Genomic DNA, 55,317 nt, shown 5'->3' with positions numbered 1-55,317 from the left:
ATTTCGTGTCGGTCACGATCGCGCCGGGATCGGAATGGTCCGACGTGAAGCCCGATGTGCTGGCCACCTTGCTGGAGCATTTTTCCGCCAACATGCCACTGTTCGCGCCCGGCAGCGCGGCGGGTATCACCGTCCCGGCGGAAGACGCGGGCTTCGCAGATGATCCGGAAGATGCAGAAATCATCGAACAGATTCGCGACCTGATCGAAACCCGCGTCCGCCCAGCCGTGGCCAATGACGGCGGCGACATCATCTATCGCGGCTTCGACAAGGGCACCGTCTACCTCCAGATGCAGGGCGCCTGCTCGGGCTGCCCCTCCTCCAGCGCCACGCTGAAGAACGGGATCGAGCAGTTGCTGAAACATTATGTCCCCGAAGTGACCGAGGTTCGCGCAGTCTGATTGGAGTTGGCTGATCCAAAGCGCAGGATTTGCAATTCCGGGCCAATCGATTAACCGCAGCAGGGACTTCCGCATCGGGCGGAGACTTGATGGGAGTATCGCTTGCGCCTTCTGGTGATCGACACCGCGACCCAGGCCCTTTCCGTAGCGTTGCTGGACGATGGAAAGCCGGTCGGCCATTTCCATGAAATCGTCGGGCGCGGCCATGCCGAAGCGCTGCTGCCCGCCATTGCCGCTCTGCCCGAGGGCGGGCGCGCCGACGCGATAGCAGTGGATGTCGGGCCGGGGAGCTTTACCGGCGTTCGCATCGGTATCGCGGCGGCCCGCGCATTGGCGCTGGCCTGGAATATCCCCCTGCATGGTTACAGCACGGCATCGCTGATCGCTGCGCAGGCCGCGCGGCAACATGCGGATGGCCCGATCGCGGTCACCATCACCGGCGGCCATGGCGAACTTTTCTGGCAATGTTTCGAACCGGATGGCCGACAGGCTATCAACGCCATCGCCTCCACGCCGATCGCCTTGCTGGCCGATCAACTGGACGCCCCAACCCTGTATGGCACCGGCGCCGAAGCGCTGGTGACGGCGCGGGGCACCGGAACAGCAGTCGCAATCTATCCCGACGCAGCCGACTATCCGCTGATCGCCGACCTGCCTCCCCTACCCCCCAGCCCGATCTACGGCCGGGGCGCCGACGCGATGACCATGGCGGAGCGCGCCGCATCATGATGCCGGGCCTGATCCTCGAAACCTGCGATCAGGGCGAACGCAATGCGCTGTCCGATGCCATGGAGGTCATGGTCCGCGCTTTCGACCCTGTTTTTGGCGAGGCGTGGACGCTGTCTCAATTGTCGGGCGTCATGCTGATGCCCGGCACATGGCTGACCGTGGCGCGAATCGATGCGATGCCGCTGGGCTTTGCGCTGGTGCGATCCGTGCTGGACGAATGCGAATTGCTGTTGCTGGCGGTTGATCCGCTATGGCGCGGCAGGGGTGTTGGCGAAACCCTGTTGCGCGACAGCCTGCGCACTGCGCGACGTAGAGGCATCACGTCCATGAACCTGGAAGTGCGCTCCTCCAACAACGCGATCAGACTCTACGAGAAAACCGGGTTCGAATATGTACATCGTCGCCCCGGTTACTATCGTGGCAATGACGGTCAACTTCATGACGCCCTGAGTTTCCGCATAGACATGCTGGCCTGACCCAATAAAGTCTTGCGAAAGGCCTTGCGCGGGTCTAGCGAACACATACCGCTCCTGAAATAAATTTCCTTGGGCGGGTCGCACCAAATATAGCCTTCGTAGGAAACAGGAAAATGGAAACCGAATCGGCTCAGAGCGAGCTGCTGATTACTTTGACGTCGGACATCGTTGCCGCACACGTCTCCAACAACAGCGTCTCCGTATCGGACGTGTCTTCGCTGATCCAGAATGTGCATGCCGCACTTTCAGGCCTCAGCCAGCCCGTCGCGGTGCCCGAAGTAAAGCCGGAACCGGCCGTATCGGTGCGTTCCTCGATCAAGCCTGACTTCATCATCTGCCTGGAAGACGGCAAGAAGCTGAAGATGCTCAAGCGCCACCTGATGACCCATTATCAGATGACGCCCGACGATTATCGCGCCAAGTGGGGCCTGCCCGCCGATTATCCGATGGTCGCCCCCAACTATGCCGAACAGCGCCGCACCCTGGCCAAGAAGATCGGCCTGGGCACCAAGCGCCGCCGCACGCGCAGCAGCAAATAATCGACCGCGACGACGTAAAAGTCGTTTATGGAAAGGGCGCGTCGCCGACGCGCCCTTTCCTGTTTTGGTAAAAGTCGCTAGGCAAATGTCCTAGCCTTTCGCCCAAAGTCATCAAGCGAGCCCGCATGAACCGCAAAATCGACGTTGAAGCCCTCTGCCACGAAAAAGGGTTGCGCATTACCGAACAGCGCCGCGTCATCGCGCAGGTGCTGAGCGACGCCACCGATCACCCCGATGTCGAGGAGCTGCACAAGCGTTCCGCCGCCATCGATCCGGGCATTTCGATCGCCACCGTGTACCGCACGGTGCGCCTGTTCGAAGAAGCCGGCATCCTGGAGCGCCATGATTTCGGTGACGGCCGCGCCCGTTACGAAGCGGCGCCCGAATCGCACCACGATCATCTGATCGATGTCGAAACCGGCAACGTGATCGAATTCGTCGATCCCGAACTGGAACTGCTCCAGAAGCAGATTGCCGAGAAACTGGGCTTCCGCCTGGTCGATCACCGCATGGAACTGTACGGCGTCGCGCTCGACCGCAAGAACTGACCTGCCTTGGCCAGCCTCCGTCGCCTGTTGCGGATCGGGGCGCTGGCCGGCAGCCTGCTGCTCTGCCTGATCCCCCATCTGGTCTGGCGCCTTTTTCGCCGACGATCCCCCTGGCCGCAGCGCTTTCTGGCGCTCGCGGCCCGTTCTGTTGGCGCGAAGGTGCGGATCGACGGCAAGCCGCATCATGGCGACATGATTTTGCTGGCCAATCATATCAGTTGGATCGACATATTGGCGCTGGGCGGCGCGACCGGCGCAGCGTTCGTTTCGCATGACGGGGTGGCGCGATGGCCAGTGATCGGCTGGCTGGCCGCACAGAATAACACCCTGTTCGTCTCACGCGAGCGACGCGGCGCGCTGTCCGGACAATTGGATGCGTTGCGCGCGGCAATGCTTGGCCATCAGCCGGTGGCCCTGTTCCCCGAAGGCACGACGAGCGATGGCAGCGGCCTGCTTCCGTTCAAGCCCTCGCTGCTCGCCGTATTATTTCCCCCGCCGCGCACGGTAATGATCCAGCCGGTGCATATAGATTATGGCGCGGCCACCGCCCAAATCGCCTGGCACGGCGACGAAGGCGCCGGCGCCAATGCCATGGCCGTTCTGGGACGCAAGGGCAGCCTGCCGCTCACCCTGCATTTTCTGGAGCCGTTCGATCCCGCCACCTGCCCGGATCGCAAGGTCATGGCCGCCATGGCGCGCGATCGGATCGCACAAAGCATCACCGTGCATCAGCACCCTTCCGCTTCGCCGTTGCCGCCTGTATAGATGAACCGCATGAATCGTAACGACGCCCAAAAGACTCCAGCGACTTTCCACGTCAAATCCTTCGGCTGCCAGATGAACGTCTATGATGGCGAGCGTATGGCCGAGATGCTGGGCACGCAGGGCATGACCGCCGCGGCGGATGGGACGGACGCCGATCTCGTCATCCTGAACACCTGCCACATCCGCGAAAAGGCGGTGGACAAGGTCTATTCCGACATTGGCCGCCTGACCCGCGACGATGGCACGCGCCCGATGATCGCCGTCGCCGGTTGCGTCGCGCAGGCCGAGGGCAGCGAAATCCAGCGCCGCGCCCGCAATGTCGATATCGTCGTCGGCCCGCAGGCCTATCATCGCCTGCCCGACCTGATCGACAAGGTCGGACGCGGCGAGGAAGCCGTCGACACCGACATGCCGCTGGCATCCAAGTTCGGCGCCCTGCCCGCCCGTACCAAACAGGCGCGGCCGACCGCTTTCCTGACGATCATGGAAGGCTGCGACAAATTCTGCACCTATTGCGTGGTGCCCTATACGCGGGGCGCGGAAATCAGCCGTAGCTGGAGCGCGATCCTCGACGAGGCCAAGGCGCTGGTCGATGGCGGCGTGCGCGAAATCACGCTGCTGGGCCAGAATGTCAACGCCTGGACCGGCGAGGATGACAAGGGCCGGACGCAGGGCATGGATGGCCTGGCCCGCGAACTGGCGAAGATTTCGGACCTCAAGCGCATTCGCTACACCACCAGCCATCCCAACGACATGAGCGACGGCCTGATCGCTGCCCATGGCGATGAGCCCAAGCTGATGCCCTTCCTCCACCTGCCGGTGCAGTCGGGTAACGACCGCATATTGAAAGCCATGAACCGCAGCCATAGCGTCGACAGCTATTTGCGGATCATCGAGCGGGTGCGCGACGTGCGACCGGACATCGCGCTGTCGGGCGACTTCATCGTCGGCTTCCCCGGCGAGACGGACGCCGAGTTCGAGGATACGCTCAAGATCGTCGATCAGGTGCGTTACGCCCAATGCTACAGCTTCAAATATAGCCCGCGTCCCGGCACCCCGGCCGCCGACATGGATCACCAGATCCCGATGGCGGTCATGGATGAACGGCTCGCCCGGCTTCAGGCGGCCATCAACCGGCATCAGGTGGACTTCAACAGCGCCACCGTGGGCCGCACTACCGACATATTGCTTGAGCGCAAGGGCCGCTATCCCGGCCAGCTCATCGGCAAATCGCCCTGGCTCCAGTCGGTCGTCGTGACCGCGCCGGACCTTGCCATTGGCGACATGGTCGAAGTCGATATCACCAGCGCCGGTCCCAATAGTCTGGCCGGCGAACTTAGCAGGAGGAAGGCCGCTTGAACCAAAGCCTCGTCAATCCCGCATGTCCGGGAACCCAAATCCCCCGAACCCGGTTGCGAACCGGTCCAATGAGGGGAATGACGAGCGAGGGAGGCTGCTGAATGTCGAAAAAACCAAACCAGAATAGCCGCGTCGATGTGGCTGAACGCGCCCGGCTGGAAGTCACGTTCGACCGGCCGCATCTGCTGACCACCTTGTTCGGCCAATATGACCGCAATCTGGTCGCGATCGAAAATCGTCTGGGCGTCTATATCGCCGCGCGGGGCAACAAGTTGCAGATAGAGGGCGAGGCCGAAGCCGCCGCCCGCGCCCGCGACGTGATGACCGGCCTCTACAACCGTATCGTCGCGGGACAAGAAATCGACTCGGGCGCGGTCGAGGCGGTGATCGCCATGTCTTCGGAACCGACGCTGGACGGCATCATCCGCAGCGATGTCGCCGAACCTCCCAAGGTGATGATCCGCACGCGCAAGAAGACGATCGTGCCGCGCTCCGCGACGCAGGTCACCTATATGGAGGCGCTGAACCGCAACGACATCATCTTCGCCCTCGGCCCGGCAGGCACCGGCAAGACCTATCTGGCGGTCGCGCAGGCGGTCAGCCAGTTGATCACCGGCAGCGTCGATCGGCTGATCTTGTCGCGCCCGGCGGTGGAAGCGGGCGAGAAGCTGGGCTTCCTGCCCGGTGACATGAAGGAGAAGGTCGATCCCTATCTCCGCCCGATCTATGACGCGCTGCACGACACGCTGCCGGCCGAGCAGGTCGAACGGCGGATCGCCAGCGGCGAGATAGAGATCGCGCCGCTGGCCTTCATGCGCGGGCGCACGCTCGCCAACGCCTTCATCGTGCTGGACGAAGCGCAGAACACCACCATCGCCCAGATGAAGATGTTCCTGACCCGCTTCGGCGAAGGCAGCCGCATGGTGATTTGCGGCGACCCCAAACAGGTCGATCTGCCACAACCGGGCACATCGGGCCTGGCCGACGCGGTGGCGCGGCTCGACGGCGTGGAAGGCATCGCCATGGTGCCGTTCGGCGTTGCCGACGTCGTGCGCCATCCGGTGGTCGGGCGGATCGTTCAGGCCTATGAGGGGCCGGATGCCTGAATCCCACATCCGTTCGTGTCGAGCGAAGTCGAGGCACGCTTGCGCAAACCGGTTCTCGACAAGCTCGAACCGAACGGAAAGTATGTTGAATGATTGAAGTCGCTGTCCTCCATGAAGAAGGCTGGCCGGGAACGGACTGGGAATTTCTGGCCCAGCGCGCGGTGGCGACAGCCATCGCGCACAGCCCCTATGCCGCCTTCGCCACGGACCAGACCCTGTATGAAGTCGCGGTGAAGCTGACTGACGATGCGGAGGTTCACAGCCTGAACCGTGCCTATCGGGACAAGGACAAGCCGACCAACGTGCTGTCCTTCCCGATGGTGCAGGAAGACCTGCTGGAAGTGACCGCCAATACCGATGATGGCGAAGTGCTCCTGGGCGATATCGTGCTGGCGGAAGGCGTGTGCGCCGCCGAAGCCGCAGAAAAAGGCATATCGGTGGCCGATCATGCCACGCATCTGATTGTCCACGGGACTTTTCATTTGCTTGGATATGACCATATGGACGACAATGAGGCCGAAGCAATGGAAGCGCTGGAGATTGCAGCGCTGCTGAGCATGGGCCTTTCCGATCCCTATGGGGATCGCAATATAGGGGACTAAGTAGAAATATGGCCGACGGCAGTCCGAAGGACGGCACCTCTTCGAAAGAAGCGGACAGTAGCAACGAGGGCGGCTTATGGAGCGGCATCAAGTCGCTCCTGTTCGGCGAGGGCGAGGAAACCAGTCTCCGCAAGGAACTGGAAGAAGCGCTCGACGAATATGACGAGGACGAGCAGGATGAGAATCCGCCGGTAAAGGGCGATCTGTCCGCGATCGAGCGGCAGATGGTCCGCAACCTCCTCCATTTTTCCGAACATACGGTCGATGACGTGGCGGTCCCCCGCTCCGACATCATTGCGATCGAGGAGAAAGCGAGCTTTGCCGAACTGGCCGATCTGTTCGCAGAGGCGGGGCATAGCCGCATCCCGGTCTATCGCGACACGCTCGATACCATTGTCGGCATGATCCATATCCGCGACGCCTTCGCCATCCTGGCCGGCAAGGCGCCGGTGCCCGATACGCTGGAACCGCTGATCCGTCAGCCGCTCTATGTGCCCGAAAGCATGGGCGCGCTGGACCTGCTGGCCGAAATGCGCGCCAAACGCACGCACCTCGCCATCGTGCTGGACGAATATTCCGGCACGGAAGGCCTGCTGACCTTCGAGGATCTGGTCGAGGAAATCGTCGGCGAGGTCGAGGACGAGCATGATGACGCGCCCGAGGCGATGCTGGTGCCGCTGGACGGCGGCCTGTGGGAGGCTGACGCCCGCGCCGAACTGGACGATGTCGCTGAAGAGATCGATCCGAAACTGGCCGAGGTCGAGGAGGATGTCGACACGCTGGGCGGCCTCGCCTTCGTGCTGGCCGGGCGCGTGCCCGAACCGGGCGAGATATTGGAGCATGACGAAAGCGGGTGGAAACTGGAGATCGTCGCCAGCGACGGCCGCCGTGTGACCCGCCTGCGCCTGCACCCGCCGGTCGAACGGGAGGAGGTGGAGGAATAATCCTCCGCCCCGGCAATTTTCCGATACAGACGCGAAATGTTAAGGCAGCGCCGCTAATTGTTCCGTTCGGGCTGAGCCTGTCGAAGCCCTGTCCTTCTTCCAAGGAGGTACGGCCCTTCGACAAGCTCAGGGCGAACGGATTCATAAGGCCTACCCATTCCTGGGTCATCTTTACGGCGGACGATGCGGAACGAACGACAATCGATACAGGGTCATGGCGGCGCGGACATGCTGTTTGCCGCGCCATGGCGGGCGACCGAGAAGCTGCTGCTGACCGCCATCTGCATCGCCACGCTCTTCTTCGCGATCGTGACGCCGCCCTTTCAGGCGCCCGACGAAAACCAGCATTATATGAAGGCGCTGTCGCTGGCGCAGGGCAAGTTGCTGACGGAGCAGCGGGACGACGCGATCGGCGCTGATCTGCCCCGCGCGGCGCTCAATATTCATGCCGTCGATTTCCCGACGGACGTGCCGCCCGACCTGCGCCATTTCGAGACCGAACAACTGGCGCAGAGCGCCGCCGCCGACGCGCAACGCCCCGGCACTGCCTTTGCCGATTTCCCCAATGTCGCCAGCTATGCGCCCAGCCTCTATGCGCCGGGCGCGGTGGGGCTGATACTGGGCCGGGGGCTGGACCTGCCCTGGATCGAAACCCTCTATGTCGGGCGGCTGGTCAATGCGCTGACCGGGATCGCCCTGCTGATCGGCGCGCTGTGCCTGCTGCCCTTTGGCCGCAACGCCATGCTGGCGACTGCATTGCTGCCGACCTTCGCCTATCAGACCGGATCGCTCTCGCCCGATGCGGTGATCAATGGTTTCGGCTTTCTGGGGCTGGCGCTGGCGCTGCGCACCGGGTTCATGAACGCCACGCCGGTTCGATCGGCCGGACTGCTGATCACCGGGCCTTTGCTGGCTTTGTGCAAGGGCGTCTATCTGCCGCTGATGGCGGCGGGGCTGCGCTGGCAGCAGCATCGGCGCGATTTGCGGCCGGGGCTGATCCTGGGCGCGATGGCGCTGGGGGCGATCGCCTTTGTCGGCTGGATGCACTATTCGGGTGGCAGCCAGGCGCTCTATCATATCCAGTCGCGCAGGACCGGCGAGACGATGATGACCGCGCCGTTGCGCGACCAGCTAGCGATCATATTGGCCGATCCGATCAGCTATGCCCGCATATTGGCCAGCAGTGTTGTTGAGCGCGCGCCGGTCTATGCCTTGCAGATCGTCGGGCGGTTCGGCTGGAACGCGATCCTGCTGCCCCTGCTCGCCTATCCGCTGGCCCTGCTGATGCTGGGCGCTGGCGTGGCGAGTGGATCGGGCGCGCGGTTCGGGATGGGCCAAAGGATCTGGTGGCTGGCGGTGGCGGCTGGTGTCGCGCTGCTTATTGAAACCGCCATGTATCTGACCGGCACGCCGCTGGGTGCGGATTATGTGCAGGGGACGCAGGGCCGCTATTTCCTGCCTGTCCTGCCGCTGGTGCTGATGGCGCTGTCACCCGATCAGGGCTGGCGCGGTGCTGGGCGGCTGTTCGTCATCGCGGCGATCCCGCTGCTGCTGATCGCCGCCGCGACGGTGTATGACAGCTTCTGGGTGCATGGCTTCATCACCAGCGACGGCATGCCACCACATGGCAGCATCGGCCGCGCGCTACTGCTCCCCTCCCCGCGCTGGTAGCCAGATCGCGCAGAAGGCGAGCCAGCCCAGCCCTTCGATCCAGCCGGCGGTGACGTCGCTGGGCCAATGCACGCCCAACCAGACGCGGCTGATGCCGATCAGCGCGATGATGGCGGCTGCGGTCCAGTAGCCGAAACGTCGCGCAGCCAGCATCGCCAGAGCGCCGAAAAACATCATATTCCCAGCCGCGTGCCCGCTGGGGAAGCTATAGGTGTGGACGATGTCGAGATGCGGCAGCAGGTCGGGTCTAGGAGCGGCGAAAATCTGCTTGAGGATCAAGTTCAGTGCCGTGCCGCCGGCCATCATCGCGGCCAGCCAATAGGCGCGCCTTCGATGTCCGATCCAGAATAGCCCGCCAAGAGATAGAACCAGCAGAGCCAATCGACCCGCCGTTCCGCCGATGGCAGACGCGCCCCGCATCCATGGCGTGACATGCTGCCCCACGGCGCTATCCCGCGCTGCCCCTGCCCACTCCATCAGCCCGACATTAAGCCCATCGAGCCAACCCGATCGCTGCATGAGGGCGATCGCCAGAACGCAAAAAAGCGCGAGAGCCAGAGCCCCCGCGCCTTTCGCTGGCGACATGCGCCGATCAGATATGGATCGCACGCCCATAGGCCGCGAGCACGCTTTCATGCATCGACTCCGAGATGGTCGGATGCGGGAAGACAGTGTGCATCAGTTCGGCTTCGGTCGTCTCCAGCGTCTTGCCGATGGTGTAGCCCTGGATCATTTCCGTGACTTCCGCGCCGACCATATGGGCACCCAGCAATTCGCCGGTCTTGGCGTCGAACACCGTCTTGGTGAAGCCTTCCGCCTCGCCCAAGGCGATCGCCTTGCCATTGCCGATGAAGGGGAACATGCCGACCTTCACCTCATAGCCCGCTTCCTTCGCCTTGGCTTCGGTCAGGCCGACGCTGGCGATCTGCGGATGGCAATAGGTACAGCCCGGAATGTTGCGAACGTCCATAGCGTGCGGATGCTTGCCGGCAATCGCCTCGGCGGCGATCACGCCTTCATGGCTCGCCTTGTGCGCCAGCCATGGCGGCGCGGTCACGTCGCCGATCGCCCAGATGCCATCCACGCTGGTCTTGCACATCGGGTCGGTGACGATATGGCCCCGCTCCGTCTTGATGCCCAGTTCTTCCAGACCGATATTCTCGGTATTCGGCACGATGCCGATCGCAACAATGACATGGCTATACTCGCCATTGACGATCTTGCCGTCATTGTCCTTGATCGCGGCCTTCACGCCGTTCGCGCCGACCTCCAGCTTGTCGACGCCAGCGCCGGTCAGGATGGTCATGCCCTGCTTCTTGAGCGCCTTTTCGAGGAAGGCGGAAACGTCTTTGTCCTCAACGGGAACGACGCGGTCCATCATCTCGACCACGGTGACGTCGGCGCCCATGTCATTATAGAAGCTGGCAAATTCGATGCCGATCGCACCCGAACCGATGACCAGCAGCTTGCTGGGCATTTCCGGCGGGGTCATGGCGTGGCGGTAGGTCCACACGCGCTTGCCGTCCGCCTTGGCGAAGGGCAGGTCGCGGGCGCGGGCGCCGGTCGCGACGATGATGTTCTTCGCCGTCAGTTCTTCGGTCTTGCCGTCCTTGGTGACGGTCAGCTTGCCTTTCGCGACCAGCTTGCCGTCGCCCATATGGACGGTGATCTTGTTCTTCTTCATCAGGTGCGTGACGCCCTGATTAAGCTGCTTGGCGACGCCGCGCGAGCGCTTCACGACGGCGGCGATGTCGGCGCTGATCTTTTCAGCCGCCAGACCATAATCGCCGGCGTGCTGCATATAATGGAAGATTTCCGCCGAACGCAGCAGCGCCTTGGTCGGGATGCAGCCCCAGTTGAGGCAGATGCCGCCCAGATTTTCGCGCTCCACGATCGCGGTCTTCAGACCCAGTTGAGCCGAACGGATGGCGGCCACATAGCCGCCGGGGCCGGAGCCCAGAACGATGACGTCGTAATTCTCAGCCATGGTCAGTCTCTCTAGTCTTACTTCGCCGCGCCGGTTTCGGTCGGCAGGGGCGGAACGGAACGGGGCTGGCGATCTTCACCGATCGCCACGAAGCTGAAGGTCGCGTGGGTGACGCGATAGGATCGGTCGTCATGACGCGCGCGGCGCCATGCCTCGACATAGATTTTCATCGACGTGCGGCCCACGGACTTGAGCGTCGCGAACACCGACACTTCATCGCCGACCACGACCGGACGGAGGAAGGTCATGCCCTCCACCGCGATGGTCACGGCGCGGCCATGGCTGTGCCGGGCGGCGACGGAACCCGCCGCCGAATCCATCACGCTCATCAGCCAGCCGCCGAAAATATCCCCATAGGGATTGGTGTCGGTCGGCATGGCGATGACCCGCACCGCCGGACTGATATCCGGCGGGGTTTCGTCGACATAGGCCATCAGGCGAGCAGGCCGATCGGGTTTTCGATCAGCTGCTTGAACGCCTGCATCAGGCGGGCGCCATCGGCGCCGTCGATGGCACGGTGATCGAAGCTGCCGGTCGCCGACATGACGGTCGCGATCTGGACCGCATCATCGACAATGTACGGGCGCTTCTCGCCCGCGCCGATCGCCATGATCATGGCCTGGGGCGGGTTGATGACGGCTTCGAACTGCTTGATGCCGAACATGCCCATGTTGGAAAGCGATGCAGTGCCGCCCTGATATTCCTCGGGCTTGAGCTTGCCGTCCTTGGCGCGGGTGGCCAGGTCCTTCATCGCGGTCGAGATGGAGGCAATGCCCTTGCCCGCGGCGTCGGTGACGATCGGCGTGATCAGGCCACCGGGGATCGACACGGCGACGCTGATGTCGGCGCGCTTGAATTGCAGCATCTGGTCGCCAGCGAACTGCACGTTACACTCGGGCACCTGCTCCAGCGCGACGCCCAGCGCCTTGATCAGCAGGTCGTTGACCGACAGCTTGACCTTGCGGCTTTCGAGGCCGGCATTGAGTTCGCCACGCAGCTTGAGCAGCTTGTCGAGCTGAATGTCGACCGTCAGGTAGATGTGCGGCACCTGCTGCTTGGATTCGGTCAGGCGGCGCGCGATCGTCTTGCGCATGCCGCTCAGCTTGACGACCTCGTGCGGGATACCGAAGTCCTGCGCAGCGGCAGCGACCGGTGCGGGCGTTGCAGCGGCCGGAACAGCGGGAGCGGCGGCCGTCGGAGCGGCGACAGGCGCAGCAGCGCCCGGCTGGGCGCCGTCAATATCCGCCTTCACGATGCGGCCATTGGTGCCGGAGCCGGCGATGGTCGCCAGATCGATGCCCTTGACCTCTGCCAGGCGGCGAGCCAGCGGGCTGGCCTTCACGCGATCGCCCGAGGAGACGGCGGGAGCGGCAGAAGCCTTGGCGGGGACGGCGTCGGCCTTGGCTGCGGGAGCAGCGGCTTCCGCCTTTTCGGGGACCGGATCGGCCTTCGGCGCAGGTGCTGCACCACCACCAGCGGCAGCCGTAGCAACATCTTCACCTTCTTCGGCGATGATCGCGATCACGGTGCCGACTTTCACGCCCTCGGACCCTTCAGAAACCAGAATCTTGGCGATCACGCCTTCATCGACGGCTTCGAATTCCATCGTTGCCTTGTCGGTTTCGATTTCCGCCAGCAGGTCGCCCGACGACACCGTGTCGCCCTCCTTGACCAGCCACTTGGCCAGCGTGCCTTCCTCCATGGTGGGGGACAAAGCGGGCATCTGGATTTTCTTACTCATGCTTTCGGGCCTCTTCTTGGCTTTACGGCTTTGGTCATTATGTCCCCGTTTTCACCCATTCGCCGCTTTGGTCAAGTGACGCTGGAACAGACCCTCTTTTATGGCTTTCATTTTACCGCTATGGTTCGTTGAGATGTTAAAGAGAAACATCGCACCATAAATATTATGCTGGGACGATAAGAAGTGCGGACATATCTGGTCGTTGTCGACGAATCGCCCGAAGCTGAAACCGCGCTGCGCTTCGCTGCGCGCCGCGCCGCCAAGACGGGCGGCGCCGTGCGCATCCTGGCGCTGATCCCGCCGGCCGAGTTCGTGCAATGGGGCGGCGTACAGGCGACGATGGAGGATGAAGCGCTGCAACGGGCCGAAGCGCTGGTGACGAGCGCGGCGGGCACGCTGACCGACGAATCCGGTATCCGCCCCAGCATCACCGTGCGTCAGGGCGAAGCGGTGACGGTGGTGCGCAAGACGCTGGAGGAAATGGACGATGTCGCAGCCTTGGTGCTGGGCGCGGCGGCCAGCGGCAATCCGGGCAAGCTGGTGACGCATTTCGCCGGTGCCGACGCAGGCAAGCTGCAATGCCCGGTGATGATCATTCCGGGCGGGCTGGATAGTGACGCGATCGATAGGTTGAGTTGATTTCCCTCATTGCGAGCGGAGCGAAGCAATCCATCGGCACAACATGGATTGCTTCGCTCCGCTCGCAATGACGAGTTCAGCGCTTATGCTTCCCCCGCTTCGCCCCGATATGGCGGATATTCTTGGGGCGGCCGCGATGGACGACACCCGGACGGGTGCGGTCGCGCTTCATCGGGCCACCGCGCGGGGCGGGATTGTCGGGTAGTTCGAAGCGTAACGAGCCGTTGATCGGGTCCGCCTCCGCCAACCTTAACTCCAGTCGCTGGCCCACCGTGTAGCGATCGCCGCTGTCCACGCCCTGCAACGCCTTGCCCGCTTCGTCATAGAAGAAATGTTCGGCGCCCATGGTCGACACAGGCACCAGCCCGTCGCCGCCCAGCCCGTCGACCGTCGCGAAGAAGCCGAAATTCTGGACGCCGGTGATGCGCGCCTTCACCACTTCGCCGACATGGGCGGACAGGAAGGCAGCGACATAGCGGTCGATCGTCTCCCGCTCCGCCTCCATCGCGCGGCGTTCATGGCCGGAGATCATCTCGCCGACCAACCCCATATTCTCATAATCATCCTGGCTGAGCGACGAGCGGTCCGGGACAGCCTTGTCCTTTGGCGCGGGCAGTTCCAGCCCATAGGCACCGACCAGCGCGCGGTGGACCAGAAGGTCGGCATAGCGGCGAATGGGCGAGGTGAAATGGGCGTAGCTGCCCAGCGCGAGACCAAAATGGCCCATATTCTGCGGCGCATAATAGGCCTGGGTCTGGCTGCGCAGGATCTGGGTCATGATCTGCTCCTTCTCCTCCGACTCCCCGACCTTGCGGATCAGGGCGTTGAAGGTCGCGGGGCGGATCACCTGCCCCAGCGCGAAGTCGATGTCGAAGGTGGCGAGATATTCCTTGAGCGCGACCAGCTTGTCGCGGCCGGGGGTTTCATGGACGCGGTACATGACCGGCGCCTTCTTCGCCTCCAACGCCTTGGCCGCCGCGACATTGGCCGCGATCATATAATCCTCGATCAGCATATGCGCGTCGAGCCGTTCGCGCACGGCGACGCTGACGATCTTGCCATATTCGTCCAGCACCACGCGGCGTTCGGGCAGATCGAGCGCCAGCGGATCGCGCGCCTCCCGCGCCTTGCGCAGCAGCGCCCAGCAGGCCCAGAGGGGCTTGAGGGCGGCTTCGAGCAGGTCTTCCGCCTGCTTGCGAGAGGCCGTAGGCGCGCCTTCAGGCGCTGTGCCGTCCATCGCCGCCTGCGCATCCTCATAGGCCAGCACCGCCGTGACGCGGATTATCGCGCGGGTGAAGCGCCAGGCCGTGACCTTACCATTCGCATTGATGGTGAGGTGACAGGCCATCGCCGCCCGGTCCTGCCCGGCGCGCAGTGAGCACATGTCGGACGAGAGTTCGTGCGGCAGCATCGGCACGACCTGATCGGGGAAATAGACGCTGTTGCCGCGCTTGCGGGCTTCCTTGTCCAGCGCACTGCCGGGACGGACATAGTAGCTGACATCGGCGATGGCGACGATCGCCTTGTAACCGCCGACATTTCCCTCATCCTCGTCCGGCGTGGCCCAGACCGCGTCGTCATGGTCGCGCGCGTCGACGGGGTCGATGGCGACGATCGGGAGGTGGCGCAGATCCTCGCGCTTGTCCTCATGCAGCGGCAAAGCGGATGCGGCGACCGCTTCATCCTCGGCGCGATCGGGGAAGACATGGGGGATGCCATGTTTGTGGATCGCGATCAGGCTGAAGCTGCGCGGAGCGAAGGGATCGCCGAGGATATCGGTGACGCGCGCGGAAATGCGCGGCGGGCGGCCATGGGGTTCGGCCAGCACCAGATCACCGGGCTTGGCGGTGCCGACGTCGCTGATCAGCGTATCCTTGCGGATGCGCTTGTCGACCGGGCGCAGCCACAGCTTGCCATCGGCCATCTGCTCGACCACGCCCAGCAATTCCTCGCTGGCCTTGGCAAGTTTCTTCATCGGATGCGCTACCCAGCCGCGACCGGCCTCCTCCGTGCGGGCGAGGATGCGATCGCCTATGGTGAGCCCGCCGCGCTTGCCGCGCTCCACCACGCGCAGGCGCGGCGCAGGCTGGCCTTCGGCTTCCCACCGTTCGGGCGTGGCGATCAGGGTCGTGTCGTCGACATCGACGATGCGCAGCACCGTAACCTTGGGCACGCCGCCCATCTTGTGGAAGGCGCGGGCCGGGCCGAGATCGATCAGCCCTTCGTCCGCCATGTCCTTCAGCAGCGCCTTGAGCGCGATCTTTTCCTGCCCCTTGAGGCCGAACGCCTTGGCGATTTCTCGCTTGCCGGCGGGCGTATCGGACTCGGTGATGAATTCCATCACTTGATCGCGGGTGGGGAAGCCGGCGGGGCGGACTTTAGCGGGTTTGTTATGCTTCTGGGTCGATGCCATGGACCAGCTATAGGGACGCGCCGCCCCGGACGCCAGCGGCATGGCGGGGTGGACGCGCCGGATCGTCTCCATGGGCATGAACGCCCTGCTCCTGATCCTCGCCGCTGCTGCCCAGCCTGCCCCTGCCCCCGTCGTCGTCCAGCGCGAGGGGGCGGAACATTATGTCTGGGGTGGGGTGAATGACGGCTGGCATCTGGTGAAGCGGGACGATCTTTCGGTGATCCAGGAGCGTATCCAGCCAAGTGCCGCCGAGGCGCGGCATTATCATGAGAAGGCCCGGCAATTTTTCTATGTGCTTGCGGGCGAACTGACGATGGAGGCCGATGGCGTCACCCACAGGCTGAGTGCCGGACAGGGGATAGAGATTGCGCCCGGCGTGCCGCATCAGGCGCAGAACCAGAGCAATGCCCCGGTAGACATCCTCGTCACCTCCACCCCCAAAAGCCATGGCGACCGGGTCGAAGCCCCCCTCCCCTAAACGGCACTTGTTGGAATTCCTCCGCTTAACTTCGCATATTTCCCGCGGATTCTGACATAATCTGTCATGAATTGGATATTAAATTTCCAATCCTGCCAAGGGCATGTGGGTCATATTTTCCGTTCTTCCTAAACGACTGGTCGTAAATAGGACAGAATTGGCAGCTATTTGGCAACATGGTCGGCCGATCGGTTTGACATCGCCCGACCCTCCCCTAGCCAAGGGACATGGATCCAGTCCGGGGGGCTTATTTGTCAGGCACTTGCCTGATGCAAGCAGAGGAGTGGCTATGAAAAAATATCTGAGCGCCGCGGCCGTGATGGCTGTGCTGGTAACGGCATCGCCGGCATCGGCTCTGATCAAACGCAATAGCTATGGATCGCATATCTGCAACGATGTGCCGTTCCTGTTCCAGACCGGTATCCAGTCGCTGGTGTGCCTGTTTACCGAAGATCCGTGAGCGTGACGGGATCATGAAAAAGGGGGCGGCCTGATCCTGATCGGCTGCCTTTTTTTTGTAATACACTGTGCAACGAGCAGACGCGGGATGGCGGCCTATTGAGCCTCGTTTCTCCGCGCGAACAAGAAAGAAGACCCTCACCGACTACGACTAGGCAGCAAGCTGCCAAGTCTTCATAGCCTCTCCCGCGAAGGCGGGAGAGGGCAGGATCAGGCTGCGCCGCCATTCACCGCTCAGCTTTTCAGCCCCCTACCCCGCCAGTTTCCGCGCCCTGTCTCGCCAGGCTTCCGCCAGTACCGGCATGTCGGCCAGCGTGCGGACGGCGGCGGGGTCGGCCTTGTGGCCGCCACCGATCAGCAGGTGAAAGACGCGGGCGATGGGCCAGTCGGCGAGCGGCCGGTCGAGCAGGTCCATGCGGGTGCCGGCCTGCGCCTCCCCTTCGCGAATGACGCGGAAATAGAGGCCGCTGCGGGCGGTCTTGACGATGGTCGCCATCACGTCACGCGCGGCGAAACGGTGGTCGAGCTTCCAGCAGGGCTGGCGGCCATGGCTGACCTCCACGACCGCGCTGCCCAGCGAGAAGCGATCGCCCAGACAAATATCCGCCTCCGTCATGCCGCGCGACGCGATATTCTCGCCAAAAGCGCCGGGAGCTTCGAGCAGCGGCTGACCGGGCTTGCGATCGCGCCACCAGCCATAATGATCCTGCGGATAGAGATGGATCGCCTTGTCCCAGCCGCCATGATGGACGGTGTCGGCAACCTGATCGCCTTCGAACCCCGCCCAGCCGATCCGCACGGGATCGCGCGTCGGCTGCTTGGCGATGGCGCTATAATCTTCGCCGCGAAAGGGCACGGGCTTGCCGATCAGGAGGGCGTCGATGATCATATGGGGCGTGGTCATCGCGCGCTTATGCCATGGGTGCAGGCATGGGGCGATGGCCGATCGCGCGGGAGTGGATTGCCGGGCGGAGTGGGCATGTTCGAGCGTGGTTGGATGGCGGATTTGGGTGGGTAGCTGACGGTCAGGTTTCGGGCGGACAATTGCGTAGAGCTGCCATTGACGTAGCACGATCAAGCGATAACTTTTGCCCATGCGTTTCATGGCAACACTTGCAATTCTGATGGTCTGCGTAAGCTGTGGGGTAGCCCCCCAACCAGATAGCATCAGAACCGTCGCAGCTTACGAAATTCCACTTCCTGCGAAAGGCGAGCGTGATGAGTTGATCAGGTTATTGGATCGATTGGCCAAATCCGATGGACTTCATGTCGATGCAGCGACCGACGAAGAACTTCGTCAAACGGCCGAAGCTATCCCGGAGGCGAAGATGACGGTCCACGCTGCCGTCTGGCGCGGGGCTGGCGATGAACACTCCGAAGCAGTCATCATGGATCAGGCCGACCACCTTGGACAGGTGTGGATCATGTTCTCAAAGGGCGAAGACCCTCTGTTGGCCAAGAGATTTCGAGACAAAGCAGTAAAAGAGATATTCGCTCGCTGGCCTGCAACACTTGCTCTGCCAATCATGCCCACCGGCGCAATCCCTCTACATCGCGACTTAGTCAGGACCGAGAATGGATATGAGGTCGCCCATTCAGCAGCAGCAAGATACACGGTGGAAGGCGACCATTAAAACCCTATTGGAATGTCGGCTTTTAGGCGCAGCCATCTCGTCTATCATCGTCAATTTTTGGTCGCTTTGCGCCATCCGGAACTTCCCACACCTAGGCAACGCTCAGTTCGGAACGCAGCTTGAGGACTTCGCCGCCGCTGTCGACATGGATCAGATAGGCGGGGTCGGCGGGCGTTCCGTTGCGGCGGACCAGCGCGCCCGCGATCGTGCGTTCGACATGGCGGTCAAAACGCTCGCTTATCCGTCCACGGCCGACGCCCTGCCCCCAATTCCACCTGACCCGCATTCCCTTAGGGAAAGTCTTGGTCATCGGGGCATCCTCTCCTTTTTGCGGGGCAACTGCATCGGCCGGCATCCGTGCCTGCAAATGCCAAATTCCCAAGCACTTATATGGTTCCCTTGGGTTTTCGCGCGTCTTGGGCTAAGGGGCGCCGATGGATGCATCCGGCCTTCGCGTCGCCCTGTTCAGTGGCAACTATAATTATGTGCGTGACGGCGCCAATCAGGCGCTCAACCGCTTCGTCACCTATCTGCTCAAGCAGGGGGCGACCGTGCGCGTCTATTCCCCGACCACCGACACCCCGGCTTTCGAGCCTGCGGGCGATCTGGTGAGCGCGCCGTCCTTCGCCGTGCCGGGGCGCAAGGAATATCGCGTGCCGCATCGGCTGTCGGCCAAACTGCGCCGCGATCTCAAGGCGTTCCAGCCCAATCTGGTCCATGTGTCCAGCCCCGATCCGCTGGGCCATCGCGCGGTCAGCTGGGCGCGGGAGCATGGCCTGCCCGCCGTGGCATCCGTGCATACGCGGTTCGAAACCTATCCGCGCTATTATGGGCTGGCCTTTCTGGAGCCGCTGATCCTGTCCATCCTGCGCCGCTTCTATCGCCGCTGCGACGCGATCGTCGCGCCATCCGAATCGATGGCGCAACTGCTGCGCGACCAGCGGATGAACTATGATGTCGGCATCTGGACGCGCGGGATCGACCGGGAGATTTTCAACCCGGGCCGTCGCGACATGGAATGGCGGCGGTCGCTAGGCATCGGCGATGATGTACCGGCGATCGGCTTCATCGGCCGGCTGGTGATGGAAAAGGGGCTGGACGTGTTTTCCGACACGATCGACCAGCTCGGCGCGCGGCAGGTGCAGCATAAGGTGCTGATCGTGGGCGAAGGCCCGGCGCGCGAATGGTTCCAGAACCGCTTGCCCAATGCGGTGTTCACCGGTTTCCAGAAAGGTCCCGATCTGGGCCGCGCGGTCGCCAGCATGGACATGTTGTTCAACCCGTCGGTGACGGAGACGTTCGGCAATGTGACGCTGGAGGCGATGGCGTGTGGCCTGCCGACCGTGGCAGCGCGGGCGACCGGCAGCGAAAGCCTGGTGACGGAAGGCGTGACCGGTCGGCTGATCCGCCCCGGCGCGATCGGCGATTTTGCCGATGCGCTTCAGGCCTATTGCCTGGACGGCGATGCCCGGCATGCGGCCGGACAGGCGGCGCAGCGGCGCGCGGAACGCAATGGGTGGGATCAGGTCAATCAGGCGCTGGTCGACACCTATCTGCGCGTGATCCGCCAGCGCGCGCAGGGCCTGTCGCCGCGATCCAGCCCTGTTCCCTGAACGCCCGTCCATCCCTATATCGGTGACGATGGCCGACCTTTTCGCTTCCGACGATCTGCCCGCCGATGATGGCGCGCCCGATACCGCTCCCCTTGCCGACCGGCTGCGCCCGCGCACCCTGGCCGATGTGGTCGGGCAGGAGCATCTGACCGGGCCGGAGGGCGCGATCGGCCGGATGGTGGCAGCGGGGCGGCTGTCCTCCATCATCTTCTGGGGGCCGCCGGGCACGGGCAAGACGACGATATCCCGCCTGCTGGCCGATGCGGTGGGCATGCGCTTCGCGCCGATCTCGGCTGTCTTTTCCGGTGTCGCCGACCTCAAAAAAGTGTTCGCCGCCGCGAAGGACCATGCCCGGCTGGGCGAGAAAACCCTGCTGTTCGTGGACGAAATCCATCGCTTTAACCGGGCGCAGCAGGATGGTTTCCTGCCCTTTGTCGAGGATGGCACGGTCACGCTGGTCGGGGCGACCACCGAAAATCCCAGTTTCGAGCTGAACGCGGCGCTGTTGTCGCGCGCGCAGGTGCTGATCCTGCGGCGGCTGGATGCGAGCGCGCTGGAGCAATTGCTGGACCGGGCGGAGGCACTGACGGGCAGGCCCCTGCCGCTCGATCCGTCCGCGCGGGAAGCCTTGCTGGCCAGCGCGGATGGCGACGGGCGCTTCCTGCTCAATCAGGTCGAGACGCTCTATTCGATCGATATCCCCGCGCCGCTCGATCCGGCTGGCCTGTCCGCCCTCCTGCACCGCCGGGTCGCGGTGTATGACAAGGATCGGGAGGGGCATTACAACCTCATCTCCGCGCTGCATAAATCGCTGCGCGGGTCCGATCCGCAGGCCGCGCTCTATTATATGGCGCGGATGCTGACGGCGGGGGAAGAGCCGCTTTATGTGCTGCGGCGGCTGGTGCGCTTTGCGACCGAGGATATTGGCCTCGCTGATCCGCAAGCGGTGGTGCAATGCCTCGCCGCCAAGGATGCTTATGAATTTCTGGGGTCGCCAGAGGGGGAACTGGCGATCGTGCAGGCCTGCCTTTATTGCGCGACGGCGCCCAAATCGAACGCGGCCTATATGGCGATGAAGGCGTCGTTCAAATCGGCCCGCGACACCGGATCACTGATGCCGCCGATGAACATCGTCAACGCCCCCACCAAGCTGATGAAGCAGGTCGGCTATGGCGCGGGCTATCAATATGATCATGATGCCGAGGGTGGCTTTTCCGGCGCCAATTACTGGCCGGAGGAAATGAGCCCGCAGACCTTCTATGCGCCGTCCGATCGCGGTTTCGAGGCGCGGATCGCCGAGCGCATCGCCTATTGGAACAAGTTGCGGGCGGAGCGCGGCGGCGCGTGACGCCCGGCTTTGCGCGCTTTACCGCGATCGACTGGTCCGGCGCAAAGGGCGCTCGGCACAAGGGGATCGCGGTCGCGCTTTGCGAGGCGGGGGATGCCGTGCCCCGGCTGATCGCGCCGCTCGATCGCCTCTGGTCGCGGCAGGCGGTGGCCGACTGGCTGATCCATGCGGCGGGCAAGGCCCCTACCCTGTTCGGCTTCGACTTCAGCTTCGCGCCGCCCTTCGTCGCGCGGGGCAGCTATCTGCCCGGCGATGATGTGCCGCAGGATGGGCCGGGCTTCTGGGCCTATGTCGATGCGATTTGCGACGATATCGATCTGGGCGCGGCCAGCCTGCTGGAGGTCGCCCATCGCCGCCATTTCTATTTCGGCAAGGCGGACGGGGTGAAAGCGACCTTCATGCACAACCGGGCGTGCGAGGCGCTCTATAATGCGGGTGGCGGGGGGAAGCCCTCCACCGTTTATGATGCGATCGGCGCGGCGCAGGTGGCCAAGGCGAGCTTTGCGGGCATGCGGATGCTGCACCATGTGCGGCCGCATGTGCCGGTCTGGCCGTTCGATCCGGTGCCGGATGCTGGATCGCTGGTGGTGGAAATCTATACCAGCATCGCCGCGCGAGCCGCCGGTCGGCCCAAGGGACGTAGCAAGATGCGGGATCTGGCGGCGCTGAACGACGCGCTGACAGCTCTGGGCTCAGCGCCGCATGAAGGCGTAATGCCTGACGACCATGGCGCGGATGCGATCGTCACGGCCGCCTGGATGCGGCGCGCGGTGGCGCAGGCGGGGCATTGGTCGCCCGGCGGGATGACCGCGCAGATCGCGCGCAGCGAAGGCTGGACCTTCGGCGTCACCTGACCCTGAGCGAAGGATTTCGGCCCCTTATGCACCCGCCATATTTTGACGGGGCAATTCGTTGACTGGACCTGAAGGCCGCTCTATGTGCGGCCTTCAGGCCGGCTTAGCTCAGTTGGTAGAGCACCTGATTTGTAATCAGGGGGTCAGGGGTTCGAGCCCTCTAGCCGGCACCATGTTTTTTGGCTTTAGGCGCGCACGGGCCGGGAACAGGCGCCGCCAGCCGATGATCACGCCGCTGATCGAAATGATCAGGCCAGCGCCGGACAAGAGCCAGACCAGAATATGCCGCAGCGGCGGCCACCAGAGCAGCCAGGGAAAGTCCAGACTGTGCAGGGCGTTGAACAGCCAGCGATAGCTGCGCCCGCCCGATCCGACCTGTCCCAGCAGCGCTCCGGTCGCCGGATCGATATGCAGCCAGCTCTGCGCCGCATCGTCGAACTTAAGCCGCAGCACGGGCAGCGGACGATCATCGTCACGCGGGTCGCCGGTCGAATACCAATAGCGATCCGGTTGCTCCAGCAGAGCCACATCGGTCAGCGCCGCGCCCGGCATTGCATGGCGCGCCATGGTGATGATGCGATCGCGGCTGAGCGTCATGGGCCGGGCGGTTGCGCCATCCAGCAGGTGCGGCCGTTCCCCGCCCCACAGGGTGATGATCGGTTGCCCACCCAGCCAGCCAAAGCGGCCTTCGCGCATGCCAGCCCCCGCCTGCGCTAGAGCGGCGAGATCGGTCTTGGGATAGCCGGGCCGCGCACCGGCATAGAGGCTGGCGACGTCGCCCCGCCCCTTGTCCCGCAATCCGCCCCAGGGGCTCATCGACAGCCAGCCGCTCGCTATCCAGGTGACGATGAACAGGCCGCCGACAAGGCCGCCGACATGATGCCATTTCATCCAGCCGCGATAGGGGCTGACCGATCCCGATTTGTAGCGGCGTTTGAACCGTGCCCGCAGCAGGCCGATCCAGATCCCCGCCAGCGCGCCGAGCAGCCCGATGCCGGACGTCCATAGCACGGTCTGGCGCCATGGCTCCTGAAACACGCGAAGCGCTTCGAAATAGATCCAGTGCGGCACCGCGCCCAGCCAGTTCCAGAAGCGTTCATGCGCGGTCGTGTTCTGCACCACCTCCCCCGTCTGCTGGCTGACATAGATGTCGGATGCCGTCGCATCGGCCGTGCGCACCCGCCAGAAGGGCGCCATCGCCTTGTACGCGCGAGTAACGACCCATTGATCGTGATCGACCGGATCGACCGACAGAGCGGGCGCGCCCGTGAGTGTGGAGGCGATCGCGGCGGCGCGGGCGGCGTCGACCGCGCGGATTTCGGCGCCGGTGCGGGCCGACACGGCGCGCCGCCCATCCGGCGTGACGATGCGATAGACCGGCTCCCCGCCGGTCATGCCAAGGCGCATTTCGGTGGAGGCGCCCGCCTCGCCCAGCACCGCCAGCGCCCGGTCAGGCCCGACGCGCACCTGTCGCCAGTCGATCGGCGCTGCGGTCGCCACCCGCTCCGCCGCGCGGAAGGAGGGGAAGGACACATAGAGCATCACCAGTCCCGACAGGAACCAGATGGCGAAGAACAGGCACAGGACAATGCCGGTCCAGCGGTGGAAGATATAGAGCCAGCGCTTCGTCCCCTTCCACAGCGCGGCGGGAACCGATGGTCCCCGCCGCGCCGATGCGCCTGTTTCAGAGCGCGACATGGAGCGTCGCCTCCACCGTGCGAGGATCGCCCAGCACCCATTGGGTGCTGCCATAGGTGGCGCGCGCATAGGTCGTATCGAAGATATTGCGGACGCGCACAGCCACGCTCGCTCCATCCACAAACTGCCAGCGCAGCCCTGCGTCGGTCAACGTATAGGCCGGGACGACACGGCTGTTCGCCGCATCCTGATAGCGTTTGCCGACATAGCTGACGCCGCCGTCCAGCACCCAGCCCTTCATGAATTCCCAACTGACGAAGGCGTTGGCGGTTTTCGTCGCGACATTGCTGGGGCGATTGCCGGCCCGCTGGAACAGGACGCCGCCCACGGATTCGGCGAAATCATCATAGCGCGCCCTCAGCAGCGACCCGTTCACCGTGACGCTGAGATGATCGACCGGCTCCAGGAAGAGCGAGGCCTCCACCCCGCGCGAGCTTTGCTGGCCGACCTGCACCTGAATGGTCGGGATCAGCGGATCGGACGTCAGCAGCTTGCGCTTGACGATGTCATAGACGGCCAGCGTCCACTGGCCGCGCGATCCCCAGAAGATATGCTTGATCCCCGCCTCATATTGGCGACCGGTCGACAGGTCGAAATCGCTTTGCGCGACACTGGTGGACACCAGCGCGCCGACCGGGTCGGCCGCGGTCGCATATTGGCCGTAGAGCGCCAGCGACGGGACGGGATTATAGACCGCCCCCACGCGCCATGTGACGGCATCGGGGGTAGAGGTGAAGTTATTCGCCGCATTCACATAGTCGGTCTTGGTGATTTCCGGCCGGTCATAGCGCAGGCCGCCGACCAGCGAGAAGCGATCGCTGAACTTCAGCCGGTCTTCGGCAAAGATCGAATATTGGCGGATGCGGTTGGTATAGCGGGCCTTCGTCGTTGCCGTGGACTGGTGGATGAACAGGCCCGGATCGGGATCGGCGGCGTCGACCAGTCGCGTCGCATTATTGCCGCTGTTGCTGACATTCTTGTAGCTGATGCGGTTGATGTCGAAGCCCACGACAAGGCTGTTTTCCAGTCCCACCAGATCATGATTGAGATTGGCGGTCGTGCGGTGCCCGGTCTGTTTCTGGATATGGTAGAGTTCCAGAAAGCTGGATTGCCGCACCTGCGCCGCGCTGCTCTGCGTCGCGGGAATGTAGGTCAGGCTTTCGGCATTCTTCCAATATTTATTGGCCCAAAGATGGTAGAAAGTGCTGCGGATGGTCAGCGCATCCGACGGCGTCCATTCCACCTTCGCCTGGCTCCAATTGTCGCGGAAGCGCAGCCGGGCATCGGCGACATTATAATTGTTGCGGGCGATCGATCGATCCAGCTTGCCATTCACCAGCGGCACGCCGAACCAGGTGCGCGGATTTTGCACGCTATGGTCGTGCGACAGGGTGATGGACAGGTCGGTGGCTGGCCTGAACCGGATCGCCCCGGACAGGGCCAGCGCATCGGAATCGCCCCGGTCCATCCAGCCTTCCGACCGGCGATAGCTGGCGTCCGCGCGAAAGGCGATGCCTTCGCTGATCGGACCACCGGCACCGGCCGCGACGTTGAAACTGTCATAGGAAGCGATGCCGACCCGGCCGCTCACCTCCATCTGGTCGGACGGCTGTTTCCGCACGACATTGACGGCGCCGCCGATCGCGCCCTCGCCATAGAGAACCGAGGCAGGGCCGCGCAAAATCTCCACGCTCTGCGCCATCCACGGGTCGGCCGGGAAGGTCAGCGTATTGTTGTACATGCGCATGCCATCATAGAGCGTCATCACCGAATTCTGGCCGGTGAAGCCGCGTGCCGACAGGCCATAGCCAAACACGCCCGAGGTGTTGACGATGCCGGTCGCACGGGCAGCCGCATCCTGAATGGTCAGGTCACCGCGCAGGCGGATGGCGTCGCCATCCAGCGTTTCGACACTGGCTGGCATTTCCAGCGCGGTCAGGCCAAGGCGGCTGGCCCCTTCCGCCTTCATATTCAGGCGCAGCGGATCGACCACGCCGGTCACGATGATCGCCGTATCATTCCCATTATCTTCGGCAGGCTGGGCAAATGCACTGGGCGCAGCAAGAGAGAAGGCCGCAAGTGCAGCCGGTGTGAACTTCAACATATCTATCCCCCCGTCGGCGTCGCACGACAAAATGGGCGGGGGCGTGCCGTTCACGAACGGTCGGCAACCGGCATCGGCCGGACGCCAGGGGCGACCGACACACGGCGTCCGATGCGGCCCCTGCCGCTCGTTCGTCGCTCAGACGGAGTATACCGTGCCGCGGCCATCCCCTGGACCAAGGCAAGAGCGACCAGACGCCGGCAGGTCTCCTGGCTCATGGGTCATCGCTTGATATACGGCCTTCCCAGGCCTCGCAGGATTTAGCGTCCGGCCCAGTGGCTGGCGGATCGGTCATATTGCCGTCCGCTCCTGTATATCGCGCTCGCCACTTACAGTTGCAGGGACAGCCTCGGATTTGGATAGCTTGCGCCATCCTCACCGCGTTCCCATTTTAATCCCCGTCTCCGGGGAACCGACGCGATCTTTGCCCCTCTGCCGCCCAAGGGCAGCCGAAAGGCGATGGCTGTCTATGTCGCCCGTGCGGGTTGCGCAAGAGGGCTTCGAGCGGGATGACTTTAACCTGATCCGTTCGCTTCGAGCGCAGTCGAGAAGCGGTTAGCACAGCGCGCGCGTTTCTCGACTGCGCTCGAAACGAACGGGGATAGTTGGATCGACTCGATGTCATCATGCTTTAAATATGGCGGAGGATTGATTGGCCCACGCAAGCCATGCAGGCACGTCGCCCTTGCAAACGAGCCCATAACGCAAAATGGGGGCCGGCATTGCTGCCGGTCCCCACTTCCGTCGGGTCATGCGATCCGCGTCCCGCAAGGGGGTGCGATCATCGGCCCTTCGTGTCCTTCGCATCATTCTCAGGGCGAGAATGCTACTCCGGTGTGCGGCAAGTTCCGGCTGGAAGCCTTCATCCCGTCGCTGGTCATTCGTCCCCGTGCCCGACGTTCACTTTCGCGCGTACCCGGCAGCGGTTTCGATCGACCTGCGCCACCTATCCACATCATCCTTTCGGTCGATGCCTTTCGGCAGCTATCGTGTCGGTTTAAATAGCTGATTTCTCACCTATTTTTTGATCCGGATCGCTCCATCTCAACCGTTCCGATAAGGGGATGCTCTCACCATCAGCGAGTCGTTCAAAGCGAAATCGGACGGATTTTTGACACTCGGCGATCAAAGCTGTGGATAAGTGTGGATAAGTTTTCCGGGCCTATCATCCGGGCGGCGACCAGTCCGGCGGCGCCAGCGTAAAGCCGGCGAAATCGAAGCCGGGCGTGACAGTGCAACTGACCAGCGTCCAGCCGCCCTGCGGCGTCGATGCCTGCCAGTGATGGGCCGGCACCCGCCCCTGCGGCACCTGCCCCGCCATGATGTCAGGGCCGAGCAACAGATCCTGCGCCGGTTCTCCATCGGCCGCGACCGACAGGATCAACGGCGCGCCTGCATGCCAGAACCAATGCTCCTCGCCATCTACCCGGTGCCAGTGCGAGCGTTCATGCGCCTCCAGCAGGAAATAGATGGCCGTGCCGGTCGCCCGCCCGTCAGCGCCCAAAGGCCCACGCCATGTCTCCCGATACCAGCCCCCTTCGGGATGCGGCGCCAGATCGAGTGCCGCAATCAGGGCGCGTCCATCCCGGTCCCTATCCCAGCCATCGTCCGCACGCATCACTTCACCTCAAAATTTATGTCTTTGGAAACAGTCGGTTGTGCCGTTGCCTGACGTTCATGCAACTTAGATCAATGTGCAGGGGTTCAAGCGCCAAATCACTTAATACCCATACGCTAATGGAGGAGATACATATGCGTAAAGCCCTGCTCGCCCTGGTCGCCATTTCGCTGGCCGTCCCGGTTTCGATGGCCGTGCCCACCGATGGTGCACAGGCCCGTAAACATTATCGCTACAAGGAATGGCGTGGTCGCGATGGCCGCACCTATTGCCGCAAGTCGAACGGCACGACCGGCCTGATCGTCGGCGGCGTGGGCGGTGCGCTGGTCGGTCGCGCGATCGATACGCGCGGTGATCGTGCCACCGGCACCATCCTGGGCGCGGCTGGCGGCGCGCTGCTCGGCAAGTCGATCGACAGCAAGCGCACTTGCCGCTGACGGATCGGTCGGCGCCTTCTGGAGCGGGCGCCGGCTTCCGGCCACATAAGGCATGAAAAAAGGGACGGCATCCCGTCGGATGCCATCCCTAACTTTTTTAAGGCGCTTCGCGATTATTCCGAAGCGGCGCCGCGGGCGTCTTCAACCTTGAAAGCAACCTGCTGGCCGCCAGAGGTGCCCGAAACCTTGCCATTCTTGACGGCCAGGTTGAAGGCGACGGCGTCGGGGAAACGACGGCCCGAAATCACCTTGCCAGCCTTGGTGTCCTTCACCTGGTAGACATAGGTGTAGCCTTCGTGCGTGAAGCGCTGCTTGGGAGCGGCCTCTTCAGCATAGGCAGCGGTGGCGACGGTAGCGCTAACAACGCCAGCAACAATGAACTTCGACAGCATTCGCATGGGTAAACTCCTTGTGAATGCCGATCAAACACCTCTTATATTCTTGTTCTGTTGAGGCCCGTTTATGCTGCGGCGCGGCAAAGCGACAATCGCAAAATAGGGCAGGATGGTTGCACTAAATGCAACCATGGCTGCACCTGCTCTTTAAGCCTTTGACATAGCGACAATATGGTCGAACTGCGCCTTTGTCAGTGGCGACACGGAAAGGCGCGATTGGCGCAACATGACCATATCGGCCAGCGCCGAATCGGCCTTCATGGCCTTTAGCGTCACCGGCTTTTCCAGTTTTTCATGCGGGGCGACATGGACCGCGATCCACTTGCCGGTGTCATCCGTGCTGTCCGGCGCGGCTTCCTCGGCGATCGTCATGATGCCGACCGCCTCCACCCCGATATTGCTATGATAGAAGAGCGACAGGTCGCCCTTGCGCATCGCGCGCATATGCCCCTGCGCCGCATGATTGCGCACGCCATCCCATTCAGCCTTCCCCTTGGCGACCAGGTCGTCATAGGAAAAGACGTCGGGTTCCGATTTCATCAGCCAGTAATTCATTTTGCCTCCTTGCAACAGCGGCCCGCCGCGATCAAGGATGCGTCCATGCGCGGGCGACCCCATATAGGCGGTGCGCCCCTTTCGATTTTTTGGAGATAAGACGTGTCGCAATCGGTGCTGGAACAGGTGCCCGTCCTGTCCTTAGCAGACATGGCCAAGGCGGATTTCGCTGAGGCCTTTGGCCAGTCCTTTCAACGCTTCGGCTTTGCCATGGTGAAGGATCATGGCATGGACATGGCGCTGATCGATGAGGCCTGGACCATGGCCCATCGCTTCTTCGCCCTGCCCGTGGCGGTGAAGGAAGACTATAATGCGAAGTTCAATGGCGGGCAGCGCGGCTATACCGCGTTCGGCACGGAAATCGCCAAGGGCGCGACCGAGAATGACCTGAAGGAATTCTGGCATGTCGGCCGTGACCTGCCCGAAGGCGATCCGCTGGCGGAAACGATGCCGCCCAATGTATGGCCCGCCGAAATGCCGGAATTCAAGCCGCTCTTCGCGAAACTCTATGGCGAGTTCGACCGGGTCGGCGCGGAATTGCTGTCCGCCATCGCGCTCTATCTGGGCCTGCCTGAACGCTGGTTCGACGGCGGAATCGAGAATGGCAATTCGATCCTGCGCCTGCTCCATTATCCGCCGGTGTCGCCGCAGGCGCCGGGCGTGCGCGCCGGCGCGCATGAGGATATCAACCTGATCACCCTGCTATTGGGCGCCGAGGAAGGCGGGCTGGAACTCAAGGATCGGGATGGCAACTGGCTGCCGGTCGTGCCGCCGCCGGGGGCGCTGGCGATCAATGTCGGCGACATGCTGCAACGACTGACCAACCATGTGCTGCCCTCGACCAGCCACCGCGTCGTCAATCCGCCGCCCGAACGGCGCGGCCATTCGCGCTATTCCATGCCCTTCTTCCTGCATCTGCGCCCCGACTTCATGATCGACGCGCTGCCGCAATGCGTGAGCGAGGACAATCCGCGCCGGGAAGCGCCGATCAGCGCGCATGACTATCTGACCGAGCGGCTGATCGAGATCGGGCTGATCAAGAAGGGATAGGATGACGTACTCCTGCGAAAGCAGGAGCACAGAATGGAGGGCACATCTTTGACCCCCGGGCTCCTGCTTTCGCAGGAGCACCGTTCGCTTATTTCCGCCCGCGGCCCAGCGTGATGCCGATTTCTTCGCCCCGCTCGCTCAGTGCCAACTTCACGATCTTCACCTCGACATGGCTGACCTTGTCATCCTGAACGAAGATGGTGTCGATGATATGGTCGGCCACCGCTTCGATCAGGGTGAAATGCACGCCTTCGGGCAGCGCGGTCGATGCAGCATGCTTCAGGTCCATATAGTTTTTGGAATGGCCAAGCGGCGTCGACGGCTCATAATGATCGGCGATTCGCAGGCGCGCGCGAATGGAAATGCGCAGCGGCTGGGGGAGATGCGTCTCCTCCGAATAGATGCCGGTCAGCACGTCGACGTGCAGGTTGTTCACCTCCAGCGTCAGAAAATCGTCAAATCCTGTCTGCATAGCCTTGCCATATATGGTCCCTCTCCTGCCGGCAGGCGGGGCCTATTTAGTCTTTCATTTTGCGAGGCGGGCGCTAAAGCCCCGCTTCCGGCGCTGCCCCATGCGCCATAGTAGGCGGAACGGCAAGTCGTGTCTCACATTGTGCCTTTGGATAGTCAGTCTGACGCAGCGATCGAGCAACTGCTCGACGCAGCCTTCGGTCCTGATCGCCACGGCCGAACCGCCTACAAGATCCGCGACGGCATGGCCTGGCTCCCGGCCCTGTCCTTCGCCATGGCGGATGCCGACGGCGCGCTGATCGGATCGCTGCAAAGCTGGCCGGTGGCGCTGACGCTGGCCGATGGCGGCCAGTTGCCGCTGATCATGGTCGGCCCGGTCGCGGTCGAACCGGCGCATCAGAAGGGCGGCCATGGCCGCGCGTTGATGGACTCAGTGGTCGCCGCCGCCCGGGCGATGCGCTGCGAACCGCTGATGATGATCGGCGATCCGGAATATTATGGCCGCTTCTGGGGCTTCACCGACGAAGGCACCGGCGGCTGGGACGCGCCCGGTCCGTTCGAGAAGCGCCGGTTGCTGGCTCTGTCGGTCGATGGCTCCGCGATCGGCGGCACGGGCATGCTCGCGCCGCGAATTGCGGTCACCGCCTGAATTACCCCTTTGCCTTCGGGCAGGCGCGCTCCTATCTCCGCCCCATGCCGATGGAACCCCTGCCCGACCTGTCCACCCTGTCGCTGGCCGATATTGCGCGGCTGATGGCGGAAAAGCGCCTGCCGCCAGTGGACCAATGGAACCCCGCCCATTGTGGCGACAGCGAAATGCGGATCGCGCGCGACGGCACCTGGTATCATCAGGGGTCGCCGATCGGCCGCGAAACGATGGTGCGGCTCTTCTCCACCATATTGCGCCGCGAACCCGATGGCAGCCATGTGCTGGTGACGCCGGTCGAGAAGCTGGACATCGCGGTGGAGGACGCGCCCTTCGTCGCGGTGGAACTGAGGACCGAAGGCGAAGGCCGAACGCGGACGCTGGCTTTCCGCCTGAACAGCGGCGATCTGGTCACGGCCGGGCCGGAGCATATGCTGAGTTTGCGCGAGACGGCGGACGGCCCCCACCCCTATCTGCATGTGCGCGGCGGGCTGGAAGCGCTGGTCACGCGCAGCGTCTATTATGAGCTGATGAACCTGGCGCTGGAGGAAGAGGGCGAGCGCGTCGGCCTGTGGAGCGAAGGCGCCTTCTTCCCGCTGGACGGCGCTGCATGAACCTGACGGAAAGGCTGCGCGCCGCACTGGAGGAGGGGCATCGGCGCGAAATCCTGCCTTTGTCCGATGTGCGTGATCCGCGCATCGTGGAGGAGATCGCGCTGGCGCCCGCTGCCGTGCTGGTGGCGATCACCGACCGACCCGAACCGGGCCTGATCCTGACCGAGCGCGCCACGACGCTGCGCAAACATGCCGGGCAGATCGCCTTTCCCGGCGGCCGGGTCGATCCGGGCGATGCGGACGAGATTGCCGGCGCGCTGCGGGAAGCGCAGGAGGAAATCGCCCTGCCCCCGAGCGCGGTGCAGGTGATCGGCACATCGGACCGCTATTGCACCTTCACTGGCTTCGACATCGTGCCGGTGCTGGGTGTCATTCCACCCGACCTTCCGCTGCGCGCGCAGGCGGGGGAAGTGGCAAGCTGGTTCGAACTGCCGCTCGCCTATGCGCTGGACCCGGCCAACCGCATCCGGCGCGAGGTGGAATATGCCGGGGCGATGCGCGCCTATTATGAGATTTTCTGGCAGGACCGCCGCATCTGGGGGATCACCGCTGCCATTCTTGCCAATCTTTCCCGAAGGCTGGGTCATGACCGTCTTGTTGCCTGACGCCGACTGGCGTCATCGTCCTGGGCTCGATGGCCTGCTTGCCGCGCTGGACGCGGCGGCGGGCAAGGCCCGCTATGTCGGCGGCGCGGTGCGCGATGCGCTGCTGGGACTGCCGGTCAATGATCTGGACATTGCAACCAGCCTGGACCCGCATGATGTGGTGCACCGGCTGAAGGCGGCGGGGATCAAGGCGGTGCCGACCGGCATCGATCATGGCACGATCACCGCCGTCCTGTCCGATGGCCCGGTGGAGATCACCACGCTGCGCCGCGACGTCAGCACCGACGGGCGCCGCGCGACCATCGCCTATACCGAAGACTGGCGGGAGGATGCGGCGCGCCGCGACTTCACCATCAACGCCCTTTATGCCGATCCGCTGACCGGCGAGATCAGCGACTTTTTCGGCGGTCTTACCGATCTGGAGGCGCGGCAGTTGCGCTTCATCGGCGATGCGACCGCGCGGATCGCGGAGGATCATCTGCGCATCCTGCGCTATTTCCGTTTTCTGGCGCGCTATGGCGACAATGAAGTGGACAGCGTCGCCTATGACGCCTGCGTTGCCGCCGCCAATAGCCTGATGGCCCTTTCGCGCGAGCGGATCGCGGACGAATTGCTGAAATTGCTGGGCGTTTCGGCGCCGGTGCATGCGCTGCGGCTGATGGTCGATGGCGGCATATTGGTGCCGGTCCTGCCGGAAGTGGTGATGGCAGGCGTCGACCGGGTCGAGAGGCTGATGGCGCGGGAAGCGGAGAGCGGTGTCGGCGGATCGGCGCTGCGTCGTCTGGCTGTGCTGCTGCCGCATGATCCGGTGCTGGCGGACCAGATCGGCGCGCGCCTCAAATTGTCGAACAAGGCGCGCAAGCGGCTGATGACGGCACTGGAGCCGGGCGTGGACGGGGAGACGCCGCGCGCGCTGGCCTATCGGGTCGGCGTGGAAGGGGCGATCGACCGGTTGCTGATCGATGTCGGCCAGCCGCTGGATGCCCTGGCGGGCGTGATCGGCTGGACACCGCCCAGCCTGCCGATCGGCGGTGGTGCCCTGATCGCGCGGGGGCTTCAGCCCGGCCCGGACGTGGCGAAGGCCCTGCATGAAGTGCAGCGACTCTGGGTGGCGGAGGATTTCCCAGACGCAGCGCGCGTCGGCGAACTGGCGGATCAGACCGTTTCGAAATTCCAGCGCGCGCGCCAGTAATCGAAGGCATCGGCCTCGGACATCGCCTTGGCGAAATAATAGCCCTGCCCCTGCCAGCAGCCCATCTTCTGAAGAGCGTGGGCCAACCCCTGCGTCTCGATCCCTTCGGCCGTGACCTTCAGGTTCAGGGATTCGGCGAGCGAGAGGATCGTGCGGACGATGATCGCCTTGTCGCGATCCTCCAGCATGTTCGACACGAAGCTGCGGTCGATCTTGAGGATATCGATCGGCAGGCTGTGCAGGCTGGCCAGGTTGGAAAAACCGGTGCCGAAATCGTCCATCGCGATCGGCATCTGCAAATCCTTGAGCGCGACCAGCAATTTACGCGCCTTGTCGGGATCGGCGATGATGGCGCTTTCGGTCAGTTCAGCGGTCAGGCGGCTGCCCGCGATGCCGGAATAGCGCAGCGCTTCCTCGAACATCGACGCCACATCGTCCCGCGCCATCTGGATGGGGGAGAGGTTGACGTTGACGCCGACCGGCAGCGCCTGCCCGAATTTCGCATCCCAGCGCGACAGCGCCTGCGCCGCTTCATAGGCGGCCCAGCGGCCGAGCGGCGTGATGAGGCCACTTTCCTCCGCCACGGCGATAAACTCCACCGGCGACACCGGCCCCAGTTCTTCGTCATCCCAGCGGGCCAGCGCCTCGAAACCGGTAATCTCGCCGGTCTGGAGATGGATTAGCGGCTGATAGGCCAGCGTGAGGCCACCCTGCGCCAGCGCATCGCGCAGGCGGCTTTCGATCGAGAAGCGGCGCTGCGCTTCCTTGAGCACGCCATTGCGATAGATTTCGACCTTGCCGCTGCGCTTGGCGATCTTCACCGCCGCCTGCGCCTTGCGCACGATATCGTCGGGATCATCGTCCAGATTGATCGACAGCGCGCAACCGATGGCGCAATCGACGCGGATCTGAAGGTCGCTCAGGCGGATCGGCGAACTCAGCGCCTCCTTGATCCTCTGAACGATATGAAGAGCATCAGACAAGCCATTGTTCAGACGTGCAAAGATCGCGAAATCATTGCCGCCGATGCGGGCCAGCACATCGCCTTGGCGCAGGCTGGACTTCAGCCGCTTGGCGACCGTGATCAGCAATTCGTCCCCGGCCATCGGGCCAAGCGATTCATTGACTCGGCTGAAACGGCTAAGGTCGATCGCGATGATGCCGAACTGGGCATTGTCGGGCCAGACAGTATTGGCCAGCCGATCGTCAATCTCTTCGCCAAAACCGGTGCGGTTGGGCAGCGCGGTCAGTCCGTCCGACAGAAGCTCGCGGCGCAGATTCTTTTCGATCGCCCGTTCGCTGGTGCGGTCGATCGCGGTGAACAGAAAATGTTCGGGACGATCCTCCGCCGCAGGCAGACGGCCGACCGTGCACATGAAATATTCCGGCCCCAGCTTGCCATCGCGGCGAATCTCGAAGCTGTCCGAATCGCGGTCGGAGCGGATGAAAGCGATGACCCGCTCCCGCCATTCGCCCGCCGCACGGGCATGGCTGGCGCCGCCTTCCAAATTTGCCTGGAAGGCCGCGTTGAACCGCACATTACCTTCAATCAGCTTTATCTTATTGTCTTCAAACGAAAATATGGCAGCTACCTGCGGCAAGGCAGACAGCCACTGCGTCATCCCGACGCTGTACAACGGATGCGCGACACCCTCCCCTTCTGAAGGGGTGCCGCTGGTCTGGACGACCGGCAAATTGCGCACCGAACTGGATTCCATATGTCCGCTGTATCGCGCAGGGGTAAATTTTCAGGAAACGTTATTCGCCTTTGCGACGGGTGCCCGACAAAAAGGAGAAACGCCCGGTTTAGAAGCGGTTGTCGCGCGGGAAACCCGTCGGCGGCATGCGACCGGCCGCACCGCGCGCCACCTTCCAGGGCATCATGTCGCTTTCCGTCCGGGTCCGGCCCGACTCGCCGCCCATGGTCCAGCTAAGCCCGTCGGACAGCGTGAAGGCGATCGCATCGGACAGGCCACCGTCCCTGTAACGCTGCATCTGCACGCCCTGCCCGCGCGCCATTTTCGGCATTTCCGTAAGGGAAAATACCAGCAATTTGCGATTCTCACCGATCACGGCGATGCTGTCCGCCTCCGCCGGGATCAGGCGGATGATGCTCAATTTCGCGTCGGCGCGGACGTTCACCACCTGCTTGCCCTTGCGCGTTTCGGCCGTCAGGTCCGACACCGCTGCCACGAAACCGCGCCCATCGGACGACGCCAGCAACAGGTCGCTGCCGATCCGCGCCGGCATCAGGGCGATGATCGCCCCTTCATTATCCATGTCGACCAGCGACCGCACCGGATCGCCAAAGCCACGCCCGCCCGGCAGCTTGTCCGACGCCAGCGTATAAATGCGGCCGGTGGCCGTCGCCATCAGCAGCTTGTCGGTCGTATAGGCATGGAAGGCGAATTGCGGACCATCGCCTTCCTTGAATTTGAGTGTATCGGCGGCGGCCAGATCGCGATGGCCGCTCATCGCCCTGATCCAGCCCCGTTCGGACAGGATCACGGTGATAGGCTCACGCTCGATCATCGCCTCCAGCGGGATTTCCCGCGCGGGTGCGGCCTCCTCCACCAGCGATCGACGGCGACCAAGGTCCGTTTCCGGGCCATAGCGCTTGCGCAGCGCGGCCAGATCCTTCTTGAGGCGGGTGCGCTGGCGGGCGGGGCTTTCGACCAGCTTTTCCAGTTCGTCCTTTTCCTTGAGCAATTCGCTATGCTCGCGGCGCAGTTCCATTTCCTCCAGCCGGCGCAGCGAACGCAGCCGCATGTTAAGGATCGCCTCGGCCTGACGGTCATTGAGGCCGAATTCGGCCATCATCACTTCCTTGGGCTCATCTTCGGTCCGGATGATCTCGATCACCCGGTCGAGATTGAGATAGGCGATGATATAGCCGTCGAGCAGTTCGAGCCGATTGGCGATCTTGTCCAGCCGGTGCTGGGCACGGCGGACCAGCACGTCGATCTGATGCTTGAGCCATTCGACCAGCAGCGGCTTCAGCCCCAGCACGCGCGGCGTGCGGGTGGAATCGAGCACATTGAGGTTCAGCGGGAAGCGATTTTCAAGATCGGTCAGCCGGAACAGGCTGTCCATCAGCATCTGCGGCTCGACCGTGCGGGCGCGCGGTTCGATGACGATGCGAATTTCCGCGTCGGATTCGTCGCGCACATCGGCCAGGATCGGCAGCTTCCTGTCGTTGATCAGCGCCGCGATCTGCTCGATCAGCTTGGATTTCTGGACCTGATAGGGAATTTGCGTGACGACCGCGATCCAACTGCCGCGCCCTTCCTCCTCCTTGTGCCAGCGCGCGCGCGTGCGAAAGGCGCCGCGCCCGGCAGCATAGGCTTCGGCGATGATCGCCGGGCTGTCCACCAGCACGCCGCCGGTCGGGAAGTCCGGCCCCTTCACGATCTGCATCAGCGCAGCATGATCGGCATCGGGATTTTCGATCAGCAGGCCAGCCGCGTCGATCAGTTCAGTGACATTATGCGGCGGGATGCTGGTCGCCATGCCGACCGCGATACCGCTGGCGCCATTGGCCAGCAGATTGGGGAAGAGGCCGGGGAAAACCTCCGGCTCCTCATCCTCACCATTATAGGTGGGGCGGAAATCGACGGTGCCTTCGTCCAGGCCGGACATCAGGTCGGCGGCCGCCTGCGTCAGGCGCGCTTCGGTATAGCGCATCGCCGCTGCATTATCGCCGTCGATATTGCCGAAATTGCCCTGCCCGTCGACCAGCGGGGTGCGCAGCGAAAAATCCTGCGCCAGGCGGACCATCGCATCATAGACCGATACGTCGCCATGGGGGTGATATTTACCGATGACGTCGCCGACGACGCGAGCGCATTTCTTGTAACTGGTGGTGTTGCGCGCCGGATTGGCGACAAGGATGTCGGGGTTTGCGCCGCCCGGTTCCATCTTCAGCAAACGCATCGCCCAGAGCAGGCGCCGATGCACTGGCTTCAGCCCGTCGCGCAGATCCGGCAGCGACCGCGCCGTAATGGTCGACAGCGCATAGACGAGATAGCGCTGCGAGAGCGCATCGTCGAACGGGTGATCCTTGATAGCGTCGAACGGGTCGCGAAAATCGGTCATCGGGGACGGCTTAGCAAAGCGGGGACGAAACGGAAACGGATTTGGTCAATAGCCTGACATCAGCATGTCGAGCGCGTTGGAAATGTCATAATCCCGATCCCAAAGCGATAGAATGACTTTACCTAACGACCGCGCAGACACTGCACCGGAAAATTGCGTCATCATGACCAGTCGCTGTCCGTCCACATCGAATATCGGATTGAGTTTCGCCATCGGTATGCCGACATGCTCGATCGGAACCAGCGGCACCACGAAGCGCGTCGTCAGATGATCCAGAAGGTCGGATTGGCAATCCAGAACATAACCGTCGTCAGGTAAGCGATGCACGCAAAAGCGCGCCATCAGAACATCCGATATTTTTCGAGCGGCAATCCATATTTTTCGACATAGGCGTTAGAGGCAGCGATGCCGACAGCATTCTCCTCCTGCCAGCGTCGGCCCCGCTCCGCTGCAATCTCTTTACGCAACCCTTCTTCGCAGGCGCGCGACAGGTTGATCCCCAATTCCTTGGCGTCGGCCACAAGATCGACGTCCAGCGACAGGTTCGTCGCCTTGCGCGCGGCTATTCGTTCATGCTTGGTCATCGTCGACTCCCGCATCTATCATGCGCATGAACATACGCATGAGGCGTCACTGCGGCAAGTAGCGCCCGTCCGGATCGGCCGCGATCTCGGCGGCGAATTCGGCGCTGATCCAGTCGCGAAAGGCCTTGATTTTGGGCGCGTTGCGGGCGTGGGGCGGGTAGACGATCCAGTAGCTGGCGATTTCGCGGACATAAGAGGGCACGGCTTCGACCAGCAGGCCCGCTTCCGCCTCCACCTTCCACAGGAAATGGTTGAGGATCGCCACCCCTTGACCGGCAATCGCGGTGCGGCCTTCCATTACCTGACTGTCCAGCGCAATGCCCGGCGGGCCGTCGGCCGGATCGGCTTCCACCCCCATGGCAGCGAACCATTCATGCCACCACATGTCATCGGGCGACAGGCGCGGCAGGGCGTGGAGCGCATGCGCATCCGCGATCGGACCATGGCGGGCGAGCCAGTCGGGGCTGCACATCGGCACCAGCCGGTTATGGGTCAGCAGCTTCGCTTCAAGCCCCGGCCATTCCCCCTTGCCCCCGCGAACGGCGAGATCGACACCAACACGCGCCAGATCGACCACCGCATCCTCTGCCTGAATGCGCACCGCCAGATGCGGGTGACGCATCTGGAAAGCGCCGATCCTGGGCGCCAGCCAGAGATGGGCGAAGCTGTTGGTGCAACTGATGGTCAGCACCGCCGAATGATCCTGCGTCAGCGCGGCAAAGCCATCGCGCATCAGGTCGAAAGCGCGGGTCAGGACCGGTGCAATCTCCCGCCCCTTGTCGGTCAGCGCTACCTTGCGCCCGACCCGCTGGAACAGGCTGAGGCCCAGCCGCTCCTCCAACAACTTCACCTGATAGCTGACCGCTGCCTGGGTCATGCCCAGTTCCTGCGCGGCGGCGGTGAAATTCTCCAGCCGGGCGGCGGCTTCGAACACGCGGATGGCGGAGAGCGGCGGCAGGCTGGACATGCCCGAAAACATAAGCTGACCTTATTTATGACGTCCAGCCTTTTGTTGGCGGGAATCGCGCATATCCGGCAATTGCCGGCCTGCGGACAATCGCACCGCGCTAACCACCGACTCATAGAAAAGGACCGCATCATGCGCGACGAATATGACGACCGGCTGTGGAATGACGGCCGCGAGCATACCAATCAGGACATCGACCATCTGATCGCCGGGATCATGCAGGCGTTTCGCGCGCTGCATCGCGTCCAGTGGACATCGCCCTGGACCGACAATCGGACCTGCGACACCGCCTGCCGACCGTAGGAAATTGTTGCGATTGCGAGATGAGGGGTTGCGGTTTCGTCCTGAGACGCCACTCTTAAGGGCGTGACCGACACCCTTCTCTCCCCCATCGCCCTGCCCGCCCCGCCGATCGACCTGCTGACCGGCGCTGCGCTTTTCCTGGATTTTGACGGCACGCTGGCGCCGCTGGCCGACACGCCCGATGCGGTGGTGGTCGATGCCGATCTGCTGGCGACCCTGACAGACCTGCGCGACCGGCTGAACGGACGGCTCGCTATCGTCAGCGGGCGCTCCGTGGCAACCTTGTGCGATCTGGGCTTTGGCGACTTCCTGCTGTCGGGCACGCATGGACTGGAATTCGCTCGACCCGGCGAAGCGGTCGACGCGCCGCCGCGCCTGCCCGCCATCGATGCGGTCGAAACCGCCTTCAACGCCTTTGCCAGCGACAAGCCCGGCATACTGGTCGAACGCAAATCGATCAGCGTCGGCCTGCATTTTCGTGGTGCGCCGCAGTGGGAGGAGGATGCCGCTGACCTTGCCAAGCATCTGGCGCGCCAGCATGGCCTGACCGTGCAGCAGGGCAAGATGCTCTATGAGTTGCGCCCCGGCGGCGCGGACAAGGGCAGCGCGGTCAAGGCGCTGATGCAATCCGCGCCCATGGCTGGCGGCACTCCCATCTTCATCGGCGATGACGTCACTGATGAGGAAGGCTTTGCCGTAGCGGTCGAACTGGGCGGCGCCGGAATCCTGGTGGGATCGCCCCGCCCCACATTGGCGACATTCTCTTTGGAACAGGTTGGGGCCGTCAGGCATTATCTGAGGCAGGGGATCACCGGCTGAATTGTCGGTGCCCTTCATCCTGACCAGCGAAGGGGGCGGACCAATCCAAGCAGCAAATCCTTCCATCCATGCCGGGAACGAGCGCAATCTCGACCTCTGGCCTATCGGCAATTGCCAGGCTTCCGCGCTGATCGATCGCGCGGGCCGTATGGTGTGGGCCTGCGTGCCCCGCGTCGACGGCGACCCCGTCTTTTCCGCTTTGCTGGACCATAAGGACTGGGACGACAGCCAGTCGCGCGGCTTCTGGGCGATAGAACTGGAAAATTGCGTCGCGGTCGAACAACATTATATCCGCAACACGCCCATATTGGTCACGCGCCAGAGCGATGCGCAGGGCAATGCGATCGAAACCTATGATTTCTGCCCGCGCCACAAGCATCAGGGCCGCATGTATCGCCCGGTGGCCTTCATCCGTATCGTCCGCCCGGTGGCAGGCAGCCCGCGCATCCGGGTGAAATTGCGCCCGACCACCAACTGGAATGGCGACAAGGTGCCGGTCAATTACGGCTCCAACCATATCCGCATGGTCCTGTCCTACATGGCGATGCGCGTGTCGACCAACGCGCCCATCGGCCTGATCGCGCAGGAAAGCTGGTTCCGGCTGGAATCCGACATGCATTTCTTCATGGGGCCGGACGAAGGCTTTTCCGACGCGCTGCGCCCGGCGATCGAGCGGATGCTGGACGACACCATCCTGGAATGGCAGCTATGGGTCCGGGGCCTCGCCATCCCGGCCGAATGGCAGGAGGCGGTGATCCGGTCCGCCATTACGCTCAAACTCTGCCAGCATGAGGAAACCGGCGCGATCGTCGCGGCGCTCACCACCTCCATCCCCGAACATGCCGACAGCGGCCGTAACTGGGATTATCGCTACTGCTGGGTGCGCGACGCCTATTATACGGTCGAGGCCCTGAACCGGCTGGGCGCGCTCGACGTGCTGGAAACCTATCTCGTCTATCTGCGCAATATCGTGGACGGGGCGAAGGGCGGACATATCCAGCCGCTCTATGATGTGCGTGGCAATGCCACGCTGCATGAATGGGAGGCGGACAGCCTGCCGGGCTATCGCGGCATGGGGCCGGTGCGCGTGGGCAATGCCGCCTATGAACAGATACAGCATGACGCTTATGGCCAGATCGTGCTGTCCTCGGTTCAGGGCTTCATCGACCAGCGATTGCTGCGCATGGCCGGTCATGCCGATTTCGAAGCGCTGGAGGCGGTGGGCGAACGCGCCTGGGCCGTCTATGACCAGCCTGACGCAGGCCTGTGGGAACTGCGCACCCGCGCCCATGTCCACAGCTATAGCGCGGTGATGTGCTGGGCGGCGTGCGATCGCCTTGCCCATGCAGCCGCTGCGCTGGACCTGCCGCTGCGCGCCGCGCATTGGCAAAATCGCGCCGAAACCATGAAGGCGCGCATCGTCGAGGCCGCCTGGCGGGAAGACACCCAAGCCATCTCCGCCAATTTCGAGGATGATGCGCGCGACGCATCTTTGCTCCAGTTGCTGGACCTGCGCTTCCTGAGTGCCGACGATCCGATGTTCGTGGGCACGCTCGCCGCGCTGGAGGCGGATCTGCGCCGGGGCAATGACATGCTGCGCTACAGCGCGCCGGACGATTTCGGCGAACCCGTCACTGCCTTCAACGTCTGCACCTTCTGGCTGATCGAGGCGCTGCATCGGACCGGCCGCACGGAAGAGGCCCGCTCCCTGTTCGAGGAGATGCTGTCCCGCCGCACCGCCGCCGGGCTGCTCTCCGAAGATATCGACCCCGCGACCGGGGAATTGTGGGGGAACTATCCCCAGACCTACTCATTGGTCGGCATCATCAACTGCGCCGTCTTGCTGAGCAAACCATGGAGCGCAATGCGTTGAGCCGTCTTATCGTCATATCCAACCGGGTCAGTAGGCCCAGCAAGACCGGTAATCAGGGCGGTCTTGCTGTCGCACTGTCGCAGGCGTTGCGCGAAAGCCGGGGCATCTGGGTCGGCTGGTCGGGGGAAGTCACCGACAATTTCACCGGCCATATCGGCTTTGCCGAGGATGATGGCGTCAAGACGGCAACGATCGACCTGGAAGAACAGGATGTCGACGAATATTATAATGGCTATGCCAACAAGACGCTGTGGCCGCTCTTCCATTTCCGCATCGACCTGGCCGAATATGCCCGCGATTTCGAGGGTGGCTATAACCGCGTCAACCTGCGCTTCGCCGACACCGCCACACCGCTGATCGAACCCGAAGACATTATCTGGGTCCATGATTATCACATGATCCCGCTGGGCCAGATGCTGCGCGACAAGGGGCTGAAAAACCGCATGGGCTTCTTCCTGCACATCCCCTGGCCGCCCACCCGGCTGCTGGTGTCGCTGCCGCACCATACCAAGCTGGTCAGCACCCTGTTCGCCTATGACGTCATCGGCTTCCATACCGAGGAGTGGCTGGAATCCTTCCGCCATTATGTGGAGCGGGAAATGGGCGGCACGGTTGACGGCGATTTCGTGACCGTGGGCGATCGCACCATTCAGGCGGTCGCCTGCCCGATCGGCATCAATGCCCAGGAATTTGCCGAAGCCGCCACCAGCGACGCCGCCAACGAGATGAGCACGCTGGTCCGCGCCTCCTTGCAGGACCGCACGATGATCGTGGGCGTCGACCGGCTGGATTACAGCAAGGGGCTGGAGGAGCGGTTCGGCGGCTATGCCCGTTTCCTCAAGGATCATCCCGAACAACATCGCAAGGTCGTGCTGACGCAGATCGCGCCGCCATCGCGCGGGGAGGTGGAAAGCTATCAGCAGATCCGCGCGACGCTCGATTCCCTCGCCGGGCGGATCAACGGCGAATATAGCGATGTCGACTGGACTCCGATCCGCTACGTCAACCAGGGCTATCCCCGCGACAAGCTGGCGGGCATCTATCGCGGCGCCAAGATCGGGCTGGTGACGCCGCTGCGCGACGGGATGAACCTGGTCGCCAAGGAATATGTCGCGGCGCAGGACCCGGACGATCCCGGCGTCCTCATCCTGTCCCGCTTTGCCGGCGCGGCGATCCAGTTGAAGGACGCGCTGCTGATCAACCCCTACAGCCCGGAGGAAATGTCCGATGCGATCAACCGGGCGCTGGCCATGCCGCTGGACGAACGCAAGCGGCGCTGGCGGGCGATGATGGACAGCGTGGAGCAACAGGATATCAGCTGGTGGCGCCAATGCTTCACCGGTCGACTGATGGCCAGTCGGCGCGACCCAGCCCCGGCAGAGGCCGAGGGATAAGCGCGGACGCGATGCTAGCGGCGCGCTCGATCGATATCGCCATCCGCGTGCCGCTGGCGCAGGCCTATGGCTTTGCCAGCCAGCCGGAGAATTTCCCGCGCTGGGCGGCGGGCCTCTCCGCCTCGCTCCATCGGGAAGGCGATGACTGGATCGCCGATACCCCGGAAGGGCGGGCGATCGTCACCTTTTCCCCGCCCAATGATTTCGGCATCCTCGACCATCATGTCCGCCTGCCCGGCAAGCCGGACATCCATATCCCGTTGCGCATGATCGCGAATGGCGACGGGACGCAGGTCGTCTTCACCCTGTTCCGCCAACCGGACATGGACGATGCCGCTTTCGATCGGGACGCGGACCTGGTGACGAAAGACCTGCAAAGGCTCAAGGCGCTGCTGGAAAGCCTTTACCCGGCTTGAGCGCGACGGCATCCCCCGCTACGCCAGCGGGATGCAGACCCATGACGAAGACGAACCGACCGGCCTCTGGCCCGCTATCCGCGCCAAATCCGGCGTGATATTGGGCCTGATCGGCCTGGTCGCCTGGTGCGCGATGATCTGGTTCATGTTCAAGGATGTGCTGTAGGCGTAATCAGCGGATGAAGGGCGCACAATCCTCCCCGCTCGCGGGGAGGTGGCATCGCATAGCGATGACGGAGGAGGTTCGCCCGCTGCACACCCCCTCTACCACCGCTTCGCGGCGGTTCCCCTCCCCGCAAGCGGGGAGGAAGAATTGCACCTCCGCCCATATTGCTCTATGGGCCGCGTTGAACAGCCCCGGCACCCGCTGATCCTTTCCGATTCGCGTTTGCCGGGGCGCATTGTTTTTGTGATAAAAAGACAGGAACGCGCATGGCCCGTCGCCGCCAGATTTACGAAGGCAAGGCAAAGATCCTTTATGAAGGCCCCGAACCGGGCACGATCATCCAATATTTCAAGGATGACGCCACCGCCTTCAACGCGCAGAAAAAGGGCACGATTTCCGGCAAGGGCGTGCTCAACAACCGCATCTCCGAGCATATCTTCACCCTGCTCGGCCAGATCGGCGTGCCGACCCACTTCATCCGCCGCCTCAACATGCGCGAACAGCTGGTTCGTCAGGTCGAAATCGTGCCGATCGAAGTCGTGGTGCGCAATGTCGCCGCCGGATCGCTCAGCAAGAAGCTGGGCATCGAGGAAGGCACGCAGCTGCCTCGCACGCTGATCGAATATTGCTACAAGGATGATGCGCTGGGTGACCCGCTGATCTCCGAAGAGCATATCGCCTGCTTCGGCTGGGCCACACAGGAAGAGATGCATGACATCGCCGACATGGCGATCCGCATCAACGATTTCATGTGCGGCCTGTTCGCGGGCATCGGCATCCGCCTGATCGACTTCAAGCTGGAATTCGGCCGCCTGTATGACGGCGATTACAGCCGTGTGATCCTGGCCGACGAAATCAGCCCGGACGGTTGCCGCCTGTGGGACATGGCCACCAACGAAAAGCTGGACAAGGACCGTTTCCGCCGCGATCTGGGCGGCGAAGTGGAAGCCTATCAGGAAGTGGCGCGCCGCCTGGGCCTGCTGCCCGATGGCTTGGACACCACCGTCCTCGACCTCGACACGCATCGCAAGAAGCGCGAGAAGGACTGACAAGGAAGGCCGGCCACAGCGCCGGCCTTTTTTTATGCGCTGAAATCCGTTCGTTTCGAGCGTGTCGAGAAACGCTCGCGCTGCCCTATCCGCTTCTCGACTTCGCTCGAAGCGAACGAACGTGGGTGGCTTTGGCTCAAGCCATCAGCGCATCCACCAGCAGCTTGAGCCCCAGCAGCACCATCAGCACATAGATAAGCGTATAGAAACGCGCCGCATCGACCCGGCGGACCAGCGCGACCCCGGCAAAAGTCGCAACGATCGCCACCGGCGCCAGCATCGCCGTCGCCATCAGGTTGGCGCGGGTAAATTGCCCCAGCGCGGCATAGGCCGGCACCTTCATCCAGTTCATCGCGGCAAAGGCGACGGCAGTGGTCCCCACCAACATGTCGCGCGGCAGCTTGCGGGGCAGCACCCACATCTGGAAGGGCGGCGACCCGGCATGGGCGATCTGGCTGGTAAAGCCGCTGCCGATGCCGAACAGAAAGCCCACCCAGTCGGGCGAACTGGACGGCAGCACGATCGCCCCGCCCCGCTCGATCCACAGTCGTTGCAGCCCGAACAGCATGGAAATGACGCCCAGCGCGCCCAGCACCGTGGTTTCGGGCACCTGCGCCGCGAACAGATAGCCCAGCCCCACGCCCACCGCCATGCCGGGCAGCATGACCAGCAGCACATGCCCGTCCCAGCTTTTGCGGAACGCCCAGACGCTGACGACATCCTGAAGGATGAGGATAGGCAACAATATCGCCGCCCCGCGCACCGGATCGACACCCAATGCCATGATCGGCATCGCCAGCGCCCCCACCCCCGCAAAGCCGCCCTTGGCAAGACCGGAGATGACAACCGCGATGACCGCGCAGAGGATATAGAGAAGGTCCGGGTGCATGGTGACGGCTTAGGGGATGCGCGAGCGGGTGGGAATGGGGGAGTTGGGTGTGGAGCGGACTGCAGGGTTTAGATATTAAGAAGGGCGTTGTCGGACCAAACATCCTCATATCCCTCAGCGACCAGAAATCTCCAGCCCGGAGGCAGGGCTATGAACGGCAATGCCGCCGGACAATGCTCCTCCAAGTGGTAAACATGCAGCGGCCTAAAAAAATCCGGGTCATCGGACCATTCTCCTGACCAGATGAACCATCCCGTCGTCCCACTTTCCGGCGGATGACGAAGACCATTGAGCGGCAACTCACCTCGCAGGGCGCTCTCGGAAACACCGACCTTGTATGTTTCTTCGGGCGGCATGAATTTTGCGCCATACCGCTGACATATCTCAAGCTGCATTTCATCCATGCGCTAGATTTAGCGGGGCCTGCCCATGTCCGCTATGGGGAAGCCAGAAAACTCTCGTGATCGGCGAAAACTGGTCGGTGTGAGACAGGCAGCTTTCGTAGCCACGGATCGATCTAAGGGATAATCCATGCTTGGGGCAAAGTAGCAAAATAGCCCCATTCGCTCCATGGCGAATCGCTTTTTCCGGCTTTTCGTGAAGCCAATCGCCATTCTGGGGGATCAGGAAAGCCGTGCCATGCAAGCTGCATGAGCACTAACTGCTCACCGCCATATTCCGCGTAATATTCAACGTCGCGAGAAATGAACCACTGCTTGTCCAGTCCAAACAACTCTGCGGACGAGTCTCGAACCGAGGTCCAAAAAATCGGCCATCCAGACCTCTGCTTAAATCCTTTCAACTGACTGTCGGCAACCTCATCACTGGCGTCCCAAGGTGCTGCTTCCCAAGCGTTGTTCGCGCAGTCCATTCGTTCCTTTTGGCCCATACGACGCCTCCCAGTCTCAATTGGTGAAGCTGGACGAATGGCCGGTTGCGGGCAATCCAAATTTCCGAACGACCGGCAAAAACTGTTCGAAAACAGACTTTCAGCCGTCATGCCAGCGCAAGTCGTTGAGAGGCACGTGACTCTCAACGACATCTCAGGCGGAGGCGCGAAACGGTGGAGGGTGTCGCTTGTCCATACCTATCGCGCCATCGCCTGAGCCCCCAGCTTCCGCTGGGGTGACGGAAATGGGAGGATGCTTTCGGGCATCATTACAACCCGTTTTCCCGGTCGATCTCTGCTCGCCTTGCACCAAGCACGCATAATATGTTCGCGCAGAGGCGCAGAGAACGCAGAGTGAGGATGGCAATCTTCTCTGCGCTCTCTGCGCCTCTGCGCGAAATCCTTCTTCATTCTTGTTCACGGGGAGGCGCGGAGGGGTTACGCAATCCTCCGCGGCTCCGCGCCTCCGCGCCTCCGCGTGAAAAAATATGCACTGCCTGCGGCGCTGCTCCGACCACGGCTCCGCTCTCACCCTGTCCTACCCTCCCCTTTTACCGCCATACTCCCGCCCGGCTCTTTCCACCGTCCGATGTCCCCACTTTCCGATAGGATCACGTCCGCGCAACGAAATGTCGCATTCCACAGGACATATGCGAAGTTAAGCGGTGCAAATCCTATTTCCCTGCCCAGCCAGCAGCGCCGCAAACTCCACCTCGCCTCCCGCCCAATCATCGTCCGACGCAAGCCCCACCGTCATAATGGCTTGCCTCCGCGCGCCGCCGCGCCTAGGGGGTGCGGCAACTGCATCATCCCGCGCATCAGGCGCGGCATTTGTCGATTCCAAGGAGTCCACGCCCATGAAAGCCCGCATTTTCGTCACCCTCAAGGGCGGTGTTCTCGATCCGCAGGGTCGGGCGATCCAGCATGCGCTGGGCGGTCTGGGCTTTGACGGCGTCAATGATGTGCGCGCCGGCAAGCTCATCGAACTGGATCTGGCCGACGGCACCAGCGACGAGGATATCGACGCCATGTGCCGCAAGCTGCTGGCCAACACGGTGATCGAAAATTATCGCATCGAGAAGGTCGCCTGAGATGAAGAGCGCCGTCATCGTCTTTCCGGGCAGCAATTGCGACCGCGACCTGGCGGTGGCGTTCGAGGCTGCGACCGGAACCAAGCCCGCCATGATCTGGCACCGGGACACCGAATTGCCCGACGACATCGACCTGATCGGCGTGCCGGGCGGCTTTTCCTATGGCGACTATCTGCGTTCCGGCGCGATGGCCGCGCGCTCGCCGGTGATGCAGGCGGTGGCGAAGGCGGCCGACCGTGGCGCCTATGTGCTGGGCATCTGCAACGGCTTTCAGGTGCTGACCGAAAGCGGCCTGCTGCCCGGCGCGCTGCTGCGCAATGCCGGCGGCCATTTCGTCTGCCGCGACGTCGCCCTGACGGTCGAGAACGCCCAGAGCGCCTTCACCAGCCGCTATGAAGCGGGCGAGGCGATCAGCTATCCGGTCGCGCATCATGACGGCAATTATTTCGCCGACGATGCGACGCTGGACCGGCTGGAAGGCGAAGGCCGCGTTGCCCTGCGCTATGCGGAGAGCGTCAATGGATCGGCCCGCAACATCGCCGGCATCCTCAACGAAGCGGGAAATGTGCTGGGCATGATGCCCCACCCCGAGCGCGTGATCGAGGCCGCCCATGGCGCGACCGACGGCAAGCGCCTGTTCGAGGGTCTGGTCGAGGGTTTGCTGGCACGGGCCTGATCCTCTCCGCCGACAGGGCACAAAAAAGAGCGCCTCCGGATCGGATGGCGCTCTTTTTTTTTGTGCCGCGTCTCTTGCTCTTCGCCTGCCACCGTTCGTGCTGAGTAGGGGCTGAGCTTGTCGAAGACCCGTATCGAAGCATCCAGCGCAGCGCTGATCCTTCGATACGCCATTTCGACTTCGCTCAATGCCTGTCCTGAGCGCCTGCCTTGGCAGGCAGTCGAAGGGGCTACTCAGGACGAACGGGGGTAGGAACGGGGTGAGGCTACCGCGGCCCTCACCCGCCCCGATGATAGTCATAGTCGAAAGCGCGGCCCTGTTGCTTGGTGAGGATGGCGCCGATGATGACGCCGCCCGCCCGACGCAGCCGCTCGACCGAGGCGCGCAGGCCGCCATGATGATTGCGGCCCCATTCGACCACCAGCAAATTCGCTTGCGCCCGCGCGCCCAGCAGGCTGGCATCGCCCAGCCCCAGGATCGGCGGCGCGTCGATCAGGATCGTGTCATAATCGTCGCGCACGCTCGTCAGCAGCGTATCGAGGGCCGGGGTGGCCAGCAATTCCGTGGGGTTGGGCGGCACCGCGCCACAGGGGAGTAGCGATATGCCCTCCACCCCCGTCGGGATGATGGCGTCGGCGGGCTTAGCCTGTCCGGTCAACACTTCGCTAATGCCCTTGCCCGGCGCGACGCGGAACAGGGCGTGCTGCACCGGCCGGCGCATGTCGCCGTCGATCACCAGCACCTTCTTGCCCAAGCCCGCCAGCGCCAGCGCCAGCGCGTTGAGGGTCAGGGACTTGCCTTCCCCCTCCTGCGCGCTGGTGACGAGGATGGAGCGCGGCAGGCCGCCGGTCGACGCCAGCAGCAGCGAGCGCGCGATCGGGGTGAAGATTTCGGGCGGCTGAGGATTGTCGCCCGTCACCGGCACGGCGCCCAGCAGCGGCAGCCCGACCCGCTCCGCCAGCGTATCGGCAGACGTCACCGCATCGTCGAATATATGGCGCGCCGCAACCAGCAGCAGACCCAGCGCCAGTCCACCCAGCGCGGCGAGCAACAGCGTCTCCCCGACCTTGGGCGAGAAGGGCCGCGCCGGCACCGCCGCCCGATCGAGCGGCTGGATACGCCCGGCCTGGAACCCGGCCTGCGAAGCCATGTCGCGATAACGCTGCAACAAACTGTCATGCAGCATGCGATAGGTATCGACCGACCGTTCATAGATGCCCATCTGCACATCGCGACCACGCGCAGCCTGCGCATCGCGCTCCAGCGCGGCGATTTCCGATCCGATCTGCTTTTCGCCATGGACGGCGACGTCATATTGTTCCTTGAGCGAAGCGCGGATGCGGTTCGCCATCTCGTCGGCCTGATCGTCCAGCGCGGCAAGGCGCGCGCGGGCTTCGCGCATTTCGGGATGCGCATCCTTGCGGAACTGCCGTTCCTCGACCAGTGCAGCGCGGGCCTGCGCCCGTTCCGTCATCAATTGCTGCATCGCACCGTTATTCAGCACTTCGGGCAATGTTTCCGCGCTGGCGCGGCGGGCACTTTCCCAGCGCTTCTGGGCGGCGATCCGGTCGGATACCGCCTGCGCCCGGAAACCGTTAAGCTGCGCCAATCGGCTTTCGATCGATCCTTCGGACGGGGCGAATTTGGGTTCGGCGGGCTTGGCCCTTGCCGCATCGCCCTGCGCACTCTGATCCGGCTCCACCGGGGCGCCACCGCTGCGCGCGGCATAGACGGCCAGTTCGCGTTCGGCCCGCGACAGGTCGGTGCGGGCACCATCCAGTTCGCCCAGCAGGAAGCGGCGCGCCTGCACGCCCGATTCAAAGCCGCGCTTCAGGTCCGACCGGATCAGACTGTCGGCATAGGCATTGGCAATCCGCGCGGACAATGTCGGATCGGCACTGACGAAACTGATCCGCATAACGCGAGACTTGCCGGGCAGTTCGACTTCCAGATTCTGCCGCAACAGGGTAACGACCCGCTCCTGCTCCACCTGCCGCTGGCTGAGGCCGACCGTCCCCTCCCTGGGGCGGCTGACGCCCATGCCATCGAAGAAGGTGGGGGTGCCGACCAACGCCAGACTGCGCGCGACCTCTTCGGCCAAGGCCCGGCTGCGCAGCACTTCCAGTTCGGTCTGCATCACTGTTTCGGTGTCGTCACTGGTGGGCCGGGGCGTACCGGTCCCCGCCGCACCGGCGGGCAGATCCTCCACCTCGACCGAAGCCGTCGCGCGATAATCGGGTGTCGACAGCAGGATATAGAGCAGGGCCGCCAACAGGCAGAGCGCCATCGTGACGAACAGAATGACACGGTGACGACGCAGCACCGCCCAATAGGCGCGGATCGTCCGTGCCAGCCGGGCGCCAGCGCCCTCGCCTTCGGGCATGTCGGTCGGATCTATCAGGGTCGCGGCCATCAATGATCTCCGTCCAGCGCGATGAAGCCCGCCGCGACGGCCGGTATCGCGATCAGCGCGCCGCCCAGGATCGCCTTGGCGCGCGACAGGCCGACGATCACCTGATCGCCGGGCAGAATTTCAGGGTCGGGCGCCTTGCCCTTGCGGATGGCACCCAGGTCGAACATCGCCGCCTGACGCTGGCCGTCCATCTGGCGCACGACCACGATCTGGCTGAGGCCAGCGAGGCGGGTCGGCCCCTTGGCCAGCGCCACCGCCTGCAACAGGGTCAGGCGTCCGTCGACCGGGTAGAGGCCGGGTTCCCGCACTTCCCCGTCCAGCGTGATACGGCGACCCATCGCCTTCTTCACGAACAGCGTCACTTGCGGCGACACCAGATAACGCTCCAGCCGCCCGGCGACGACGTCGGCCGCCTCACTCGCAGTCAGGCCCGCGACCGATATGTCGCCGACCAGCGGCATGCGCATCATGCCCGCCGCGGTGACCTGCGCATCTTCCAGCGACAGATCGGGTTCATGATAGACCTGAACGCGCAGCACATCGTCGGGACTGATGCGATAGTCCATGCCGACGGCAGGCGCAGGCGGGATGGCGACATAGGCCGCTTCGCCGCGCGGGGCATCCTCGACCGTGGTGCAACCGGCGAGCGCAGTACAGGCCGCCGCGACGGCAATGGATCGGCTGATGCTGTTTCGATGCTTCATCCGCCCTGTAACCCCGTTCTGGCCCGTATGAGGCCGGGGGTTAGCGGCGTGACAGGAGGATGGCAACCGCGGGCGGGACGGACCGAGCCCGTCCCGGCAATGTTACACAGCGACGCGGCCGGCGGGCGTGGGTTGCGCAACGCGGCGCGGCTGATCGGGCCAGATTCCCCGCGTGTCATAGACGGCCTTGCCGGCGCGTTCGTCGACGGGGACAGATTTGAACATGTCATGATCCACAAGAATGACGAACAGGCCGCATTGTTCCAGAGCCGTATCGAGATCGATCAATTCCGCGCCCGTCCCGGCGAACTCCATCGGCAATTCCTGCGCATAGGGTTCGACCAGCTTGATCCGCCGACCATAGCGGCGGGCGAGGCGGGCGGCGACCTTCACCGCCGGGCTTTCGCGGAAATCGTCGATATTCGCCTTGAAGGCGAGGCCGAGGCAAGCGACGTCTTCGCCACCGAACTCGTCGATCATATCGGACGCCTTGGCGACGACATAGTCGGTCTTGCCGTCATTCACTTCGCGCGCGGTGCGGATGATGCGGGCATTTTCCGGGTCGCCATGGACGATGAACCAGGGATCGACCGCGATGCAATGGCCGCCCACGCCGGGACCGGGCGAGAGGATGTTGACGCGCGGATGGCGATTGGCGAGGCGGATCACCTCCCACACGTCGATATCCATATTCTCGGCAATGACCGAGAGTTCATTGGCGAAGGCGATATTGACGTCCCGGAAGCTGTTTTCGACCAGCTTCACCATCTCGGCTGCGCGAGCGGTGGTGGTGATGCAGGCGCCGCGCACGAACTGGCGATAGAAGCCCAGCGCCTTGCGCGCGCAACGCGGGGTGATGCCGCCGATGCAGCGATCATTGTCGATCAGTTCGACAAGGATGCGACCGGGCAGAACCCGCTCCGGGCAATAGGCGATGGCGATATCCCCCTGCACGCCCTTGCCCGGCATTTTGAGGTCGGGGCGCAATTCCGCCATGACGTCGCGCATCGCTTCGGTCGTGCCGACGGGCGAGGTGGATTCCAGGATCACCGTGTCGCCGGCCTTCAGCACGGGAGCGACGGTCTTCGCGGCCTTCAGCACATAGCTGATATCCGGCGCGCGATCTTCCGCCACCGGAGTCGGCACGGCGATGATGAAGACATCGCTTTCCTCGACGTCCAGCGAGGCGCGCAGATTGCCGCGCGACACCACGCCCTGCACCAGGCCGTCGAGATCGACTTCCTCGATATGGACGCGGCCGGAATTGACGGTGTCCACCACATGGGCGGACACGTCCACGCCCACCACCTTGGCGCCGCCACGCGCGATCAGGGCGGCGGTCGGCAGGCCGATATAGCCGAGGCCGATGACGGAAACCTTCTGCTTGGCGTCGACGGGCATGGGTCGGGACAGTCCTTCAGCGGTGAATTTGGCCGTTGTTCTGCCCCGAAATGCTGAAGATTTCGGTAATAGTGAAGAGGGAACGGGCAAAAATGCCCATTTGCCTACCGATAGCGGGGGCTTGGCTGGCGGGCGATATGGGCGGAAGAGCGCGTCACCGGCGTCGTGATGATCTTGGTTTTCAGCAGTTCGCGGATGCGGTCGGCACCGAGCGGGTTGAGCAGCACGACGCGCGTCCCCCCGGCGGGCAGCGCCTCGATCGTGGAGATGGCTATCGCGTGGCGGGCGCACAGCGTGGTGACGTCCTCGACCGAGGTCGTGACGTTGATCGCGCGGCTCATGCGCCGGTTTCAGTCATGTAAGACGGGCGCAGCGGGGAAAAATAAGACATGAAAGACGCTCCTTGCGTAGCAAGCGGGAGCGCGATTGTCTCTCTGTCGGGGCGCGTGCTTGCAGGCAGGATCGCGGCGATGCGGCCTGATAGCAGCCCCTCCGCCCTGCGTCGCGCCCTTTCTCGCCCGATTGGTCAGCCGGCCGCGATCACTGCCGCGATCCGCTCCGCCGCGCCCCCGTCGCCAAAGGGATTATGCGCGCGGGCCATGGCGTCATAGGCATCCTGATCGTCCAGCAGCGCCAGCACTTCGCGCACGATCAGCGCGCGATCGGTGCCGACCAGCTTCGCCGTGCCGGCCTCCACCCCCTCGGGACGCTCGGTCGTTTCCCGCATCACCAGCACCGGCTTGCCGAGCGAGGGCGCCTCTTCCTGAACGCCGCCGCTGTCGGTCAGGACAAGGTGGCACAGGTCGAGCAGGCGCACGAAATGCGGATAGTCGAGCGGTTCGATCATCGCGACATTGGGCAGACCGCCCAGCACCGCATCCATGACCGGGCGGACATTGGGATTGGGATGGACCGGGAAGATCACCGCCACATCGGGCCGGGCGGCGATATCGGCGATGGAGCGGGCGATCGCCTCCATGCCGCCGCCGAAATTCTCGCGCCGATGGCTGGTGACGGCGACGATCCGCTTGCCCGCAAAACGCGCGGCGAGATCATCCAGCCCGCTGGCGAGCGATGGGTCTGCGACCACCCGGTCGCGCGTGGCAAGCAGTGCGTCGATCACGGTGTTGCCGGTGATATGGATGCCGGCGGGATCGCGATTTTCCCGCAGCAGCGCATCGGCCGCCGCCTGCGTCGGGGCGAAATTCATGTCGGCGATACAGGCGACGACGCGGCGATTCACTTCCTCCGGCCAGGGATGATGAATGTCGCCGCTGCGCAGCCCGGCTTCGACATGGGCGACGGGAATCTTGCGATAATAGGCGGCGAGGCTTGCAACCATCGTCGTCAGCGTATCGCCATGGACGACGATGCGATCGGGCTTTTCCGCGTCGAACGCCTTGCCCAGTTCCACGATCAGTTTTGCCGTCAGTCCATCCAGCGTCTGGTTGGGCACCATGACGTCCAGATCGATGTCGGGCACAATCCCCGCAATCTCCAGCACCTGATCCAGCAGTCCGCGATGCTGCGCGGTCACGATGACGCGCGTTTCCACGCCGGGCCGCGCGCGCAGCGCATGGACCACGGGGAACATCTTGATCGCTTCGGGACGGGTCCCGAACACCAACGCTACTTTCACCGTGACCATCCCTTTCGTCGCTGGCACCCGACTTGGCAGAAAATGGTAACCAGTCGTTAAACGATCTTCAAATTTCGTCGCTGCATTGCAGCGAATTGTAATGGCCCGCGACTATGCTAGAGCCATGACATAGTCGTTTCTTCTTATGGGGCTGGGGCAGATTCATGAAAATCACGATGATCGGCACGGGTTATGTTGGACTTGTGTCCGGGGCCTGTTTTGCGGACTTTGGCCATGACGTGGTGTGCGTAGACAAGG

At 63.4% G+C, this 55,317-nt stretch carries 60 protein-coding genes, 1 tRNA gene, 1 pseudogene and 1 riboswitch (1 of these 63 only partly in view); of the genes and pseudogenes, 36 read left to right on the top strand and 26 right to left on the bottom strand.

Annotation, left to right across the window (positions count from 1 at the left end; translation table 11 throughout):
- From BMY84_RS16465 to BMY84_RS16415, 11 genes are all read left to right on the top strand, one after another.
- A protein-coding gene (locus tag BMY84_RS16465) for a NifU family protein (RefSeq protein ID WP_093085444.1) crosses the window boundary here: on the top strand, positions 1-401 show its 3' portion. It extends 175 nt beyond the left edge of the window; only the last 401 of its 576 coding nucleotides appear in the window; its start codon lies beyond the left edge, outside the window; it ends in the stop codon at positions 399-401.
- Between the two features lie 102 nt (positions 402-503).
- A complete protein-coding gene (tsaB, locus tag BMY84_RS16460) occupies positions 504-1,130 on the top strand; it encodes a tRNA (adenosine(37)-N6)-threonylcarbamoyltransferase complex dimerization subunit type 1 TsaB (RefSeq protein ID WP_093085291.1) in 627 nt (208 codons plus the stop codon).
- Positions 1,127-1,606: a ribosomal protein S18-alanine N-acetyltransferase gene (gene rimI / locus BMY84_RS16455; protein ID WP_093085289.1), complete on the top strand. Its 480-nt coding sequence runs from the start codon at positions 1,127-1,129 to the stop codon at positions 1,604-1,606. Before tsaB ends, rimI begins: the two co-directional genes overlap by 4 nt.
- A 113-nt stretch (positions 1,607-1,719) precedes the next feature.
- Positions 1,720-2,145, top strand: a complete 426-nt coding sequence (locus BMY84_RS16450; protein WP_093085287.1) for a MucR family transcriptional regulator — start codon at positions 1,720-1,722, stop codon at positions 2,143-2,145.
- A 125-nt stretch (positions 2,146-2,270) separates the two neighbouring features.
- Positions 2,271-2,693 carry a Fur family transcriptional regulator gene (locus tag BMY84_RS16445; RefSeq protein WP_093020080.1) on the top strand — a complete coding sequence of 141 codons (423 nt, stop codon included), beginning with the start codon at positions 2,271-2,273 and terminating at the stop codon, positions 2,691-2,693.
- Positions 2,694-2,699: 6 nt separating this feature from the next.
- On the top strand, positions 2,700-3,458 hold the full coding sequence (locus tag BMY84_RS16440; protein WP_093085285.1) for a lysophospholipid acyltransferase family protein: 759 nt from the start codon (positions 2,700-2,702) through the stop codon (positions 3,456-3,458).
- A 9-nt stretch (positions 3,459-3,467) separates the two neighbouring features.
- Positions 3,468-4,817: a tRNA (N6-isopentenyl adenosine(37)-C2)-methylthiotransferase MiaB gene (gene miaB, locus BMY84_RS16435; protein ID WP_093085442.1), complete on the top strand. Its 1,350-nt coding sequence runs from the start codon at positions 3,468-3,470 to the stop codon at positions 4,815-4,817.
- Positions 4,818-4,918: 101 nt separating this feature from the next.
- Complete coding sequence (locus BMY84_RS16430) at positions 4,919-5,923, top strand: PhoH family protein (protein WP_093020086.1); 1,005 nt, start codon at positions 4,919-4,921, stop codon at positions 5,921-5,923.
- A gap of 89 nt (positions 5,924-6,012) precedes the next feature.
- Positions 6,013-6,525, top strand: a complete 513-nt coding sequence (gene ybeY, locus BMY84_RS16425; protein ID WP_093085284.1) for an rRNA maturation RNase YbeY — start codon at positions 6,013-6,015, stop codon at positions 6,523-6,525.
- 8 nt (positions 6,526-6,533) lie between these two features.
- Positions 6,534-7,469, top strand: coding sequence for a hemolysin family protein (locus BMY84_RS16420; RefSeq protein ID WP_093085282.1), 936 nt, complete (start codon positions 6,534-6,536; stop codon positions 7,467-7,469).
- A 183-nt stretch (positions 7,470-7,652) separates the two neighbouring features.
- Positions 7,653-9,140: a DUF2142 domain-containing protein gene (locus BMY84_RS16415; RefSeq protein ID WP_093085281.1), complete on the top strand. Its 1,488-nt coding sequence runs from the start codon at positions 7,653-7,655 to the stop codon at positions 9,138-9,140.
- Here the strand turns inward: BMY84_RS16415 and BMY84_RS16410 are convergent.
- Genes BMY84_RS16410 through BMY84_RS16395 form a run of 4 tightly spaced genes read right to left on the bottom strand, consistent with a single transcriptional unit; the run spans position 9,114 to position 12,868 of the window.
- On the bottom strand, positions 9,114-9,755 hold the full coding sequence (locus BMY84_RS16410) for a phosphatase PAP2 family protein (protein WP_093085279.1): 642 nt from the start codon (positions 9,753-9,755) through the stop codon (positions 9,114-9,116). The genes BMY84_RS16415 and BMY84_RS16410 overlap by 27 nt on opposite strands.
- Positions 9,733-11,127 carry a dihydrolipoyl dehydrogenase gene (lpdA, locus tag BMY84_RS16405; protein WP_093085278.1) on the bottom strand — a complete coding sequence of 465 codons (1,395 nt, stop codon included), beginning with the start codon at positions 11,125-11,127 and terminating at the stop codon, positions 9,733-9,735. Before lpdA ends, BMY84_RS16410 begins: the two co-directional genes overlap by 23 nt.
- A 17-nt stretch (positions 11,128-11,144) precedes the next feature.
- The gene (locus tag BMY84_RS16400; RefSeq protein WP_093085276.1) at positions 11,145-11,561 is read right to left on the bottom strand and encodes an acyl-CoA thioesterase; all 417 of its coding nucleotides are present in this window, start codon (positions 11,559-11,561) and stop codon (positions 11,145-11,147) included.
- Entirely contained in the window at positions 11,561-12,868 is a 1,308-nt protein-coding gene (locus BMY84_RS16395) for a pyruvate dehydrogenase complex dihydrolipoamide acetyltransferase (RefSeq protein WP_093085275.1), read from the bottom strand. The genes BMY84_RS16400 and BMY84_RS16395 overlap by 1 nt, the downstream gene beginning before the upstream one ends.
- 183 nt (positions 12,869-13,051) lie before the next feature.
- Between BMY84_RS16395 and BMY84_RS16390 the strand changes: the two genes are divergently transcribed.
- Positions 13,052-13,507, top strand: coding sequence for a universal stress protein (locus tag BMY84_RS16390; RefSeq protein ID WP_093020102.1), 456 nt, complete (start codon positions 13,052-13,054; stop codon positions 13,505-13,507).
- 76 nt (positions 13,508-13,583) lie between these two features.
- Here the strand turns inward: BMY84_RS16390 and rnr are convergent, their stop codons facing one another.
- Positions 13,584-15,920: a ribonuclease R gene (gene rnr, locus BMY84_RS16385; RefSeq protein ID WP_093085439.1), complete on the bottom strand. Its 2,337-nt coding sequence runs from the start codon at positions 15,918-15,920 to the stop codon at positions 13,584-13,586.
- Positions 15,921-15,990: 70 nt separating this feature from the next.
- Between rnr and BMY84_RS16380 the strand changes: the two genes are divergently transcribed.
- Positions 15,991-16,398 (top strand): cupin domain-containing protein, encoded by a 408-nt coding sequence (locus BMY84_RS16380; protein ID WP_256215288.1) that lies wholly within the window; start codon positions 15,991-15,993, stop codon positions 16,396-16,398.
- 289 nt (positions 16,399-16,687) lie between these two features.
- On the top strand, positions 16,688-16,858 hold the full coding sequence (locus BMY84_RS29800; protein ID WP_177204051.1) for a hypothetical protein: 171 nt from the start codon (positions 16,688-16,690) through the stop codon (positions 16,856-16,858).
- A 249-nt stretch (positions 16,859-17,107) separates the two neighbouring features.
- On the opposite strand, the gene BMY84_RS16375 is transcribed toward BMY84_RS29800, so the two are convergent.
- Positions 17,108-17,761: an MOSC domain-containing protein gene (locus tag BMY84_RS16375; protein ID WP_093085274.1), complete on the bottom strand. Its 654-nt coding sequence runs from the start codon at positions 17,759-17,761 to the stop codon at positions 17,108-17,110.
- Positions 17,762-17,960: 199 nt separating this feature from the next.
- Between BMY84_RS16375 and BMY84_RS29225 the strand changes: the two genes are divergently transcribed.
- Complete coding sequence (locus BMY84_RS29225; protein ID WP_143075074.1) at positions 17,961-18,491, top strand: hypothetical protein; 531 nt, start codon at positions 17,961-17,963, stop codon at positions 18,489-18,491.
- 91 nt (positions 18,492-18,582) lie between these two features.
- On the opposite strand, the gene BMY84_RS16370 is transcribed toward BMY84_RS29225, so the two are convergent.
- Positions 18,583-18,801 carry a hypervirulence associated TUDOR domain-containing protein gene (locus BMY84_RS16370; RefSeq protein WP_093085272.1) on the bottom strand — a complete coding sequence of 73 codons (219 nt, stop codon included), beginning with the start codon at positions 18,799-18,801 and terminating at the stop codon, positions 18,583-18,585.
- Between the two features lie 124 nt (positions 18,802-18,925).
- Here BMY84_RS16370 and BMY84_RS16365 point away from each other — a divergent pair, with 124 nt between their 5' ends.
- The 5 genes from BMY84_RS16365 to BMY84_RS30475 all read left to right on the top strand — a co-directional run bounded on the left by BMY84_RS16365 (position 18,926) and on the right by BMY84_RS30475 (position 23,023).
- A complete protein-coding gene (locus tag BMY84_RS16365; protein ID WP_093085271.1) occupies positions 18,926-20,104 on the top strand; it encodes a glycosyltransferase family 4 protein in 1,179 nt (392 codons plus the stop codon).
- 28 nt (positions 20,105-20,132) lie between these two features.
- Positions 20,133-21,452: a replication-associated recombination protein A gene (locus BMY84_RS16360; RefSeq protein WP_093085269.1), complete on the top strand. Its 1,320-nt coding sequence runs from the start codon at positions 20,133-20,135 to the stop codon at positions 21,450-21,452.
- Entirely contained in the window at positions 21,449-22,306 is an 858-nt protein-coding gene (locus tag BMY84_RS16355) for a hypothetical protein (RefSeq protein WP_093085437.1), read from the top strand. Before BMY84_RS16360 ends, BMY84_RS16355 begins: the two co-directional genes overlap by 4 nt.
- A 97-nt stretch (positions 22,307-22,403) precedes the next feature.
- A tRNA-Thr gene (locus BMY84_RS16350) sits at positions 22,404-22,479 on the top strand.
- 154 nt (positions 22,480-22,633) lie between these two features.
- Positions 22,634-23,023, top strand: a complete 390-nt coding sequence (locus BMY84_RS30475; RefSeq protein WP_256215287.1) for a hypothetical protein — start codon at positions 22,634-22,636, stop codon at positions 23,021-23,023.
- A 114-nt stretch (positions 23,024-23,137) separates the two neighbouring features.
- Here the strand turns inward: BMY84_RS30475 and BMY84_RS30835 are convergent.
- The 3 genes and pseudogenes from BMY84_RS30835 to BMY84_RS16335 form a co-directional block, all read right to left on the bottom strand.
- Positions 23,138-24,004 (bottom strand): annotated as a pseudogene (locus tag BMY84_RS30835) (PepSY domain-containing protein); the annotation flags it as partial.
- A complete protein-coding gene (locus BMY84_RS16340) occupies positions 23,991-26,108 on the bottom strand; it encodes a TonB-dependent receptor (protein WP_093085268.1) in 2,118 nt (705 codons plus the stop codon). The gene BMY84_RS16340 and the pseudogene BMY84_RS30835, both read right to left, overlap by 14 nt.
- A gap of 181 nt (positions 26,109-26,289) precedes the next feature.
- A riboswitch (cobalamin riboswitch) is annotated at positions 26,290-26,540 on the bottom strand.
- 733 nt (positions 26,541-27,273) lie between these two features.
- Positions 27,274-27,726 carry a cupin domain-containing protein gene (locus tag BMY84_RS16335; RefSeq protein ID WP_093085266.1) on the bottom strand — a complete coding sequence of 151 codons (453 nt, stop codon included), beginning with the start codon at positions 27,724-27,726 and terminating at the stop codon, positions 27,274-27,276.
- A 134-nt stretch (positions 27,727-27,860) separates the two neighbouring features.
- On the opposite strand from BMY84_RS16335, the gene BMY84_RS16330 reads away from it, so the two are divergent.
- Complete coding sequence (locus tag BMY84_RS16330; RefSeq protein WP_093012671.1) at positions 27,861-28,163, top strand: glycine zipper 2TM domain-containing protein; 303 nt, start codon at positions 27,861-27,863, stop codon at positions 28,161-28,163.
- A 113-nt stretch (positions 28,164-28,276) separates the two neighbouring features.
- Here BMY84_RS16330 and BMY84_RS16325 read toward each other — a convergent pair whose 3' ends face one another.
- Together BMY84_RS16325 and BMY84_RS16320 are read right to left on the bottom strand one after the other, a co-directional pair.
- A complete protein-coding gene (locus tag BMY84_RS16325; protein WP_093085265.1) occupies positions 28,277-28,555 on the bottom strand; it encodes a hypothetical protein in 279 nt (92 codons plus the stop codon).
- A gap of 150 nt (positions 28,556-28,705) precedes the next feature.
- A complete protein-coding gene (locus tag BMY84_RS16320; protein ID WP_093012674.1) occupies positions 28,706-29,113 on the bottom strand; it encodes an EVE domain-containing protein in 408 nt (135 codons plus the stop codon).
- Between the two features lie 102 nt (positions 29,114-29,215).
- Between BMY84_RS16320 and BMY84_RS16315 the strand changes: the two genes are divergently transcribed.
- Positions 29,216-30,163, top strand: a complete 948-nt coding sequence (locus BMY84_RS16315) for an isopenicillin N synthase family dioxygenase (RefSeq protein WP_093085264.1) — start codon at positions 29,216-29,218, stop codon at positions 30,161-30,163.
- An 88-nt stretch (positions 30,164-30,251) separates the two neighbouring features.
- Here BMY84_RS16315 and BMY84_RS16310 read toward each other — a convergent pair whose 3' ends face one another.
- On the bottom strand, positions 30,252-30,635 hold the full coding sequence (locus tag BMY84_RS16310) for a dihydroneopterin aldolase (RefSeq protein WP_093085262.1): 384 nt from the start codon (positions 30,633-30,635) through the stop codon (positions 30,252-30,254).
- A 129-nt stretch (positions 30,636-30,764) separates the two neighbouring features.
- Between BMY84_RS16310 and BMY84_RS16305 the strand changes: the two genes are divergently transcribed.
- The 4 genes from BMY84_RS16305 to BMY84_RS16290 are packed head-to-tail and all read left to right on the top strand — an operon-like array spanning position 30,765 to position 33,691.
- Entirely contained in the window at positions 30,765-31,283 is a 519-nt protein-coding gene (locus BMY84_RS16305; protein ID WP_093085261.1) for a GNAT family N-acetyltransferase, read from the top strand.
- 44 nt (positions 31,284-31,327) lie between these two features.
- A complete protein-coding gene (locus BMY84_RS16300; protein WP_093085259.1) occupies positions 31,328-31,894 on the top strand; it encodes a DUF1285 domain-containing protein in 567 nt (188 codons plus the stop codon).
- Positions 31,891-32,499: a CoA pyrophosphatase gene (locus tag BMY84_RS16295; RefSeq protein WP_093085258.1), complete on the top strand. Its 609-nt coding sequence runs from the start codon at positions 31,891-31,893 to the stop codon at positions 32,497-32,499. Before BMY84_RS16300 ends, BMY84_RS16295 begins: the two co-directional genes overlap by 4 nt.
- Positions 32,480-33,691, top strand: coding sequence for a CCA tRNA nucleotidyltransferase (locus BMY84_RS16290; protein ID WP_093085256.1), 1,212 nt, complete (start codon positions 32,480-32,482; stop codon positions 33,689-33,691). Before BMY84_RS16295 ends, BMY84_RS16290 begins: the two co-directional genes overlap by 20 nt.
- Here the strand turns inward: BMY84_RS16290 and BMY84_RS16285 are convergent.
- The 5 genes from BMY84_RS16285 to BMY84_RS16265 all read right to left on the bottom strand — a co-directional run bounded on the left by BMY84_RS16285 (position 33,655) and on the right by BMY84_RS16265 (position 39,337).
- Positions 33,655-35,409 carry a putative bifunctional diguanylate cyclase/phosphodiesterase gene (locus BMY84_RS16285; protein ID WP_093085255.1) on the bottom strand — a complete coding sequence of 585 codons (1,755 nt, stop codon included), beginning with the start codon at positions 35,407-35,409 and terminating at the stop codon, positions 33,655-33,657. The genes BMY84_RS16290 and BMY84_RS16285 overlap by 37 nt on opposite strands.
- Before the next feature lie 88 nt (positions 35,410-35,497).
- Entirely contained in the window at positions 35,498-37,786 is a 2,289-nt protein-coding gene (gene parC / locus BMY84_RS16280; RefSeq protein WP_093085253.1) for a DNA topoisomerase IV subunit A, read from the bottom strand.
- Positions 37,787-37,831: 45 nt separating this feature from the next.
- Positions 37,832-38,128, bottom strand: a complete 297-nt coding sequence (locus BMY84_RS16275; RefSeq protein WP_093085252.1) for a CcdB family protein — start codon at positions 38,126-38,128, stop codon at positions 37,832-37,834.
- Positions 38,128-38,370 carry a type II toxin-antitoxin system CcdA family antitoxin gene (locus BMY84_RS16270; protein WP_093085433.1) on the bottom strand — a complete coding sequence of 81 codons (243 nt, stop codon included), beginning with the start codon at positions 38,368-38,370 and terminating at the stop codon, positions 38,128-38,130. The genes BMY84_RS16275 and BMY84_RS16270 overlap by 1 nt, the downstream gene beginning before the upstream one ends.
- A 46-nt stretch (positions 38,371-38,416) precedes the next feature.
- The gene (locus tag BMY84_RS16265) at positions 38,417-39,337 is read right to left on the bottom strand and encodes a LysR substrate-binding domain-containing protein (RefSeq protein ID WP_177204050.1); all 921 of its coding nucleotides are present in this window, start codon (positions 39,335-39,337) and stop codon (positions 38,417-38,419) included.
- Positions 39,338-39,469: 132 nt separating this feature from the next.
- Between BMY84_RS16265 and BMY84_RS29795 the strand changes: the two genes are divergently transcribed.
- The 7 genes from BMY84_RS29795 to purC all read left to right on the top strand — a co-directional run bounded on the left by BMY84_RS29795 (position 39,470) and on the right by purC (position 45,357).
- Positions 39,470-39,640, top strand: a complete 171-nt coding sequence (locus BMY84_RS29795) for a hypothetical protein (protein WP_177204049.1) — start codon at positions 39,470-39,472, stop codon at positions 39,638-39,640.
- A gap of 63 nt (positions 39,641-39,703) precedes the next feature.
- Entirely contained in the window at positions 39,704-40,459 is a 756-nt protein-coding gene (gene otsB / locus BMY84_RS16260; RefSeq protein ID WP_093085250.1) for a trehalose-phosphatase, read from the top strand.
- Between the two features lie 103 nt (positions 40,460-40,562).
- On the top strand, positions 40,563-42,332 hold the full coding sequence (locus BMY84_RS16255) for a glycoside hydrolase family 15 protein (RefSeq protein ID WP_256215297.1): 1,770 nt from the start codon (positions 40,563-40,565) through the stop codon (positions 42,330-42,332).
- Entirely contained in the window at positions 42,329-43,726 is a 1,398-nt protein-coding gene (gene otsA, locus BMY84_RS16250) for an alpha,alpha-trehalose-phosphate synthase (UDP-forming) (RefSeq protein WP_093085429.1), read from the top strand. The genes BMY84_RS16255 and otsA overlap by 4 nt, the downstream gene beginning before the upstream one ends.
- An 11-nt stretch (positions 43,727-43,737) precedes the next feature.
- Entirely contained in the window at positions 43,738-44,142 is a 405-nt protein-coding gene (locus BMY84_RS16245; protein ID WP_093085249.1) for a polyketide cyclase, read from the top strand.
- Positions 44,143-44,173: 31 nt separating this feature from the next.
- Positions 44,174-44,308: a hypothetical protein gene (locus tag BMY84_RS30465; RefSeq protein ID WP_256215285.1), complete on the top strand. Its 135-nt coding sequence runs from the start codon at positions 44,174-44,176 to the stop codon at positions 44,306-44,308.
- A gap of 266 nt (positions 44,309-44,574) precedes the next feature.
- Positions 44,575-45,357, top strand: a complete 783-nt coding sequence (purC, locus tag BMY84_RS16235; RefSeq protein WP_093012493.1) for a phosphoribosylaminoimidazolesuccinocarboxamide synthase — start codon at positions 44,575-44,577, stop codon at positions 45,355-45,357.
- A gap of 136 nt (positions 45,358-45,493) precedes the next feature.
- Here the strand turns inward: purC and BMY84_RS16230 are convergent, their stop codons facing one another.
- The 3 genes from BMY84_RS16230 to BMY84_RS29220 all read right to left on the bottom strand — a co-directional run bounded on the left by BMY84_RS16230 (position 45,494) and on the right by BMY84_RS29220 (position 47,135).
- A complete protein-coding gene (locus BMY84_RS16230) occupies positions 45,494-46,246 on the bottom strand; it encodes a sulfite exporter TauE/SafE family protein (protein WP_093085246.1) in 753 nt (250 codons plus the stop codon).
- Positions 46,247-46,314: 68 nt separating this feature from the next.
- Positions 46,315-46,641: an immunity protein Imm33 domain-containing protein gene (locus tag BMY84_RS16225; RefSeq protein WP_218146973.1), complete on the bottom strand. Its 327-nt coding sequence runs from the start codon at positions 46,639-46,641 to the stop codon at positions 46,315-46,317.
- A gap of 122 nt (positions 46,642-46,763) precedes the next feature.
- Positions 46,764-47,135, bottom strand: coding sequence for a hypothetical protein (locus BMY84_RS29220; protein ID WP_143075073.1), 372 nt, complete (start codon positions 47,133-47,135; stop codon positions 46,764-46,766).
- Between the two features lie 857 nt (positions 47,136-47,992).
- Here BMY84_RS29220 and purS point away from each other — a divergent pair.
- Both purS and purQ read left to right on the top strand, forming a co-directional pair.
- Positions 47,993-48,226, top strand: a complete 234-nt coding sequence (gene purS, locus BMY84_RS16215; RefSeq protein ID WP_093012502.1) for a phosphoribosylformylglycinamidine synthase subunit PurS — start codon at positions 47,993-47,995, stop codon at positions 48,224-48,226.
- A gap of 1 nt (position 48,227) precedes the next feature.
- On the top strand, positions 48,228-48,902 hold the full coding sequence (purQ, locus tag BMY84_RS16210; protein WP_093085241.1) for a phosphoribosylformylglycinamidine synthase subunit PurQ: 675 nt from the start codon (positions 48,228-48,230) through the stop codon (positions 48,900-48,902).
- Positions 48,903-49,179: 277 nt separating this feature from the next.
- Here purQ and BMY84_RS16205 read toward each other — a convergent pair whose 3' ends face one another.
- The 5 genes from BMY84_RS16205 to wecB all read right to left on the bottom strand — a co-directional run bounded on the left by BMY84_RS16205 (position 49,180) and on the right by wecB (position 55,059).
- Positions 49,180-51,285 carry a GumC family protein gene (locus BMY84_RS16205; RefSeq protein ID WP_093085425.1) on the bottom strand — a complete coding sequence of 702 codons (2,106 nt, stop codon included), beginning with the start codon at positions 51,283-51,285 and terminating at the stop codon, positions 49,180-49,182.
- A 29-nt stretch (positions 51,286-51,314) separates the two neighbouring features.
- Positions 51,315-52,019: a polysaccharide biosynthesis/export family protein gene (locus tag BMY84_RS16200; RefSeq protein WP_093085240.1), complete on the bottom strand. Its 705-nt coding sequence runs from the start codon at positions 52,017-52,019 to the stop codon at positions 51,315-51,317.
- 102 nt (positions 52,020-52,121) lie between these two features.
- Entirely contained in the window at positions 52,122-53,420 is a 1,299-nt protein-coding gene (gene wecC, locus BMY84_RS16195; protein WP_093085238.1) for a UDP-N-acetyl-D-mannosamine dehydrogenase, read from the bottom strand.
- Positions 53,421-53,524: 104 nt separating this feature from the next.
- Positions 53,525-53,761 (bottom strand): hypothetical protein, encoded by a 237-nt coding sequence (locus BMY84_RS16190; RefSeq protein ID WP_093012514.1) that lies wholly within the window; start codon positions 53,759-53,761, stop codon positions 53,525-53,527.
- A gap of 185 nt (positions 53,762-53,946) precedes the next feature.
- A complete protein-coding gene (wecB, locus tag BMY84_RS16185) occupies positions 53,947-55,059 on the bottom strand; it encodes a non-hydrolyzing UDP-N-acetylglucosamine 2-epimerase (protein WP_093085423.1) in 1,113 nt (370 codons plus the stop codon).
- A gap of 164 nt (positions 55,060-55,223) precedes the next feature.
- On the opposite strand from wecB, the gene BMY84_RS16180 reads away from it, so the two are divergent.
- Positions 55,224-55,317: hypothetical protein (locus BMY84_RS16180; RefSeq protein WP_143066723.1), on the top strand; the 94-nt coding region annotated here is incomplete at its 3' end.

Source organism: Sphingobium sp. AP50 (genome assembly GCF_900109095.1).
Taxonomy (GTDB): domain Bacteria; phylum Pseudomonadota; class Alphaproteobacteria; order Sphingomonadales; family Sphingomonadaceae; genus Sphingobium.
This window is presented reverse-complemented; position numbering and strand designations above follow the sequence as displayed.

Bases quoted from the DNA above. Each gene is read 5' to 3' on its own strand.
- rimI (WP_093085289.1), top strand. From the start codon at position 1,127: ATGATGCCGGGCCTGATCCTCGAAACCTGCGATCAGGGCGAACGCAAT.
- BMY84_RS16450 (WP_093085287.1), top strand. From the start codon at position 1,720: ATGGAAACCGAATCGGCTCAGAGCGAGCTGCTGATTACTTTGACGTCG.
- BMY84_RS16445 (WP_093020080.1), top strand. From the start codon at position 2,271: ATGAACCGCAAAATCGACGTTGAAGCCCTCTGCCACGAAAAAGGGTTG.
- miaB (WP_093085442.1), top strand. From the start codon at position 3,468: ATGAATCGTAACGACGCCCAAAAGACTCCAGCGACTTTCCACGTCAAA.
- BMY84_RS16430 (WP_093020086.1), top strand. From the start codon at position 4,919: ATGTCGAAAAAACCAAACCAGAATAGCCGCGTCGATGTGGCTGAACGC.
- ybeY (WP_093085284.1), top strand. From the start codon at position 6,013: ATGATTGAAGTCGCTGTCCTCCATGAAGAAGGCTGGCCGGGAACGGAC.
- BMY84_RS16420 (WP_093085282.1), top strand. From the start codon at position 6,534: ATGGCCGACGGCAGTCCGAAGGACGGCACCTCTTCGAAAGAAGCGGAC.
- BMY84_RS16415 (WP_093085281.1), top strand. From the start codon at position 7,653: ATGCGGAACGAACGACAATCGATACAGGGTCATGGCGGCGCGGACATG.
- BMY84_RS16410 (WP_093085279.1), bottom strand. From the start codon at position 9,755: ATGGGCGTGCGATCCATATCTGATCGGCGCATGTCGCCAGCGAAAGGC.
- lpdA (WP_093085278.1), bottom strand. From the start codon at position 11,127: ATGGCTGAGAATTACGACGTCATCGTTCTGGGCTCCGGCCCCGGCGGC.
- BMY84_RS16400 (WP_093085276.1), bottom strand. From the start codon at position 11,561: ATGGCCTATGTCGACGAAACCCCGCCGGATATCAGTCCGGCGGTGCGG.
- BMY84_RS16395 (WP_093085275.1), bottom strand. From the start codon at position 12,868: ATGAGTAAGAAAATCCAGATGCCCGCTTTGTCCCCCACCATGGAGGAA.
- rnr (WP_093085439.1), bottom strand. From the start codon at position 15,920: ATGGCATCGACCCAGAAGCATAACAAACCCGCTAAAGTCCGCCCCGCC.
- BMY84_RS16380 (WP_256215288.1), top strand. From the start codon at position 15,991: ATGGGCATGAACGCCCTGCTCCTGATCCTCGCCGCTGCTGCCCAGCCT.
- BMY84_RS29800 (WP_177204051.1), top strand. From the start codon at position 16,688: ATGAAAAAATATCTGAGCGCCGCGGCCGTGATGGCTGTGCTGGTAACG.
- BMY84_RS16375 (WP_093085274.1), bottom strand. From the start codon at position 17,761: ATGACCACGCCCCATATGATCATCGACGCCCTCCTGATCGGCAAGCCC.
- BMY84_RS29225 (WP_143075074.1), top strand. From the start codon at position 17,961: ATGGCAACACTTGCAATTCTGATGGTCTGCGTAAGCTGTGGGGTAGCC.
- BMY84_RS16370 (WP_093085272.1), bottom strand. From the start codon at position 18,801: ATGACCAAGACTTTCCCTAAGGGAATGCGGGTCAGGTGGAATTGGGGG.
- BMY84_RS16365 (WP_093085271.1), top strand. From the start codon at position 18,926: ATGGATGCATCCGGCCTTCGCGTCGCCCTGTTCAGTGGCAACTATAAT.
- BMY84_RS16360 (WP_093085269.1), top strand. From the start codon at position 20,133: ATGGCCGACCTTTTCGCTTCCGACGATCTGCCCGCCGATGATGGCGCG.
- BMY84_RS16340 (WP_093085268.1), bottom strand. From the start codon at position 26,108: ATGTTGAAGTTCACACCGGCTGCACTTGCGGCCTTCTCTCTTGCTGCG.
- BMY84_RS16335 (WP_093085266.1), bottom strand. From the start codon at position 27,726: ATGCGTGCGGACGATGGCTGGGATAGGGACCGGGATGGACGCGCCCTG.
- BMY84_RS16330 (WP_093012671.1), top strand. From the start codon at position 27,861: ATGCGTAAAGCCCTGCTCGCCCTGGTCGCCATTTCGCTGGCCGTCCCG.
- BMY84_RS16325 (WP_093085265.1), bottom strand. From the start codon at position 28,555: ATGCTGTCGAAGTTCATTGTTGCTGGCGTTGTTAGCGCTACCGTCGCC.
- BMY84_RS16320 (WP_093012674.1), bottom strand. From the start codon at position 29,113: ATGAATTACTGGCTGATGAAATCGGAACCCGACGTCTTTTCCTATGAC.
- BMY84_RS16310 (WP_093085262.1), bottom strand. From the start codon at position 30,635: ATGCAGACAGGATTTGACGATTTTCTGACGCTGGAGGTGAACAACCTG.
- BMY84_RS16300 (WP_093085259.1), top strand. From the start codon at position 31,328: ATGCCGATGGAACCCCTGCCCGACCTGTCCACCCTGTCGCTGGCCGAT.
- BMY84_RS16295 (WP_093085258.1), top strand. From the start codon at position 31,891: ATGAACCTGACGGAAAGGCTGCGCGCCGCACTGGAGGAGGGGCATCGG.
- BMY84_RS16290 (WP_093085256.1), top strand. From the start codon at position 32,480: ATGACCGTCTTGTTGCCTGACGCCGACTGGCGTCATCGTCCTGGGCTC.
- BMY84_RS16285 (WP_093085255.1), bottom strand. From the start codon at position 35,409: ATGGAATCCAGTTCGGTGCGCAATTTGCCGGTCGTCCAGACCAGCGGC.
- parC (WP_093085253.1), bottom strand. From the start codon at position 37,786: ATGACCGATTTTCGCGACCCGTTCGACGCTATCAAGGATCACCCGTTC.
- BMY84_RS16275 (WP_093085252.1), bottom strand. From the start codon at position 38,128: ATGGCGCGCTTTTGCGTGCATCGCTTACCTGACGACGGTTATGTTCTG.
- BMY84_RS16270 (WP_093085433.1), bottom strand. From the start codon at position 38,370: ATGACCAAGCATGAACGAATAGCCGCGCGCAAGGCGACGAACCTGTCG.
- BMY84_RS16265 (WP_177204050.1), bottom strand. From the start codon at position 39,337: ATGTCCAGCCTGCCGCCGCTCTCCGCCATCCGCGTGTTCGAAGCCGCC.
- BMY84_RS29795 (WP_177204049.1), top strand. From the start codon at position 39,470: ATGCGCGACGAATATGACGACCGGCTGTGGAATGACGGCCGCGAGCAT.
- BMY84_RS16245 (WP_093085249.1), top strand. From the start codon at position 43,738: ATGCTAGCGGCGCGCTCGATCGATATCGCCATCCGCGTGCCGCTGGCG.
- BMY84_RS30465 (WP_256215285.1), top strand. From the start codon at position 44,174: ATGCAGACCCATGACGAAGACGAACCGACCGGCCTCTGGCCCGCTATC.
- purC (WP_093012493.1), top strand. From the start codon at position 44,575: ATGGCCCGTCGCCGCCAGATTTACGAAGGCAAGGCAAAGATCCTTTAT.
- BMY84_RS16230 (WP_093085246.1), bottom strand. From the start codon at position 46,246: ATGCACCCGGACCTTCTCTATATCCTCTGCGCGGTCATCGCGGTTGTC.
- BMY84_RS16225 (WP_218146973.1), bottom strand. From the start codon at position 46,641: ATGCAGCTTGAGATATGTCAGCGGTATGGCGCAAAATTCATGCCGCCC.
- BMY84_RS29220 (WP_143075073.1), bottom strand. From the start codon at position 47,135: ATGGGCCAAAAGGAACGAATGGACTGCGCGAACAACGCTTGGGAAGCA.
- purS (WP_093012502.1), top strand. From the start codon at position 47,993: ATGAAAGCCCGCATTTTCGTCACCCTCAAGGGCGGTGTTCTCGATCCG.
- purQ (WP_093085241.1), top strand. From the start codon at position 48,228: ATGAAGAGCGCCGTCATCGTCTTTCCGGGCAGCAATTGCGACCGCGAC.
- BMY84_RS16205 (WP_093085425.1), bottom strand. From the start codon at position 51,285: ATGCCCGAAGGCGAGGGCGCTGGCGCCCGGCTGGCACGGACGATCCGC.
- BMY84_RS16200 (WP_093085240.1), bottom strand. From the start codon at position 52,019: ATGAAGCATCGAAACAGCATCAGCCGATCCATTGCCGTCGCGGCGGCC.
- wecC (WP_093085238.1), bottom strand. From the start codon at position 53,420: ATGCCCGTCGACGCCAAGCAGAAGGTTTCCGTCATCGGCCTCGGCTAT.
- BMY84_RS16190 (WP_093012514.1), bottom strand. From the start codon at position 53,761: ATGAGCCGCGCGATCAACGTCACGACCTCGGTCGAGGACGTCACCACG.